The following is a 57,671-nucleotide window of genomic DNA, read 5'->3' as shown; positions in this document are numbered from 1 at the left end:
GCGCCTACGTACCGCTGGATCCGGATCATCCGGCCGAGCGCACCGAGTACATCCTGGCCACCGCCGACCCGATCTGCGTGCTCACCTCCGGCGACGATCTGCCGACCGATACCGCTCAGGTACGGATCGACAGGCTGGATCTGGGCGCGTACGCGGATACACCGGTCACGGATGCGGATCGTCGTGCGCCGTTGCGTGCGTCGAATACGGCGTATGTGATTTTCACGTCGGGTTCGACGGGTCGTCCGAAGGGTGTGGCGGTTTCGCATGCGGCGATCGTGAATCGTCTGGTGTGGATGCAGGCCGAGTACGGTTTGGAATCCACCGACGTGGTGTTGCAGAAGACGCCGTCGACCTTCGATGTGTCGGTGTGGGAGTTCTTCTGGCCGTTGCAGATCGGTGCGCGGTTGGTGGTGGCCAAGCCGGATGGTCATCGGGATCCGGAGTATCTGGCCGAGGTCATCGATTCCGAGGGTGTGACGGTGGCGCATTTCGTGCCGTCGATGCTCACGGTGTTCGTGGCGGCGCTGCCCGCCGATGCGCTGCGGTGTGGTTCGTTGCGGTTGGTGTTCTCTTCGGGTGAGGCGTTGGCGCCGAAGCCTGCGCATCGGTTGCGTGAACTGACCGGGACGGCTGTGCACAACTTGTATGGTCCGACGGAGGCCGCGGTCGATGTCACTTTCCATGAGGTGACGGATGCGGATGCCGTGGTGGTGCCGATCGGTGCGCCGGTGTTCAACACTCGGGTGTATGTGCTGGATGCGCGGTTGCGGCCGGTTCCGGTGGGTGTCGCGGGTGAGCTGTACCTGGCCGGTGCCCAGTTGGCGCGTGGGTATGTGGCGCGGCCCGACCTGAGTGCGGATCGGTTCGTGGCGAGCCCCTTCGATACCGGCGAGCGGATGTATCGCACCGGCGACGTCGTGCGCTGGAACTCCGCCGGTGAACTCGAATACCTGGGCCGCTCCGACTTCCAGGTGAAGCTGCGCGGTCTGCGTATCGAACTCGGCGAGATCGAAACGGCGCTGACCGATATCGAAGAGGTCGGCCAGGCCGTAGTGGTCATGCGTAGCGATGCGCGCACCGGTGACCAGCTCGTCGGCTACCTGGTACCCGAGGCGGGAGCGCTGCTCGATATCGAGGAAGTGCGTGAGGATCTGGCCGCCCGTCTGCCGTCGTATATGACCCCGGCCGCCTTCGTGGTGCTCGACGAGCTGCCGCTGGGCGCCAGCGGCAAGCTGGATCGTCGTGCGCTGCCCGCGCCGGTATTCGAGGCCCGGGTCTTCCGGGCGCCGTCCACTCCGATCGAGGAGATCGTGGCGACGACGTTCGCCGAGGTCCTCGGCGTGGAACGGGTCGGCGCGGACGACGATTTCTTCGCCCTCGGTGGTAACTCGCTGAGCGCGACCCGGGTGGCGGCGCGGTTGTCGGCGGCGCTGGACACCGATCTCGCGGTGCGGGAACTGTTCGAGGCCTCGACAGTGGCCGCGCTGGCGGCGCGCGCCGAAACGCATTCGGGTGCGGGCCGCCGGATTCCGCTGGTGCCGCAGCCGCGGCCGACGCAGACACTGGCCTCGGGCGAGATCGTGGAGCGGGTCCCGCTGTCGCTGGCCCAGCAGCGGATGTGGTTCCTGAACCGGTTCGATCCGGAATCGGCCGCGGACAATATGCCGATCGCGGTGCGGTTGTCGGGTCTGCTGGACCGGCAGGCCATGCAGATCGCCATCGCCGATGTGCTGGCGCGGCACGAATCGCTGCGCACGTACTACCCCGAGGTGGACGGGACACCGTTCCAGCAGGTGGTGCCGACGGCGGCGGTGATCCCCGATCTGACCCCGGTGGATGTCTCGGAGGCCGACCTGTTCGCGCGGGTCGCCGAATTCCTCTCGGCCGGTTTCGATGTCACCACCGGTGTGCCGTTCCGGGTCCGGCTGTTCGAGGTGGACCCGACCGAGCACGTGCTGGTGCTCGTCGTGCACCACATCTCGTCCGACGGTTTCTCCATGGGTCCGCTGGCTCGCGATGTGATCACCGCCTACAGCGCCCGCATCGAGGGCGGCGAACCGGGCTGGCGCCCGCTCGAGGTGCAGTACGCCGATTACGCACTGTGGCAGCGGCAGGTACTGGGTTCGGAGGACGATCCGGATTCGGTCATCGCCGCGCAGCTCGCGTACTGGTCCACGGCACTGGCGGGTATCCCGGATCAGCTGGATCTGCCCGCCGACCGGCCGCGGCCCGCCGTGGCCTCCGGGCGCGGCTCGAGTCTCACCTTCGAGATCGACGATGCGGTACACGCCGACCTGGTCGAACTGGCGCGCCGCCACGGCGTGACCTTCTTCATGGTCGTGCACGCCGCGTTCGCGGTGCTGCTGTCGCGGTTGTCCGGAGAATCCGACATCGTCGTCGGCACCCCGGTCGCCGGGCGTGGTGAACGCGCGCTCGACGATGTGATCGGCATGTTCGTCAACACACTGGCGCTGCGTACCCCGATCGACTCCGGTGCCGGTTTCGCCGAGCTGCTGGAGAACGTGCGCGGCAGTGATGTGGCCGCGTTCGGCCATGCGGATCTGCCGTTCGAGCGGCTGGTCGAGGTGCTGAACCCGGTCCGGTCGCAGGCGCGGCACCCGCTGTTCCAGGTGATGCTGTCGCTGCAGAACAACAATCCGCAGGTCAAGGGCGAACTGCCCGGCTTGGCGATCAGCGGTATCGAATCGCCCATCGAGACGGCGAAGTTCGACCTGCATCTGGAACTGGCCGAACGGATCGGTCCGGCCGAGGCCGCGGCGAATATCGCCCGCGGTGTCACCGCCAAGTTCATCTACGCGACGGATCTGTTCGATGAGGCCACGGTGGCCGGGTTCGCCGAGCGGTTCACCCGGCTGCTGCACGCGGTCGTCGCCGATCCCGCGGCTCCGGTCGGGGATCTCGAGGTCCTGGCGCCGGCCGAGCGGGCACAGGTGCTGACCGACTGGAACGCCACCGGACACGCGGTGCCCACGGCACTGCTGCTCGACGGATTCCACCGGGCGGTCGCCGAGTACCCGGATCGGATCGCGCTGAGCTCCGGCGGTGTCGAGGTCACGTACGCGGAGCTGGCCACGCGGGTCAACCGTCTGGCCAGGCATCTGATCGCCCAGGGCGTGGGACCGGAGTCGCTGGTCGGGCTACTGGTACCGCGGTCGCTGGACCTGGTGGTCGGTATGTACGCCGTCGTCGCCGCCGGTGGTGCCTACGTACCCCTGGACCCGGCGCATCCGGCCGAACGGATCCGGCACATCCTGGATACCGCGGCCCCGGTCTGTGTCCTGTCGACCACCACCGACGCCGCGGTGCTCGACGCCGATGTTCCGGTGTTCACGCTGGACACCGTGGATGTCGGCGGGTACGCGGACACCCCGGTCACCGACACCGATCGGCTCGCGCCGCTGCGTTCCGGCAACACCGCGTATGTGATCTTCACCTCCGGGTCGACGGGCCGCCCGAAGGGTGTGGCGGTCTCGCATGCGGCGGTCGCCAATCAGATCGGCTGGATCGTGGGCGAATACGACATCGCCCGCGACGATGTGGTGCTGTTCAAGACCCCCGCGACCTTCGACGTCTCGGTGTGGGAGTTGTTCGCGCCGTTGACGGTCGGCGCGCGCATGGTGATCGCCGAACCGGACGGCCACCGCGACCCGCGGTACCTGGCGACGGTGATCGCCGAACAGGGTGTGACGGTGACATCGTTCGTGCCGTCGATGCTGTCGGTGTTCGCCGAGAGCGCGGCCGCCGTTCCGGGTGCCTGGTCGTCGCTGCGGATGCTGTTCGTGGCCGGTGAAGCCTTCACCGGCGACGTGGTCGCGGCGGTGCGCCGGGTCAGTGAGGTGGCGCTGTACAACCTGTACGGCCCGACCGAGTTCACCGTGCACGCCACGCATGCCGCGGTCGCCGGGAACGTGTCCGGCGCGGTACCCATCGGTGGTCCGGTGTGGAACGCGCAGGCCTATGTGCTGGATGCGCGGCTGCGGCCGGTACCGGCGGGTGTCACCGGTGAGCTCTACCTGGCCGGTGCGCAGCTGGCACGCGGTTATGTGGGCCGCCCGGACCTGAGCGCGGACCGCTTCGTGGCGAGCCCGTTCGGTGCCGGTGAACGCATGTACCGCACCGGTGACGTGGTGCGCTGGACCGCCACCGGCGAGCTGGTCTATGTGGGCCGCTCCGACTTCCAGGTGAAGGTGCGCGGCCAGCGCATCGAACTGGGCGAGATCGAGGCGGCGCTCACCGAGCACGACACGGTGGCGCGCGCGGTGGTCGTCGCCAAGACGGATCCGAGCACCGGCGACCGGCTCGTCGGCTATGTGGTGCCCGCCAAGGACACCGTGATCGACACCGAGGAACTGCGCACCCGGCTGACCGGCCGGCTGCCGGCCTACATGGTCCCCACCGTGATCATGGTGCTCGACGAGTTGCCGCTGAACGCCTCGGGCAAGCTGGATCGCCGGGCATTGCCCGAACCGGTGTTCGAGGTCCGGCAGTTCCGGGCGCCCTCGACTCCGATCGAGGAGATCGTGGCCGGGATCTACGCCGAGGTGCTCGAGATCGACCGGGTCGGCGCGGACGACGATTTCTTCGCCCTGGGCGGCAACTCGCTGATCGCCACCCAGGTCGCGGCCCGGCTCGGCGCGGCGCTGGACACCACCGTCGCGGTCCGGGCGCTGTTCGAGGCCTCCACCGTGTCGGCGCTGGCGGCGCGGGTCGAACAGCACGCCGGAACCGGTGAACGCTTGGCTCTCGCGGCCGGGCCGCGTCCCGAGCGCTTGCCGTTGTCCCTGGCCCAGCAGCGGATGTGGCTGATCAACCAGTTCGATCCGAGTTCGGCCGCGTACAACATTCCGCTCGCCATCCGGCTCACCGGCGCACTCGACGTCGCGGCGATGCAGGCCGCGGTCATCGATGTGCTGGAGCGGCACGAATCGCTGCGCACCAGGTATCCGGCCGATTCCGATGGGCTGCCGTACCAGGAGATCCTGCCGGCCGCGCAGGTACTGCCCGGCGGGTTGACCGTCGAATCGGCGGATGATCCGGTGGCCCGGATCGGCGAACTGATGTCCACCGGTTTCGACGCCACCACCGAAGTCCCGGTGCGGGCACTGCTGCTCGGCATCGGACCCGATGAGCATGTGCTGGCGTTCGTCGCGCACCACATCACGGCCGACGGTGCGTCGATGGCGCCACTGGCCCGCGATCTGGTGACGGCCTACCTCGCCCGGGTCGGTGGAGACGCCCCCGGGTGGTCGCCGCTGCCGGTGCAGTACGCCGATTACGCCCTCTGGCAACGCGCCGTGATCGGCGACGAGACCGACGGGACCTCGGTCGCCGCCGGACAGCTGGCGTACTGGCAGAAGCAGCTCGACGGGGTCGCCGACGATGTCGAACTGCCGTTGGACCGGCCGCGTCCGGCGGTGCCGTCGATGCGCGGCGGTATCACCGGCTTCGGGGTGGACGCCGAGATCCACCGGTTGCTGGACGAAGCGGCGCGGGCCCGGGGCGTCACCCTGTTCATGGTGATGCACGCCGCCGTGGCGATCTTGCTGTCCCGGCTCACCGGGGCGAACGATATCGTCGTCGGCACCCCCGTCGCCGGTCGTGGCGAACAGCAACTCGACGGCCTGGTCGGCATGTTCGTCAACACCCTGGCCCTGCGGACCAAGGTGGATCCGACCATGACGTTCGCCGAACTGCTCGACCACGCGCGGGAGACCGACCTGTCGGCCTTCGCCAACGGCGATATCCCGTTCGAGCGGGTGGTGGAAGCGGTCCTGCCCGACCGGGCGACCGCGTACAACCCGCTCTTCGATGTGGCGCTGTCGTTCCAGAACACCGAGCAGGCCACCGTGGATCTGCCCGGCCTGACCGTGCAGGCCCTCGATCAGGGTGCGCTCGCCGCGAAATTCGATCTGCAGATCGGTATCGATCCGCAGCGCGATGCCGACGGCGGCTACGGCGAACTGTATTCGGTGTTCAACTACGCCACCGACCTGTTCGACGAGTCGACTGTGCAGTCCTTCGGCCGGCGGTTCGAACGGATCCTCGCGGCGGTGGCCGCCGATCCGCGCATCCGGGTCGGTGATATCGACATCCTGGACGCCGCCGAACGTGAGCGGATGGCGGCACCTGTACAGCAGGCGGCCAATACCGCCACCTCGGGTACCGCGCTGCCGCAGACGCTGCGGGCTTCGGTGGAGGACGATCCGGACGGGCCCGCCGTGGTGTGGGGCGAGGAAGAGATCTCCTACCAGGAGCTGGACGCACGATCGTCGCGACTGGCCCGGGTCCTGATCGCGCGCGGCCACGGGCCGGGCAGCGGTCTGGTGGTCCGGCTCGAGCGCGGAGTCGAGGCGGCGGTGGCGACCTGGGCGGTCCTCAAGGCGGGTGCGGCGCTGGTACCGGCCGACGCGGTGGCGGCCGCCGCGGCCGCCGGTCTGGTGGTCGAGGCCGGCATCACGGCAGGTGCGTCGCCGGCCGCGCCGGGTGTGGACTGGCTCGTATTGGACGATCCGGCGACTGCCGCCGAGGTCGCGGAGCAGTCGTCGCGTCCGGTCACCTACACGCACCGGCTCCGGCCGTTGAGCGGCAGCGATCCGGTGTGTGTGACGGCCGGCGGTCGTCTCGTCTCCTACGACGAGCTGGCGGGCGTGGTCGCCGAGGTGCACAGCGTCACCGAGCTGACCTACGAGTCCCGTACCTTCCGGTACGGCGGGGTCGACGGACCGGCCGCGGTCGTCGAGATCGTGGCGGCCGGTGCGGCCGGCGCGTCGATCGTGCTGGTCCCGGAGGTCAGCGGCGAGGCACTCGGTGGTGAATGGGTCACCCACCTGTGGATCGACTCGGCCGGCCTGGCCGCGCTCGATCCGGAGCCCATGGAGGATCTGTCCGCCTTGATCCTGGAAGAAGCGGGACGACCGGACGGGCAGTGGACCCAGGTGGAGAATGTGGTCGATCTGACCGCTGTACTCGACTGATATCGGTCGCGGCCGCGGATCCGCGTCGCCCGGCGTTCCCGCGCCGGGCGACGCTCGTCACCGGGCCCGCGCGGACCGTGACGGTAACGGCCGGGCCGTACTCGACCATGTAATGATGGAAGACTGCGAGTGCCGCGGCGGTCGGTCGTGCCCTGAGAGGGTTCGGCCACGGACGCCGCGTCGGGGTGTCGGGTTAGCCCGGGGTGCCCCGCGCAGGAAGCGAAACGGCAGGTGAGACAGGTTGATGGGTTCTGTTGTCGGTGATCGGACGGGCCATCTCCAGGAAGTGATGATGCGAGGATGACCCGAACGGCACGCACCCGGCCCACCCGCGCCCGGCGCCCCCGGTTCACCAGCCTGCCCCAGCTCATGGCCACGGCCGTCGAGACCAACCCCACCGGTATCGCCGTCCGCTATGCCGACGCCACCGATACTCTCGGTCAGCTCACCTACGCCGAGCTCGACGAACGCTCCAGCCGCCTGGCCCGGTTGCTCATCGCGCGCGGGATCGGCCCCGAGGATCTGGTCGCGATCGGTATCCCGCGCTCGATCGACTCGGTGGTCGCGGTCTGGGCGGTCGCCAAAACCGGCGCCGGCTTCGTGCCGGTGGATGTGAAGTACCCCATCGACCGCATCACCCATATGGTGCGCGATTCCGGCGTCGTCTTCGGTCTGTCCGTGGCGGAGTCGATGGCCGGACTGCCGCAAGAGGTGCAGTGGCTCGCGGTCGACAGCGCGGATACCGCCGCGGCGCTCGAGCAGTATCCGGCCGAACCGGTGTCCTTCGATGAACGGCTGCGCCCGTTGCGTGCCGAACATCCGGCCTACGTCATCTACACCTCGGGTTCGACCGGCAAGCCGAAGGGTGTCGTGGTCACCCAGGCCGGTCTGGCCGGGTTCTGCGCCGAGGAGTGCGAACGGTTCGAGGTGGACGCCACCGCCCAGGTGCTGCATTTCGCGTCGCCGTCCTTCGATATCTCGGTCAACGAACTGCTGATCGCGATCGGTGCCGCGGCGGCCCTGGTGGTGGTCGCGCCCACCGTGTACGGCGGTGACGAGCTGGCCGCGCTGTTGCGGCGCGAGCGGGTGACCCATGTCATCATGACCCCCTCCGCGCTGTCGTCGGTGGAACCGGCCGGCCTGAGCGATGTCCGAGTGGTGATCGTCGGCGGCGAGGCGTGCCCCCCGGAACTGGTACGGCGCTGGGCCGGAACCCTGGTGGAAGGCCGGCCGCGCCTGTTCTTCAACGGGTACGGACCCACCGAGACCACCATCCTGGTGAATATCAGCACCCCGCTGAAACCGGGCGAACCGGTCGATATCGGCGCGCCGATGCGCAATGTCACCGAATACGTCCTCGACGAACAGTTGCGGCCGCTGCCCACCGGCGTGACGGGCGAGCTCTACGTCGCCGGTATCCAGTTGGCGCGCGGCTATCACAACCGTCCCGGCCTGACCGCCGATCGTTTCGTGGCCAATCCGTTCGACGACAGCGGTTCCCGGCTCTACCGCACCGGCGATCTGGTGCGCTGGCGCGCGGACGGTTCGGTGGACTATCTGGGCCGTAACGATTTCCAGGTGAAGATCCGCGGTTTCCGTATCGAACTGGGCGAGATCGACGCGGTGCTGGCCGGCCACGATTCGGTGGATTTCGCGGTGACCGTCGGGTACGAACCCCCCAGCGGTGCCACCGTCCTGGCCGCCTACGTGCACGCGGCCGCCGGGGCCGTGGTCGATACCGACGAGTTGCTGGCCCTGGCCGAGAGCCGGCTGCCCGCGTACATGGTCCCGGCGAGTATCACGGTGCTGGACACGATCCCGCTGACACCGGTCGGGAAGCTGGATCGCCGGGCGCTGCCCGAGCCGCATCTGGGCACCAGTGTGTACCGCGAGCCGGAGACCTGGCTGGAGAAGCAGGTCGCCGCCGTGTTCGCCGACCTGCTGAATCCGGTGGATCCGGTCGGTGCCGATGACAACTTCTTCGACCTCGGCGGTAATTCGCTGATCGCGACCCAGGTGGTGGCCCGGCTGGGTGCCGCGGTGGACGCTCGTATCCCGGCGCGGATCATTTTCGAGGCCTCGACCGTGGCCCGGCTCGCGGAACGGCTCGCCGAGCTCGGCGGAACAGGCGAGGAGCATCGGGCACTCACCGCGCGGCCGCGTCCGGAGCGGGTGCCGCTCTCGCTGGCGCAGCAGCGGATGTGGTTCCTGAACAGGTTCGACGAGAATTCCGCCGCGTACAGCATCCCGGTCGCGGTGCGGTTGTCCGGCGCCCTGGATGTGGCCGCCCTGCGCGCGGCGATCGGCGATCTGGTCGCGCGGCACGAGGTGCTGCGGACCTATTACCCGGAGACCGAGCAGGGCCCGGTGCAGGTCGTGCTGCCGCTCGACGGGCCGGGGGTCGAACTGGAGACCCGGGTCGTCGCACCGGAGGCGATCGAGACCGCGCTGGTCGAGTTGCTGTCGACGCCCTTCGACGTCACCGAAGAGGTACCGCTGCGGGTCGCCCTGTTCGAGATCGACGGTACGCCGGACGAATACGTGCTGGCGCTGGTGGTGCACCATATCGCCGCCGACGGCGCCTCGACGGGGCCGCTGACCCGGGACCTGATGGCCGCGTACGTGGCCCGGGCCGCGGGTACGGAGCCGGGTTGGCAGCCGCTACCCGTGCAGTATGCGGACTTCGCGCTGTGGCAGCGCGAAGTGCTGGGCGATGAATCCGATCCGGAATCCCTGGTGCACAAACAGATCGAGTACTGGCGCGCGGCGCTGGCGGATCTGCCCGATCAGCTGGAGCTCCCGGCCGATCGTCCGCGCCCGGCGATCCAGTCGTATGCGGGTGGCCGGATCGAGGTGCTGGTCGACGCCCGTACGCACGCGGCGCTACTGGAGGTGGCGCGGGCCGCGAACGCGACCCCGTTCATGGTGATCCACTCCGCGTTCGCCGTGCTGCTGTCGCGGCTGTCCGGCACCACCGATATCGCGGTCGGTACACCGCTGGCCGGTCGCGGCGAGGAAGCGCTCGACGATCTGATCGGCATGTTCGTGAACACGGTGGTGTTCCGGACGCAGCTGGATCCGGGTGAGACATTCGCCGATCTGCTGGCCCGCCAGCGCGAGATCGATGTCGCCGCACTGGCCCATGCCGATGTCCCGTTCGAACAGCTGGTGGAGGTGCTCAACCCGGTCCGCTCCACGGCGCGACATCCGCTGTTCCAGGTGGGCCTGTCGTTCCAGAACCTGGCGCAGACCGCCCTGGAGCTGCCCGGACTGGCGGTTTCGGGGGTGGAACTCGACACCGAGCTGTCGCAGTTCGACCTGCATCTGATCATCGGCGACCGGTACGACGAGTCGGGTGCGCCGGTGGGTATGGGTGGTGTGCTGACCTATGCCAGTGCGCTGTTCGATCGGTCCACCGCGCAGGGATTCGTGGATCGGTTCCTGCGGTTGCTGGGTGAGATCGTTGCGGCGCCGGAGACGGTGGTCGGTGAGTTGGAGATTCTGGCTCCGGCCGAACGGGCGGCGCTCGCGGAGCGCAATTCCACGGTGCGCGAGCTCGAACCGGCGGAGACCCTGGCTTCGCTGTTGGATGCCACGGTCGCGGCGACGCCCGATGCGGTGGCGCTGGTGGCCGCCGATGGTGCGCAGCTCACTTATGCGGAGTTGGGTGCGCGGGTCAATCGGTTGGCCCGGTGTCTGATCGCGCAGGGTGTGGGTCCGCAGGATCGGGTCGTGCTGGGGTTGCGGCGGTCGGTGGATCTGGTCGTGGCGATGTATGCGGTCACCGCCGCGGGTGGTGTGTATGTGCCGGTGGATCCCGATCAGGCGGCCGAACGCAGCGACTACATCGTCGGCACCGCGGCACCGGTATGTGTGCTGACGAATACCGACGGTGGATTCGGTACCGGTACCGCGGGTGTGCGGGTCGATGTGCCGGTGGTGGTGCTCGACGAGCTCGAGCTCGCGGATTTCGACGCTTCCCCGGTGAGTGATGGGGAGCGGGTTGCGCCGTTGCGGGCGTCGAATACGGCGTATGTGATTTTCACGTCGGGTTCGACGGGTCGTCCGAAGGGTGTGGCGGTGCCGCATGCGGCGATCGTGAACCAGCTTCGGTACATCACCGCCGAGTTCGGGCTCGATGCCACGGATGCGATCTTGTTGAAGACCGCGGCGACGTTCGACTTGTCGGTGTGGGAGTTCTGGACCGCGGCGGTGTCCGGTGGCCGGATGGTGATCGCCGAGGTCGACGGGCATCGCGACCCCGCGTATCTGAACGAGTTGATGGCCCGCGAACGGGTGACGACATTGACGGTGGTGCCGTCGATGCTGGACGCCTTGCTGAACACCGGCACCGGGCTGCCGGGGTCGTTGCGGCGGGTGCTCGCCATCGGTGAGGCGCTGCCCGCGGCGACCGCGCAGCGGATGCTGTCCGGTTATCCGGGTATCGGGTTGTTCAACCTGTATGGTCCGACCGAGGCGGCGGTGTCGGTGACCACGCATGCGGTCTCGACGGCGGATGTGGTGTCGGTGCCGATCGGTGTGCCGCAGTGGAATTCGCGTGTGTATGTGTTGGATTCGCGGTTGCGTCCGGTGCCTGATGGTGTTGCGGGTGAGTTGTATCTGGCGGGTGCGCAGTTGGCGCAGGGGTATTTCGGTCGTCCGGATTTGAGTGCGGATCGGTTTGTGGCGGATCCGTTTGTTCCCAATGCTCGGATGTATCGCACCGGTGATCTGGTGGCGTGGAATGGTGCGGGGGAGCTGGAGTATCGGGGTCGTACGGATTTCCAGGTGAAGATTCGTGGGTTCCGTATCGAGTTGGGGGAGATCGAGGCGGCGTTGCTGGGGTTGCCGGGGGTTTCCCAGGCGGCGGTGGTGGCGCAGTCGGATCCGCGGACCGGTGATCGTTTGGTCGGTTATGTGGTGTCGGCCGGGGGCGTGGGTGTGGATACGGCGGATATCCAGGCGGAGTTGGGGCGGCGGTTGCCGTCGTACATGGTTCCGTCGGTGTTCGTGGAGTTGGATGCGCTGCCGCTGAATGCCAATGGGAAGCTGGATCGTAAGGCGTTGCCGGAGCCGGTGTTCGAGGCGCGGGAATTCCGTGCGCCGTCGACTCCGATCGAGGACATCGTGGCGAATACCTTCGCCGACGTGCTCGGCGTCGAGCGTGTCGGCGCCGACGACGACTTTTTCGAACTGGGTGGCAACTCGCTGGTCGCCACCCAGGTCGCAGCCCGTATCGGGGCGGCGCTGGGTATCGCGCTGCCGGTGCGTGCGCTGTTCGAGGCGCCGACGGTGGCGGCCTTGGCCGTGCGGGCCGAGCAGGCCGGGGAGACCGCGCGTCCGCCACTGGTCGCGGGGCCGCGGCCGGAAGTGGTGCCGTTGTCGTACGCGCAGCAGCGGATGTGGTTCCTGAACCAGTTCGACACCTCGTCGGTGGCCTACAACCTGCCGATGGCGATCCGGTTGGCCGGCGATCTGGATGTGGCGGCGTTGCAGTCGGCGATGGCCGATGTGGTGCGGCGGCACGAATCGCTGCGCACCCGTTACCCGGAGCATGGCGGCGTGCCGGCACAGGTGATCGTGCCCGTCGAACAGGTCGAACTCGATCTCGCGCCGGTCCCGGTCGCCGCGGCCGATATCGCGGCTGTGGTCACCGACTTCGTGGCCGACGGATTCGATGTGGCCGCCGCGGTGCCGCTGCGGATCCGGCTGTTCGAAACGGCTCCGGACGACCACGTGCTCGTCGTGGTCGCGCACCATATCGCGGCGGACGGCTTCTCGATGGCGCCGCTGGCGCGGGACGTGATGACCGCATACGCCGTGCGAGTCCAGGGTGGTGTCCCGGACTGGGCGCCGCTGCCGGTCCAGTACGCCGACTACACGCTGTGGCAGCGGCAGGTGCTGGGCGCCGAGGACGATCCGGAATCGCCGCTGGCGCGGCAGATCGCCTTCTGGCAGAACACTCTCGCGGACCTGCCCGACGAACTGGCGTTGCCCACCGACCGCCCGCGTCCCGCGGTGGCGTCGATGCGGGGTGCGACGGTGAGCGGTGAGCTCCCCGCCGAGCTCACCCGGGCGCTGAACGAGCTGGCCCGCGCGCGTGGTGCGTCGATGTTCATGGTGCTGCACGCCGGGTTGGCGGCGTTGCTGGCGCGGTTGTCCGGTAGCGGCGATATCGCGATCGGTACGCCGATCGCGGGTCGTGGCGAGCAGGCTCTGGACGATCTGGTCGGCATGTTCGTCAATACGCTGGTGCTGCGGACCGTCGTCCGATCGGGCGAAACCTTCGGCGAACTGTTGGAACAGGCCAAACAGGCCGATCTCGATGCGTTCGGGCAGGCCGACGTGCCGTTCGAACGGCTGGTGGACCTGCTGGCGCCGGAGCGCTCCCAGGCCCGCAACCCGCTGTTCCAGGTGGCGCTGTCACTGGCGAATACGCAACAGCCGGTACTGGATCTGGCCGGACTCGAGGTGTCCGGTCTGGAACTCGCCGGCGATGTGGCCCGGTTCGATCTGCAGTTCACGCTCGTCGAGAACCTGTCCGGCGGTATGGATCTGGCGCTGAACTACGCGACGGAACTGTTCGACGAGGCGACCGCGCGGAGTTTCCTCACCCGGTTCCGGCGGTTGCTGTCCCGGGTGGCCGCGAATGCGGATATGGCGCTGGGATCCATCGAGATCCTGGACGAGGCCGAGCGCATCGAAAACTTGTCCCGTACGGGTGGTCCGGCGGTCCCGGCGTCGACGTTGCCGGAGTTGCTGGCCGCGGCGGTGGCGGTGGATCCGTCGGCGCCGGCGGTGGTGTTCGAGGGTGTGCGGTACTCCTATGGTGAGTTCGACCAGCGGTCGAACCGGTTGGCGCGGCTGCTGATCGAGCGCGGACTCGGGGCCGAGGATCTCGTGGCCGTGGCGGTGCCGCGGTCGGCGGATTCGGTGCTGGCCGAATGGGCTGTCACCAAGTCGGGTGCGGCGTTCCTGCCGATCGATCCGACCTACCCGGCCGACCGTATCGCGCATATGCTCTCCGACTCGGGTGCGCCGGTCGGTGTCACGGTGTCGTCGGTGCGGGCGGATCTGCCGGATTCGGTGGACTGGCTCGTCCTCGACGAACTGGATCTGGACCGGCACTCCGATTCCGCGGTGACCGATTCGGACCGAGTACGGCCGTTGACCCCGGCGAATACCGCCTATGTCATCTACACCTCCGGTTCCACCGGTCTGCCGAAGGGCGTTGTCGTCTCGCACGCCGGTTTGGCGAATTTCAGTGCCGAGCAGGTCGAGCGTTATCGCCTCGACGCGACCACGCGGGCGCTGGCGTTCGCTTCCCCGTCGTTCGATGCCTCGATCTTGGAGTTGCTGCTGGCGGTGGGTTCGGCCGGTGCGCTGGTGGTGGTGCCGACCGGTACCTACGGTGGTGCCGAGCTGGGTGAGTTGATCGCCCGTGAGGGTGTGACGGTTGGTTTGATCACGCCGTCGGTGCTGGGCTCGCTGGATCCGGCGGATCTCGCGGGTATGGAAGTGATCATCGCCGGTGGTGAGGCGATTTCGGCGGATTTGGTGGCGAAGTGGTCGACCACGCCGGAGGGCGGGGTGCAGCGTCGGTTCCACAACGCCTACGGTCCGACCGAAGCGACGGTGGCCACGAATATCAGTGGTGTGCTGCATGCCGGTGATCGGGTCACGATCGGTGGTCCGGTGCGGGGTATGCGGACCCTGGTGCTCGACGATCGTCTCAACCCGGTGCCCGAGGGTGTGGCCGGTGAGTTGTATGTGGGTGGGATCCAGTTGGCCCGTGGTTATCATGCGCGTGCCGGTTTGACCGCTGACCGGTTCGTCGCCGACCCCTATGGCGAGCCCGGGGCTCGCTTGTATCGCACGGGTGATGTGGTGCGGTGGCGTCGTGATGCCGCGGGTGACCCGGCGGTGGAGTATGTGGGCCGTAATGACTTCCAGGTCAAGGTTCGTGGTTTCCGGATCGAGCTGGGTGAGATCGACGCGGCGCTGACCTCACACGAGACCGTGGATTTCGCGGTCACGACCGGGCACAAGAACGCCGCCGGTGCGGTGTCGCTGGTGTCCTACGTGGTGGCCGCTCCCGGCGCCACCGTGGATATCGCCGGATTGCGTGAGTTCGTCGGGCAGCGGCTGGCGTCCTATATGGTGCCGGCGTCGGTCATGGTGCTCGACGAGGTGCCGCTGACCCCGGCCGGGAAGCTGGACCGCAAGGCGCTGCCGGAGCCGGTATTCGAGACCAAGGAATTCCGGGCGCCGTCCACACCGGTCGAGGAGATCGTGGCGGGTGTGTTCGCCGATGTTCTCCAGGCGGAGCGAGTCGGCGCCGACGACGATTTCTTCGCCTTGGGCGGGAACTCGCTGCTCGCGACGCAGGTCGTGGCGCGCCTGGGTGCGGCGCTGAATACGCAGGTGCCGGTGCGGGTGCTGTTCGAGGCCTCCACCGTGACCAAGCTGGCGGTCCGGGTGGAACAGCAGGCCGGGTCCGGTGGGCGGGCGGCCTTGGTACCGCAGCCGCGTCCCACCCGGGTCACCGATACGGGCGCCGTCGAGGACGCGATCCCGTTGTCGATGGCGCAGCAGCGGATGTGGTTCCTGAACCGCTTCGATCAGCAGTCGATCGCGTACAACATTCCCCTGGCGATCCGGTTGTCGGGGGCGCTGGATGTGGAGGCTCTCCGGCTGGCTGTCACGGATCTGGTGGCGCGGCACGAGGTGCTGCGCACGGTGTACCCGGAGACCGGGTCCGGTCCGGTTCAGGTCGTGCTGCCACTCGGCGCCGCCGCTCCGCGCCTGGATGTGCGTTCGGTGCCGGCCGCGGAGGTGGCCGCGGCAGTGGCCGAGTTCGCCTCGACCGGTTTCGATGTGACGACCGAAGTGCCGTTGCGGGTGGCACTCCTGCGGGTGGACCAGCCGGCCGATACCACCGGAACGGACGACCGGACCGGCGCGGACAGCACGACCCCGGCCGGCCCCGGCGGAGAGTTCGTGCTGGCTGTGGTGATGCATCACATCGCCGGTGACGGATCCTCGGTGGGGCCGTTGACGCGCGATCTGATGACTGCCTACGCCGCCCGTACCGCGGGCGCGGCACCCGGCTGGGAGCGGTTGCCGGTGCAGTACGCCGACTACAGCATCTGGCAGCGGGAACTGCTGGGCGACGAATCCGACCCGGAGTCGCTGGCGGCGCAACAGGTCGACTATTGGCGGTCGACGCTGGCGGGTATTCCGGATCAGCTGGACCTGCCGACAGACCGGCCGCGTCCGGTCGTGCAGTCGTTCGCCGGCGGCCGGGTCGAGGTCCGTCTCGACCCCGCGACCCATGCCGGGCTGCTGCGGATCGCCCAGCAGCAGAACGCGACCTTGTTCATGGTGGTGCATTCGGCGCTGGCGGTGTTGTTGTCGCGGCTCTCGGGTAGCGATGACATCACGATCGGTACGCCGGTGGCGGGTCGTGGTGAGCAGGCGCTGGATGATCTGATCGGTATGTTCGTGAATACGTTGGTGTTCCGGACGCAGTTGGATCGTGGTGAGTCGTTCGCGGATCTGCTGGCGCGCCAGCGCGAGATCGATATCGCCGCCTATGCGCATGCCGATGTGCCGTTCGAGCGTTTGGTGGAGGTGCTGAATCCGGCGCGTTCGCAGGCGCGGCATCCGTTGTTCCAGGTCGGGTTCACCTTCCAGAACCTGGCGGCGTCGAGTCTGGAACTGCCGGGGCTGACGGTGTCCGGAGTGGAGATCGACACCGAGATCTCGCAATTCGACCTGAACCTGATCCTGGGCGACTCCTATGACGAAACCGGCGCGCCCGAAGGGATGGCCGGGTACCTGACCTACGCCACCGCGCTGTTCGACCACGCCACCGTGGCGGGATTCGCGCAACGTTTCGACCGGCTGCTGCGGGGCATCGCGGCGGATCCCGCCGCGCCGGTGGGCGACCTCGAGATCATGTCCGAGTCCGAGCGGACCCGGGTGCTGGAACAGTGGAACTCCACCGGATACCCCTTCACCCCGCGGCTGCTGCTGGAAGGTTTCGAGCGGGCGGCGGCCGCGTACCCGGATCGGGTGGCGGTGTCGTTCGAGGGGACCGACCTGACCTACGCCGAGTTCGCGGGCCGGGTGAACCGGTTGGCGCGGTTGCTGATCGCGCAGGGCGTGGGCCCGGAGTCGCTGGTCGGATTGCTGATGTCGCGATCGCTGGACCTGGTGGTCGGGATGTACGCGGTGGTGGCGGCCGGTGGTGCGTATGTGCCGTTGGATCCGGCGCATCCGGCGGAGCGGATCGGCTACATCCTCGAGACCGCGGCACCGGTGCGTCTCCTGTCCACGACCGCCGATGCCGACGCTGCCGGCGTGGCGGCGGCGGGTGTGCTCGCGGGTGTTCCGGTACTGACCCTGGACACCCTCGATACCGGCGATTTCGCCGCCGCGCCGGTGACCGACGCCGATCGGCTCGCACCGCTGCGGGCGAACAACACCGCCTACGTCATCTTCACCTCGGGTTCCACGGGGCGGCCGAAGGGCGTCGCGGTGCCGCATTCGGCCATCGCGAACCAGGTCGCGTGGATGCTCTCGCAGTACCCGATGGGCGCCGCGGATGTGTACCTGCAGAAGACGGCCACCACCTTCGACGTCTCGCTGTGGGGTTACTTCCTGCCGCTGGCCGCGGGTGCCCGGCTGGTGGTCGCGGCGCCCGACGGCCACCGTGACCCCGCCTACCTCGCGGCGGCCATCGCCGAACACCGGGTCACGGTCACCGATTTCGTGCCGTCGATGCTGACGGTGTTCGCGGCGCATACCGCTGCCGGGTCCATCCCCGCCCTCGCGCATGTCTTCGTCATCGGCGAGGCCCTGCCGCCGGAGACCGTGTCGGCGATGCACGTGGTCTCCGATGCCGCGGTGCACAACCTGTACGGCCCGACCGAGGCCGCGGTGTCGATCACCTATTGGAAGGCTTCGGGCGCGGAGTCCGGGACTGTGCCGATCGGTGTGCCGCAGTGGAATTCGCGAGTCTATGTGCTGGATTCGCGGCTGCGGCCCGTGCCCGAGGGCGTCACGGGTGAGTTGTATCTGGCGGGCGACCAGCTCGCCCGCGGGTATGTCACCCGCCCGGATCTGAGCGCCGATCGTTTTGTGGCGAGCCCGTTCGATACCGGGCAGCGGATGTACCGCACCGGCGACCTGGTGCGGTGGCAGCGGGTCGACGGCCAACCGGTACTGGAGTACTTGGGGCGCACCGATTTCCAGGTGAAGTTCCGCGGTCAGCGCATCGAACTCGGTGAGATCGAATCCGCGTTCCTGGCCCGCCCCGAGGTGAGCCAGGCCGTGGTCACCGTCGCCGCTTCCCAGCTCGGTGAGCAACTCGTCGCCTACGTCGTACCGGCTCCGGGCGAGCAGCCGGATTCGAGCGAACTGCTCGCGGCCGTCCGGGATGTGCTGCCCACCTACATGGTTCCGGCGGCCGTGGTCGGGTTGGACGAGTTGCCGTTGAACACTTCCGGGAAGCTGGATCGTAAAGCGCTGCCCGCGCCGGTGTTCGAGACCCGGGAGTTCCGGGCGCCGTCGACCCCGATCGAGGAGATCGTGGCCGGCGTCTTCGCCGACGTCCTCGGCGTGGGACGAGTGGGCGCCGACGACGATTTCTTCGCGCTCGGCGGTAACTCGCTGATCGCGACCCAGGTCGCGGCGCGGCTGAGCGCGGCATTGGACACCACGGTCGCGGTCCGGTCGCTCTTCGAGACGTCCACCGTGGCCGCCTTGGCCGCGCGCATCCAGGAGCAGGCCGGATCCGGCGGCCGGGCGGCGCTGGTGGCGCAGCCGCGTCCGATCCGGACGCTGCTCTCGGGTGAGACGGTGCAGGCTGCGCCGTTGTCACCGGCGCAGCAGCGGATGTGGTTCCTGAACCGCTTCGACGGTGCTTCGGCTGCCTACAACCTGCCGTTGGCGATCCGCTTGTCGGGTGATCTCGACGTGGACGCGTTGCGGCGGGCCGTCGCCGATGTCGTCGCGCGGCACGAGGTGCTGCGTACGGTCTACCCGGAGACCGAGTCCGGCCCGGTGCAGGTGGTGCTCTCCGCCGGGCAGGCTGTTCCGCAACTCGAGGTGCGGTCCCTGGCCGCCGGTGAGGTCGCCGCGGCGGTGGCGGAACTCGCGTCGGTGGGATTCGATGTGACCGCCGAGGTGCCGCTGCGGGTGGCGCTGTTCCGCGTGGACGATGCCGCCGGTGAATTCGTGATGGTGATGGTGGTGCACCACATCGCCGGTGACGGATCCTCGGCGGGGCCGCTGACGCGCGATCTGATGATCGCGTACGCCGCCCGCACGGCCGGGGAGGCCCCGGGTTGGCCGGCGTTGCCGGTGCAGTACGCCGACTACAGCATCTGGCAGCGCGACCTGCTGGGCGACGAAGCCGACGCCGAGTCCCCGGCGGCGCAGCAAATCGCCTTCTGGCAGTCGACGCTGGCCGGGGTGCCGGATCAGCTGGACCTGCCGATGGACCGGCCGCGTCCGGCCGTGCAGTCGTTCGCCGGCCGCCGGGTGGAGCTGCGGATCGACGCCGCGACCCACGCCGGTCTGCAGCGACTGGCGCAGCAGCAGGGCGCCACCTTGTTCATGGTGGCGCATACGGCGTTCGCGGTATTGCTTGCACGGCTGTCCGGAAGCGACGACATCACGGTGGGTACCCCGGTGGCGGGTCGTGGTGAGCAGGCGCTCGATGATCTGATCGGTATGTTCGTGAACACTCTGGTGTTCCGGACGCGGCTGGATCGTGGTGAGTCGTTCGCGGATCTGCTGGCGCGCCAGCGGGAAATCGATATCGCGGCGTTCGCGCACGCGGATGTGCCGTTCGAGCGTTTGGTGGAGGTGCTGAATCCGGCGCGTTCGCAGGCGCGGCATCCGTTGTTCCAGGTCGGGTTCACGTTCCAGAACCTGGCGGCGTCGAGTCTGGAACTGCCGGGGCTGACGGTGTCCGGGGTGGAGATCGACACCGAGAACTCGCAGTTCGACCTGAACCTCATCCTCGCCGACGCCTACGACGATTCGGGTGCTCCGCAGGGTGTGGCGGGTTATCTGACCTACGCCACGGCGTTGTTCGACCAGGACACCGCGCAGAGCTTCGCCGACCGCTTCACCCGGTTGCTCGGTGCGATCGTGGCCGATCCCGCGACACCGGTCGGTGACTTCGAGATCCTGGCTCCCGCCGAACGCACCCGGGTGCTGGCGGAATGGAACGCGACCGAACACGCGGTGCCCGGACAATTGCTGCTGGATCGGTTCGAGCGCGCCGTGGCCGAATACCCGGATCGGGTGGCGGTGTCGTTCGAGGGGACCGACCTGACCTACGCCGAGTTCGCGGGCCGGGTGAACCGGTTGGCGCGGTTGCTGATCGCGCAGGGCGTGGGCCCGGAATCTCTGGTCGGGGTGCTGATCTCCCGGTCGATCGACCTGGTGGTCGGGATGTACGCGGTGGTGGCGGCCGGTGGTGCGTATGTGCCGTTGGATCCGGCGCATCCGGCGGAGCGGATCGGCTACATCCTCGATACCGCGGCACCGGTGTGCGTGTTGACCACCGCCGCCGATGCTCGGGCCGTCGGTATCGCCGCGGAAGACGGCGCCGGCGCCGACGTGCTCGCGGGCGTACCGGTGCTGACCCTGGACAGCCTCGATACCGATCGTTTCGACTCGTCCCCGGTGACCGATGCGGATCGGTCGGCGCCGGTGCGGCTGTCGAATACCGCGTATGTGATCTTCACGTCGGGTTCGACGGGCCGGCCCAAGGGTGTGGCGGTGTCGCATTCGGCGATCGGCAATCAGATCGCATGGTGGCTGGCGCAGTATCGGCTGGACGCCGACGATGTGTATCTGCAGAAGACAGCGACGACATTCGACGTGTCGCTGTGGGGTTATTTCCTGCCGCTGGCAGTGGGAGCGCGTCTGGTCGTCGCGACCCCCGACGGGCATCGGGATGCCGAGTACCTGGCCGAAGTCATCGCCGAGCAGCGGGTGACGATGACGGACTTCGTACCGTCGATGCTGGCGATGTTCGCCGCGCACACTCCGGCGGGTTCGATTCCCTCGCTCCAGCACGTCTTCGCGCTCGGTGAAGCGCTGCCACCGGAGACGGTCGCCGCGGTGCAGGCGATCTCCGATGCCGCGGTCCACAATGTCTACGGTCCGACCGAGGCGGCGGTGTCGGTCACGTACTGGCAGGCGACCGGGACCGAGTCGACCGGTGTGCCGATCGGTATGCCGGAGTGGAACACCCGGGTCTATGTGTTGGATTCGCGATTGCGGCCGGTGGCGCCGGGTGTCACGGGCGAGCTGTATCTGGCGGGTGACCAGTTGGCTCGCGGATATGTGACGCGTCCGGACCTGTCGGCGGACCGTTTCGTGGCGAATCCGTTCGATGCCGGTCAGCGCATGTACCGCACGGGCGACCTGGTGCGGTGGCGCCGCGCGGAGACCCTCGTCGAGGGCCGCCCGGAGATCCTTCCGGCACTGGAATATCTGGGCCGTACCGATTTCCAGGTGAAGTTCCGTGGCCAGCGCATCGAGTTGGGCGAAATCGAATCGGCGCTGCTGGCGCAGCCCGTGGTGAGCCAGGCCGTCGTGACGGTCGCCGCCTCGGATCTGGGTGAGCAGCTGGTCGCCTATGTGGTGCCCGCGCCCGGCGAGCAGATCGTCTCCGCGGCGCTGCTCGACGCGCTGCGCGGCGTCTTGCCGGTATACATGGTGCCGGGTGCGGTGGTCGCGCTCGACGCGTTCCCGTTGAACACCTCCGGGAAGCTGGACCGTAAGGCTCTGCCGGCTCCGGTGTTCGAGACCCGGGAGTTCCGGGCGCCCTCGACTCCGATCGAGGAGATCGTGGCGGGCGTGTTCGCCGACGTCCTGGGTGTCGAGCGGGTCGGCGCGGACGACGATTTCTTCGCGCTCGGTGGTAACTCGCTGATCGCGACCCAGGTCGCGGCCCGGCTGAGTGCGGCATTGGACACCAAGGTCGCGGTGCGGACGCTGTTCGAGGCCTCCACGGTGGCCGCGCTGGCTGCCGCCGCCGAATCCGCCGCCGGCCGCGGCGACCTGCCGGCACTGGCGCCGCGGGAGCGGCCGGAGCGGGTGCCGCTGTCGCTGGCGCAGCAGCGGATGTGGTTCCTCAACCAGTTCGACACGGGATCGTCGGCCTACAACATCCCGCTGGCCGTCCGGCTGTCCGGGGAACTCGATATTCCCGCGCTGCGGCAGGCCGTCGCGGACGTGGTGGGCCGGCACGAAACCCTGCGGACCGTCTACCCCGCCCAGGACGGAAGGCCGTACCAGCAGGTACTGCCCGTCGCCCGGGCGGTGCCGGATCCGACGCCCATCCCGGTTTCCGCCGCCGAACTGCGCGACCGGATCACCGACGTGCTCGCGACCGGTTTCGACGTGACGGTCGAGGTGCCCACGCGTGCGGCGGTATTCCAGCCGGCCGACGGCGAATACGTACTGGTCTTCGTGGTGCACCACATCAGTACCGACGGCTGGTCGATGGGCCCGCTGATCCGGGATCTGATGATCGCCTACGCGGCGCGTACCTCCGGTTCGGCCCCGGCGTGGACGCCGCTGCCGGTGCAGTACGCCGATTACAGCCTGTGGCAGCGTGAGGTCCTGGGGTCGGAGGACGATCCCGAGAGCCTGGTCAGTGCCCAGGCAGATTACTGGCGGCGGGCACTGGCCGGTTTGCCGGACGAGTTGAACCTGCCGGGTGACCGGCCGCGTCCGACGGTGCCGTCGATGGCGGGTGGCACTGTGCCGTTCCAGATCGACCCCGAACTGCATCGGGCGGTGTCGCGGTTGGCGGCCGAGCACAACGCGACGGTGTTCATGGTGGTGCATGCGGTGCTGGCGTTGCTGCTGGCGCGGTTGTCGGCTACCGATGATGTGGCGGTGGGTACGCCGATCGCGGGTCGTGGTGAGGCCGAGCTCGACGATGTGGTCGGGATGTTCGTCAATACGTTGGTGTTGCGGTCGCATGTGCGGGGTGAGGCGAGTTTCGCGGAGTTCCTGGCGGCGACGCGGGAGGCGGATCTGCAGGCGTTCGCGCATGCCGATATCCCGTTCGAGCGATTGGTCGAACTGGTCGGGGCCGAGCGTTCCACCGCCCGGCATCCGCTGTTCCAGGTGGCGTTGTCGTTCGAGAACCTGCCCCAGGCCGATTTCGAACTGCCCGGACTGCGGGTCGGCGCCGTCGATTTCGATATCGACACCGAGAAATTCGATCTGTCGCTGCGGATCACCGAGACCGAGGCCGGTATGGCCGCGGCCTTCTCCTATGCCCGTGACCTGTTCGACGAGGACACCGTCGGAGTCTTCGCGCGCCGGTTCCTGCATCTGCTGGCGGCCATCGCCCGCAACCCGGAGGCGCCGATCGGTGACCTGCCGATCACCGACGATGCCGAGTACCGCCTGCTCACCCATGTCCGCGGTGACGATGTCATGGCGACGGGACTGCTGCCGGAACTCCTCACCAACGGCGTGCGGGTGAATCCGGACGGTGTGGCGGTGCGTTACCGCGGCCGTTCGGTGACCTATCGGGAGCTGGACGCCCAGTCGTCGCGGTTGGCGCGGGTGCTCATCGAACGCGGTGTCGGCCCGGAGCGGATCGTGGCACTGGCGTTGCCACGGTCCTACGAGGTCGTGCTGGCTTTCTGGGCGGTGGCCAAGGCCGGTGGCGCGCATGTGCCGGTGGATCCGAACTATCCACCGGATCGGGTGCGGCATATGCTCACCGACTCCGGTGCGATGCTGGGGCTCACCAGCGGTGAGTACGTGGACCGCTTGCCCGGTGATGTCCAGTGGCTGCGCCTCGACGATCCGGAGTTCCTGGCGGAGGCCGCGGCGAAGCCGGACCACGCGGTGACCGATACCGAGCGGATCACGCCGTTGGCGATGGCGCATCCGGCGTATGTCATCTACACCTCGGGGTCGACCGGTCTGCCCAAGGGTGTGATGGTGACGCACGGGGGTATGGGCGGTCTCGCCGATGTGGCGGCCGATCTGTACCGGCTCGAGTCCCGGCATCGGTTCCTGCACATCTGTTCGCCGAGTTTCGATCCGTCGGTGCTGGAATGGGTGTGCACCGCGTATGTGGGCGCGACGCTGGTCGTGGTGCCGGGCGAGATCATCGGTGGCCCGGACCTGGCCGAACTCCTGCGGACCGAAGCGGTGACGCACACCATCATCACCCCCGCGGTGCTGGGCACCATGGATCCGGCGGGATTGGACGCGCTCGAGGTGCTCTCGGTCGGTGGCGATGTGACCACCCCCGAACTGCTGGCCAAATGGGAGCCGGGACGCAAGTACTTCAACGGGTACGGCCCCACCGAGACGACCATCATCTCCTCGTACGCGCAGTTGTTCACCGGTGACCACGTCACCATCGGCAAGCCGGTGCACGGTATGGCGGCGCTGGTGTTGGACGCCCGGTTGCGGCCGGTGCCGCCCGGCGTGGCCGGTGAGCTGTACCTGGCCGGTGGCGCCCTGGCCCGCGGCTACCACAACCGGCCGGGTTTGACGGCGGATCGGTTCGTCGCCAACCCGTACAGTTTCGAGGGTTCGCGGATGTATCGCACCGGTGACGTGGTGCGCTGGTACGCCACACCCGGTGCGCGGGCCGGTAACGAGGCGTTGCCGACGGTGAACTGGGAACTGGACTACGTCGGCCGGTCGGATTTCCAGGTCAAGATCCGCGGTCTCCGGGTGGAACTGGGCGAGATCGATACAGCGCTGGCCGCGCATCCGGATGTGGAGTACTCGGTGACCCTGGGCCGGGATACCGATGCGGGTGCGACGATTCTGGTGTCGTATGTCCTGGCGGTGCCGGGGCACACTGTCGATACCGCCGCGGTGACCGAGTTCGTCGCGGAGCGGTTGCCGGCGCATATGGTGCCGACGGTTGTCATCGTGTTGGACGAGATCCCGCTGACCCCGGTGGGCAAGCTGGACCGTAAGGCGCTGCCGGAACCGGTACTCCGAGCGCAGTCGTTCCGGGCGCCGGTCGGCGCGGTCGAGTCGATCATCTGCGAGGTGTTCGCCGATGTCCTCGGTGTCGCGCAGGTCGGCGTGGACGATTCGTTCTTCGCGCTCGGCGGCGACAGCATCCTGTCGATCCAACTGGTGTCGCGTGCCAAGGCCCGCGGCGTGGTCTTCACACCCCGGGACGTGTTCGAGCGCCGCACCGTCGCCGCACTCGCCGAGGTCGCCGGCCGCGGCGACGCCGGCGAACAGCAGCTGGTGGAACTGCCCGGCGGCGGGGTGGGCGATATGCCGATGCTGCCGGTCATGTCGCAGATCCTCGACGGCAACGATGCGTACCAGCGTTTCTCGCAGCCGATGCTGCTGCGGCTTCCGGTCGATATCGACCGCGAAACCCTGGTCGCCACCCTGGCGGCGGTATTCGACCACCACGACGCCCTGCGCGCCCGCCTGCGGGATGTGGACGGGGTGCGGTCGTTCGAGGCGCTTCCGCCGGGCGCCATCGATATCGACGCCCTGATACGCCGGGTCGATATCGACAATGCCATCGGTGACGACGAACTGACCGATCTCGCCAACGCCGAATTCGATGCCGCACTGGGCCGGCTGGACCCGGCAGCCGCCGTGATGGTGCAGTTCGTGTGGTTCGCCTTCGACGGTGACCGGCGCGATGTGCTGCTCTTCGCGGCGCACCACTTCGTCGTCGACGGCGTGTCCTGGCGCATCATCGTCCCCGATCTGGTGCTGGCCTATTCACAGCTCGCCTCCGGCACTCCGGTGACGCTGCCGCCGGTCGGTACCTCGCTGCGCCGGTGGGCGCACGGGCTGGCGGAGGCCGCGGGCAAGCCGGGCCGGGTCGCGGAACTGCCGTACTGGCAGAAGATCGCGTCCACCCCGGACCCGCTGCTGGGCACCCGCGCCTTCGATCCGGCCGTCGATACCAACGCGACGGTCGAACGATTCGAGGTATCGCTACCCGCCGATGTCACCGAGGCGGTGCTGACCACCGTCGGCGCCCGCTACCACGGCGGACCCAACGATGCCCTGCTGGCGGCGCTGGCACTGGCGCTCGTCCGGTGGCGCGACGACGGCCCGAATGGGGCGGCGCTGGTGAAACTGGAAGGTCACGGTCGTGAAGAGGCCGTGGTGCCCGGCGCCGACCTGTCCCGCACCGTCGGCTGGTTCACCGCGGTCCACCCGCTGCGGCTCGACCTGCCCGGGATCGATATCGACGATGCGTTCGCCGGTGGTCCCGCTTTCGGGGTGCTGGTGAAATCGGTGAAGGAACAGCTGCTCGCGGTTCCGGACAAGGGGCTGGGTTACGGCCTGCTCCGCTATCTGAATCCCGATATCGGCGACCAGCTGCCGGACCGGGTACCGGGCCAAATCAGTTTCAACTATCTGGGCCGGGTCTCGGCCGGGGAGATCTCGCCCGAACTCGCCGAGCTCGGCTGGATGCCGACCGCCGAACTGGGCGCGGTCGGCGCGGACGCGGACCGGGATATGCCCGCCAATGCCGTGCTCGACATCAATGCCATCGTCAACTCCGGTGCCGACGGCCCGGTGCTGAGCGCGGTCTTCGGTTACCCCACCGGGGTGATCACCGAGGAGCGGGCCCGCGAGTTCGCGGATCTGTGGATCGCCGCGCTCACCGCGCTCGCCGACCATGTCCGGCGGCCGGAGGCGGGCGGTTTCACGCCGTCCGATATGTCGCTGGTGCGGGTCTCGCAGGCCGATATCGAACGCTGGGAGCGCACCTATCCGGCACTGTCGGAGGTCTGGCCGCTGTCGCCGCTGCAGTCGGGTCTGTTGTTCCACGCCCAGTTCATCGCCGACGGTGTGGACGTCTACACCATGCAGTCGTCGGTCGACCTGGCCGGCACGGTGGACCCGGCGCGGCTGCGGGCCGCCGCCGAGGTGATGATCGGCCGGTACCCGAATCTGCGGACCGCGTTCGTCGCCGACAGCGCCGGCCAGTGGGTGCAGGTGGTGCTCGACAGCGTGCCGGTGCCGTGGCGCGATATCGACCTGCGCGGTCTGCCCGAGGACGAACGGGCCGGGGAGCTGCGCCGGTTGCTGGCCGCGGATCAGGCCGAGCACTTCGATATGGCGGTGCCGCCGCTGATCCGGTTCAACCTCGTCCGGTTGGCCGAGGACGCGTGGCAACTGGCGATCACCTCGCACCACATCCTCCTCGACGGCTGGTCCATGCCGCTGCTCATGCGGGAGCTGCTGGTGCTCTACGCGCTGCGCGGCGATACGTCGGCGCTGCCGCGGGTGGCCTCGTACCGGAATTTCCTGTCCTGGCTCGCCGAACGCGACCGGGCCGCCTCCGCGGAGGCCTGGCGGGCGGAGCTGGCCGGATTCTCCGAACCCTCGCTGCTGGTCCCGCACCCGACGCCGGCGGAGAACTACGATGTCGGCACCGTCGTGGCCGAACTCGACGCGGACCGGACGCGGCAACTGTCGGCCCGGGCCGCCGAGCTCGGTATCACCATGAACACGCTGCTGCAGGCGGCCTGGGGTGTGCTGCTCGGCTGGATGACCGGCCGCGACGATGTGGTGTTCGGTACCACGGTGTCCGGCCGGCCCGCCGAACTGCCCGGAATCGAATCCATGGTCGGGCTGTTCATCAACACGCTGCCGGTCCGGGTGCGCCTCGATCACCGGGCCACCACCGGCGAACTGCTCACCGATCTGCAGCGCGCGCAGGCCGCCCTGCTCGAACACCACTATCTCGGGCTGACCGATATCCAGCGGGCCGCCGGAACCGCGGTGCAGTTCGACAGCCTGTTCGTGTTCGAGTCCTACCCGACCGATCCCGCCGAGGTCGCCGCGACCGGTGATATCGACGGTATGTCGATCGCCGGGGTGGGTTCGCGGGACAACAGCCATTACCCGCTGACCCTGGTGGTCACCGCCGAGAACACGGTCGGGATCGCGCTGAAATACCTGACCAGTTCGTTCACCGCGGACACGATCGAAACTCTGGCCACGCGGCTGCTGCGGGTGATCGGCCAACTGGTCGATTCGCCGGAGCTGCCGGTGGGCGAGGTGCAATTCCTGAGTGCGGCCGAGCGGGCGGAGCTGGGATCGCGGTCCGGGGGTCCGGCGGTGCCGGCCCGGACCCTGCCCGATCTGCTGGCCGCCGCCGTGGCCGAGGATCGGTCGGCGCCGGCGGTGGTGTTCCGGGATCAGCGGCTGTCCTACGGCGAGATGGACGAACGGTCGAACCGGTTGGCGCGGGTGCTGATCGAGCGCGGACTCGGGGCCGAGGATCTGGTGGCCGTGGCGGTGCCGCGGTCGGCGGATTCGGTGCTGGCCGAATGGGCGGTGACCAGGTCGGGTGCGGCGTTCGTACCGGTCGATCCGACGTATCCGGCCGACCGGATCGCGCATATGCTCACCGATTCGCGGGCGCGAGTGGGTGTGACGGTGTCGTCGGTGCGGGCGGAGCTGCCGGATACGGTGGATTGGCTGGTGCTCGACGAGCTGGATACACGGCGGTACTCCGGTGACGCGGTCACCGACGCCGACCGGGTCCGGCCGCTGACTCCGGCGAACACTGCCTACGTCATCTACACCTCGGGCTCCACGGGTCTGCCCAAGGGTGTCGTCGTCACCCATGCCGGTCTGGCGAACTTCAGCGCCGAACAGGTCGAGAGGTACGGGCTGAACCGGCATTCGCGGGCGCTGGCGTTCGCGTCACCGAGTTTCGACGCCTCGATCCTGGAGCTGCTGCTGGCGGTGGGTTCCGCGGGCGCCCTGGTGGTGGTACCGCCGGGGACCTACGGCGGCGCCGAGCTCGGCGAGCTGATCGCCCGGGAGCGGGTGACGGTCGGATTGATCACACCGTCGGTGCTGGCCTCGCTGGATCCGGCCGACCTGGCGGGTATGCGGGTCATCATCGCCGGTGGTGAGGCGATCTCGGCGGATCTGGTGGCGAAGTGGTCCACGGTCCGCGACGGCGGGGTCGAGCGGCGGCTGCACAACGCATACGGTCCGACCGAGGCCACTGTCGCGACGAATATCAGCGGTGCGCTGCTGCCGGGTGATCCGGTGACGATCGGCGGTCCGGTGCGGGGTATGCGCGCGCTGGTACTGGACGATCGGCTGAACCCGGTCCCCGAGGGCGTGGCCGGTGAGCTGTATGTCGGTGGTATCCAGCTGGCGCGTGGCTATCACGCGCGAGCGGGACTGACGGCGCAGCGCTTCGTCGCCGACCCGTTCGGTGAGCCGGGGTCGCGGTTGTACCGTACGGGTGACATCGTGCGCTGGCGGCGCGACGGCGCGGGTGATCCGGCGGTGGAGTATGTGGGCCGCAACGACTTCCAGGTCAAGATCCGCGGTTTCCGTATCGAACTCGGCGAGATCGACGCCGCGCTGACCTCGTCCGCCGGTGTCGACTTCGCGGTCACGGTCGGGCACCGCAATCCGGCCGGTGTCGTATCGCTGGCGTCGTATGTGGTGGCCGCGCCGGGGAGTTCGGTCGATCCGGCGGGCGTGCGCGCGCATATCGAGGCGCGACTGCCTGGCCATATGGTGCCGTCGTCGATCATGGTGATCGACGAGATCCCGCTGACCCCCGCCGGGAAGCTGGACCGCAACGCGCTGCCCGAACCGGTTTTCGCGGCCGACGCCGGCTACCGCGCCCCGCGCACACCGCTGGAACAGACCGTCGCCGATGTCTTCGCCGAAGTCCTGGGCGTGGATCGGGTGGGTGCCGACGATTCGTTCTTCGCCCTCGGCGGTAACTCGCTGCTCGCGACCAAGGTGGCGGCTCGGCTGAGCGCGGTCACCGGTGCCGAGATCAGCGTGCAGTGGATGTTCACCGAGGCGACGGTCGCGGGGTTCGCCGCCCGGATCGTCGAACCGGGCGCCGCGGGCGAACTGTCCGAGGCGGCATTGCGGGTGGTGCTGCCCATCCGGGAGACCGGTACGGCGACCCCGATCTTCGCTGTCCACGCCCGCGACGGGCTGGCGTGGAGTTTCGCCGCGCTGACCGGGCTGCTACCGGACGATCAGCCGATCTACGGTCTCCAGTCGCCCGCCTACACCGAACCCGATTACGCCCCGGATTCACTGACCGACATTGCGGCCCGGTATCTGACGGAGATCCGGCGGATCCAGCCCGAGGGCCCGTACCGGCTGCTCGGCTGGTCCCTGGGCGGGGTGCTGGCCCACGCCATCGCCACCGAATTGCAGGCCGTGGGCGAGCAGGTCGAGATGCTGGCCCTGCTCGACAGCCATCCCGCCGTCGATCCGGGAATCTTCGAAACCCTGCTCCGCGCGGCACTGGTGGAACAGGGCATCGTGACCGAGGGCTCGGGGACGGACCGGGGTATCGGCGATCTCGACGACGCCGAACTGGAACGGTTGCACCAACTGATCCCGCCGGAACTGCTGACCCTGCCGGTGGAACGGTTGCGCGGCGTGTACCGGACCGCGGCGCGGTCCGCGGAACTGATCTCCGAACACCGGCCCCGGACCTACCGCGGCGTCATCGATTTCTTCCGTGCCGAGGTACCCACGCCGGGCGCACAGCAGGCCGGCCCGCGGGCGGAGGACTGGTTGCCGTATGTGGCCGGGGAAATCGTCGAGTACGCGGTACCGGCGACACACGACGAGATGACGACGGTGGATTCGTTCACGGTGATCGCGCCGCGGTTGCTGGCCCGGCTCCGGGGCACGGGGGGCGAAGCGGACTGAGCCCGGGTCGACGCGCGGTCGGCGGCTCCTGCACAGGGTGGCCGACCGGGTCGCGGTTCGGTGGTGCGCTCGGGCGGGCCGTCGGTATCCGGGCACCCGATACCGACGGCCGCCGGTCCGCCCTGCGCGTTACCACGGCGTCGCTCAACCGAGGACGAGCGGCAGTTTTACGGCCGACTCGCCCAATGCGGCCTGTTCGTCCGCCGTCGCGGCGCGGCGGCCCGTGCCGATCAACAGGGCGTCCCGGTCGGAGAATGCCGGGGGGAAGGCGGTTCCGGCGATGCGCTCCAGCAGCTCCCTCGAACGGGTTAGGCATTCTCCGGGCGGCTGCCCGGCATGCGGGAGATGGGCGACCAGATCCAGGTGGTGCAGCGTCCACTCCAGGACGTAGGCGGACAGGTAGTCACCGGTGGTGAGGACCTCGTCGCGCGTGCTCACCCGCTGATCGGGGTCGGCGAGAACGGCCGCGCGCCCGGCGGCCGAGCCGACATCGTCGAGGTGGAGTTCCAGCAGCCGCGGCTCGCCGTAGGCGGCGGCCAGCCGGACGGTCAGGGCGTCGAGCGGGTCGTCGCCGGTCGGCGGGGTCTCGGCGATATCCCAGTACGTCACCGCGTCGCGCGTGGGTTCCTTGTCGGTGGGTGTCACCAGGGTGATCAGCACATCCTGGGCGTCGATGATCAGGTGGCAGACCAGATCCCGGACGAGCCAGCCGGTACATCCCGACGGCCGGCCGAAGTCCTCGTCCGCGAGTTCGGAGACCGCCGTGCGCAACGCTGTCCACGAGTGTGAGAAGTGATCCACCGCCGCAAGCTAGCAGCGCCGTCCCCTGTCGTGTGTGGTTTCCCGGTCGGGGGCGGGTCCGGACGCGGTTTCGGGCGAGTCCGCGGTACCGGCGAACCGAATCACCGTACGCCGCCGGCTCGCGCTCAGGGTCGCTCTGCGCACGGTGATCGACTGACCCGACCGGTATGCACGGTGTGGCTGTGACCAGTGGCTTCGGCGAAGACGTGCGAGAGCAATCGGTACGCGGCTCGGCGTGCCCGGCCGTGGAGGCGGCCGCGGGGGCAGATCATGACCGCATGGGTTCTCGACGTATCGGCGGCCGTGCGCATCTGTGGCGGAACGCGGGGACAGTGCTGTCCGCGCTGCTGTTCTACTACTTCGTGCCGGTCGGCCTGGAACTCCCCGGCTTCTGGCCCACCAGGGTGGTCACGTCGGTGGCATTCGTCGCCGGGGTGGCCGGGCTGTGCTGGCTGGCCTATCGCCGGATCGGTCAGTTCCTGGCCGCGAGCGACGATACGGGCCGCCGTGTCGACGGGCTGCTTTTCCTGATCACCCTCGTCGTGGTGTTCTTCGCATTGTTCTACTACATCCTCGAGCTCCGCCAGCCCGGCCAGTTCGCCGAGTTGCGCACCCGCAACGACGCGCTGTACTACACCGTCGCGACCCTGGGCACCGTCGGGTTCGGTGATGTGCATCCGGTCGGGCAGGCCGCCCGGATAGCGACCACGGTGCAGATGGCCTTCGATCTGGTGGTGATCGGCACGTTGCTGGCCGTGACCACGACCGGAATCACCCGGCGTTTGGACCGCACGGATGTCGGTGGGCACCGGTAGCCTGAGCCCGTGCCCGAACTACCGGAAGTGGAGGCGCTGGCGCAGTTCCTGCGGGAGCACGCGGTCGGCGCGGTGGTGGGGCGGATCGATGTGGCGGCGCTCAGCGCGATCAAAACCTTCGATCCGCCGGTGACGGCGCTGTCGGGGCGGGATGTGACCGGCGCCGGGCGATGGGGGAAATTCCTCGGTATGGATTGCGGTGGTCTGTGGCTGATCACCCATCTGTCCCGGGCGGGCTGGCTGCGCTGGACCGACAACCCGAGCGTGAGCCCGCCCAGGCCGGGTCGCGGTCCGCTCGCGCTGCGGGTGCACTTCTTCACACCCGAGGGCGCCACCCCGGCCTTCGACCTCACCGAGGCGGGCACGAAGAAGCGCCTCGCGGTCTATATCGTGAACGACCCGGCGCAGGTACCGGGCATCTCGCGGCTGGGGCCCGACGCGCTCGCAATCACCGAGACCGAGTTCGCCGAACTGCTGGCCGCCGCACCGGGGCGGATCAAGAACGTGCTGGTCGATCAGACCGTGCTCGCCGGCATCGGCAACGCCTATTCCGACGAGATCCTGCACACCGCCAAGATCTCGCCCTTCGCCACGGCGAAGACGCTGTCGGCGGCGAAGGTCGCCGACCTGTACGCGGCGATGCGCACGGTGCTGGCCGATGCCGTGGCGCGGTCGGTCGGGCAGGACGCCGCCCGGCTCAAGGGCGAGAAGCGTTCGGGTATGCGGGTGCACGCCCGCACCGGCATGCCCTGCCCGGTGTGCGGGGATACCGTTCGCGAGGTCGCGTTCACCGATCGGTCGTTCCAGTACTGCCCGACCTGCCAGACCGGTGGCAAGATCCTGGCCGACCGCCGGATGTCACGCCTGCTGAAATAGGCTGCGCCCCGGTCCCGCCTCGGCTCGTCCGCTCGCCCGGAGCGGAGGCGCGCCGCACCCGCACAACAGTGCCGGACACGGATTCAGTCGGTCCGTTTCGGATCGGCTTCGGCATCTTCCGGTGCCGGATCGCCGGCACCGTCGGAGACTTCGTCCACGACCCGCGCGACCGCGTCCGCGGCGGTCGCGGCGATCGGGTGGTCGGCGGCGACGGCGTCGAGCAGCGTCCCCTCGCCTTCGGCCCCGGCCTCCGCGTCGCCGGACCGAACAGTCGTACCCGCCGTGCCGACCCCGGACGGAACCAGCTGCGGTGCGCGGACGCCCGCCCACAGCTTGCGGCGGGCGCTGTCCGGGTCGTGGTCCACCCGCCCCGGCGCGTCGATGATGAGCGTGCTGCGCTCCTCTTCGGTGTAGCGCGGCCAGGACGGTAACGGTTCGCCGGTGCGGGCGAAATGCAGCCAGTTGTTCTGGACCTGGCGGGTCACCGCGAGCAGACCGCGACGGCTACCGCCGGCGGTGAGGGCCCGGCTCCACGGTTCGTAGACACTGCCGAAGGTCGCCAGCAGGTCGGTCGCGTGCGTGGCGCCCATTTTGTAGAGCTGGAGGAGCCGGGGCGCGAAATCGTAGCGGTAGGCATAGGTGGGGGAGTGGCGGCTGTGCCCTTCCGCCACCGCCACCGAGGGCCGCCAGAAGAAGTAGTCGCCGCCCGCGCGGATCGCGGCCTGTTCGGCCGGGAAGCCCGGATAGAGGGAGAACACCCGGGGGATAGAGGTCGGGTCCGGCGGTCGACAGTGCCTTCTTGAGGCGTTCCGGGCGGGTGGGCAGGGTATCGGTGAAGCGGTTGAACAGGGCGCCCTCGTTACGGCAGGTGCCGATGATCAGCGGGACCCGGTGGGTGTGGCCTTCGATGAAGGCGTCGATCGGAGTGCGCGGCAACAATTCGCCGTCGGCGACCGGCGCGGCCGGGAAGAACCCCGGGAATTCCGTCATCGCCGCATTCGACGCCCGGTTGAACGCACGGCGGATATCGTGCGGATCGGCGGCGCGCAGCGCGTGATTGGCGTCCTCGGGGGCGATACCGAGCCGGTCGAGGATGCGGCGGGCGAACTCGCGCGATTCGGCGACTGTCAACCCCCAGTCCGCGGGTGGGCTCTGCGCGATACCGCGGCGGAACAGGCCCTCCGCCGAAGGCGTCGCCAGCAGGCTCAATACCGCGTGGGCACCGGCGGATTCGCCGAAGATCGTCACATTGTCCGGGTCGCCGCCGAATTCGGCGATATTGGCCCGCACCCAGCGCAGCGCCGCAATCTGGTCACGCAGACCGAGATTGGAGTCGTAGGGACTGTCCGGCGTGGAGAACTCGCTGAAATCCGCGTACCCGAACGCGCCGAGCCGGTAGTTGATCGACACCACGATCACATCGCCGTCGGCCGCCAGCTGGACACCGGAGTAGAGGCGCAGCGCCGAGGTGCCGAAGAGATAGCCGCCGCCGTGGATGAACACCAGTACCGGTCGCGGCCGCACCGAAGCGGTGGCGGGCGCCACGACATTCAGTGTCAGCGAATCCTCGCTCATCTCCTGCAGCTTGCGCGGACCCAGCCGCACCCCGAAGGTCGGCTGGATTCCGGCGGCGCGGAAATAGGTGGCGTCGCGGACATCGGTCCACGGCTGCACCGGCTGGGGTGAACGGAACCGCAGGTCACCGACGGGTGGCGCGGCGTACGGCAGCGACCGCCAGTACATCACGCGCCGGCCGCGGCGTCCGCGGACCACACCGTCCGTGGTCGTGACCTGTTCGGTAGCGCTCACGCGTCCAGTGGGTATGAGCGAGGGCCCTCCGTGGTTCCGCTCCGCTGCCGCCTCCGGGCCTGACTCGCTCATACCGCCGATCGTAACGACGACCTATCGGTCTCCAACAGCCGTAGCCAGAATTCGCTGATCGCGGGAAAAGCGGGCACTGCGTGCCACAGGGCGTCCAGGGGGACGCGCCCGGCGACCGCGATGGTGGCGGCATGCAATTGCTCGCCGACATCGGGACCCACGAAAGTGGCGCCGAGCAGGGTGTCGGTGGCGGTATCGATCACCAGTGCCGCGTGGCCGGTGTAATCGTCGCGGGCCAGCGCCGAACCTGCGACCGCGATATCCAGTTCCACGGTGCGGATCTCGTGGCCGGCCTTCCGGGCGGCGTCGGCGGTGAGTCCGACGGCGGCGACCTCGGGGTCGGTGAACACCACCTGCGGTACCGCGTGGTGGTCGGCGGCGGCCCGGTAGCGCGGACCGCTCAGCGACCGGCCCGCGGCGCGTGCGGAGATGACATCCCCGCACACCCGGCCCTGGTACTTGCCCATATGGGTGAGTGCGGCACGGTGGTTGATATCGCCGACCGCGTACAGCCATTCTCCGGGTACGCCGGCCACCGTCAGCTGATCGTCGACCTCGACGTACCCACCGGGCAGGCCCACCGTCTCCAGGCCGATCCCGTCGGTATTGGGCACCCGACCCGCCGCCACCACGATCTCGTCGGCGACGAGCGTGGTCTCCCCATCCGGCCCCTGGGCGTGCACTGTGACGGCGCCCCCGTGTATCCGGCCCTCGCCGTGGTCGGCGGCCGCCGGTCGCGTCACCCGCAGGGGCCGGGTCCCGAACCGGATCTGCACCCCCTGCGCGGTGAGCGCGGAGGCGACGTACTCCCCGGCGAACGGTTCCACGCCGGTGAGCAGCCGGTCGCCGCGGACCAGCACGGTGACCTCCGCGCCGAGCGCCGAGAGCCAGGTGGTGGCCTCGCAGGCCACCACACCGCCGCCGATCACGATCACGCGTTTGGGGATCTCGTGCAGATTGGTGGCGTCGCGGGAGGTCCAGGGCAGGGCATCGCGCAGGCCGGGGACGTCCGGGACGGCCGCGTGGGTGCCGGTGGCCAGCACGACCGCCGAGCGGGCGCGCAGTACCCGGTCGCCCACGCGCACCCGGCGTTCCCCGTCGAGCCGGCCGGCGCCGCGGATCACCTCGATACCCTGCTGGACCGCCCACTCGACCTGACTCGAATCGTCGTGGTCGCCGTTGTGGGCATGGACGAATTCGTCGCGGCGGCGCAGCACTTCGGCGATATCGGGCCCTTCGGCCTCGATACCGGGCAGCCCCAGCGCGGCTCCCAGCACATGGCCCGGACGCAGCAGTGCCTTACTCGGGATACAGGCCCAGTACGAGCATTCGCCACCGACCTTCTCCGGTTCGACGATCGCCGCGGTGCGGTCGCTGCCCGCGATGGCGTAGGCGGCCGCGTTCTCCCCGGCCGGGCCGCCGCCGAGGACGATGACATCGTATTCGGCGACCCCACTGTCCGCAGTGGCGTCGCTGTCGTTGTCGGGCATCGGGCTCCCTACTGTAGGTAACCCTCGACCTGACCCGCCGATCGCGGCTGGGCCTCGTCCGGCGGTTCGTCGCGATCGATGCGGGCCCGCCGCTGCCGCAGCAGATCCCAGCACTGATCCAGCATGACCTCCAGTTCGGCCAGTCGCCGCCGCTCCACGTCGGGATCGAGTTCCCCGCGCGAGGCCCGGGACCGCAGGTCGTGCTCGTGGTCGACGAGATCCTTGATCCGCCCGAGTATGTCCTGTTCGGTCATGCCGACCATGCTACGACCCCGGTGCCGATCACCGGGTCATTCAGCGGGTCGCAGCAGATAGATGTCCATGATCCAGCCTTTGCGCTCCCGCAACCGCGTCCGCCGCCGCACGATATCGCCGGCGACCTCGTCGACCCGGCCGGCGATCAGGGCTTCGTCGGGCATCCCGAGATAGGCGCCCCACCAGATGAACGTGTCGCCGGGGACGGTGGTGAACGCGCAGTCGGCGTCCAGCATGACCACCGTGGATCCGGCGCCCAGTCCTTCCTCGCGCAAGCGGCGCCCGGTGGTGATGTGCACCGGCTCGCCGACCCGGTGCAGCACGGTCCGGTGCCGGGCCGCGAGGGCGTGCACACTGGTGACCCCCGGGATCACGGTGTAATCGAAGTGCAGCGCGCCCCGGGCCAGCACCCGTTCCACCATGCGCAGGGTGGAGTCGTAGAGCGCGGGATCACCCCAGACCAGGATCGCGCCCACCCCCTCGTGGGCCGCGAACGCCTCCTCCAGCAGCACCGATCGCCGTTCGTGCCAGTCCAGCACCGTGCCGCGATAATCCGCGGGATCCCGGTCGCGGGGCGGATCGGGGATCTCCACGATCCGATGGGGGCGGTCGGCGTGTTCGGCGAGGATCGCGGTGCGCACCGCCACGAGCTCGCGTTTCTCCACGCCCTTGCCGATCACGAAGTAGACGTCGACCTCCCGGAGGGCCTTGACCGCCTGCATCGTCACCTGGTCGGGGTCCCCGGCACCGATACCGATCACATACAGCCTGCGCATGGGGTCAGCTTGGCAGGTGGGGAGGCGGGCCGGGCGCCGGGTGTTCCGAGAGGGCGCTCGCACGAATCGATAGGGTGTAGCCCCATCGGGACGGCATCGCCGCACGTTGTCGGTTGCACTGCTGTCCGAGGCCGGTGGTCGGGAAAGAGGTCGTTGTCCGGTAGAGCGAGCCGCAAGGTCGCCGAGGTCGCGCAGTCGTTGTGCACGTGGTGCCCGACTCCCGTGCGCCGGAGCATTGCCATCACCCGGCGACACGATGGCGTGCCCGGGGCGGCGGCACGCCCCGGTGGCCGCGAAGTAAGCTCGGCCCGTGGTCAGCGCAGCGAATAGTCAGGTCCCGGACCCGCGACACGCTCCGGACACCCAATACGAAGATCTGCTCCGGCTCGTCCTGGAGACGGGAACCGCCAAGGCGGACCGTACCGGTACCGGCACCCGCAGTGTGTTCGGGCACCAGCTGCGGTACGACCTGTCCGCCGGGTTCCCCCTGATCACCACCAAGAAGGTGCATCTCAAATCGATCGTGTACGAACTGTTGTGGTTCCTGCGCGGCGACTCCAATGTGCGGTGGTTGCAGGAGCACGGGGTCGGCATCTGGGACGAATGGGCCGATGCCGAGGGCGAGCTCGGGCCGGTGTACGGGGTGCAGTGGCGGTCCTGGCCGGCCCCCGACGGCCGTCATATCGATCAGATCGCCCAGGTGCTGCACACGCTGCGTACCGACCCCGATTCCCGGCGGATGCTCGTCTCGGCCTGGAATGTCGCCGAGCTGGACCGGATGGCGCTGGCGCCGTGCCATGCGCTGTTCCAGTTCTATGTCGCCGACGGCCGGTTGTCCTGCCAGCTGTATCAGCGCAGCGCCGATCTCTTCCTCGGAGTGCCGTTCAATATCGCGAGCTACGCGCTGCTCACCGTGATGGTCGCCCAGCAGGCCGGGCTCGTACCCGGGGATTTCATCTGGACCGGCGGTGATTGCCATATCTACGACAACCATCACGACCAGGTGACCGAGCAGCTCACCCGTACGCCGTACCCGTTCCCGGCACTCGAGCTCGAGCCCGCCGCCTCGCTGTTCGACTACCGGTACGAGGACGTGCGGGTACACGACTACCGGCACCACCCGGGGATCAAAGCGCCGGTGGCGGTGTGACCGCGACCGACTCCGCGCGGGTGATCGGCCTGATCTGGGCGCAGACCCCCGACGGTGTGATCGGGGTGGACAACACCATCCCGTGGCGGGTGCCCGAGGACATGGCCCGGTTCAAGGAGACCACCGCCGGTCATCCGGTGGTCATGGGCCGCCGCACCTGGGATTCGCTGCCCGCCCGGTTCCGGCCGCTGCCGGGCCGGCGCAATATCGTGGTGACCCGGCAGCCCGGGTGGTCGGCGGCCGGGGCGGAGGCGGCCGCGTCGGTCGAGGCCGCGTTGGCTCTCGCTGCCCCCGCGACGACCTGGGTGATCGGCGGCGGCGAGATCTACCGGCTGGCGCTGCCGTATGCCGGCGAACTACTGATCACCGAGGTCGACACCGAGGTGGAGGGCGACGCGTACGCTCCGGCGCTGGGGCCGGAGTGGGGGTCGGCCGATCCGGCGACCTGGCTCGAATCCTCGACCGGCCTGCGCTACCGGATCCGGCGGTACACCCGCGACTGACCGCCCGCGCCCGGGCCCGCGACAGCGACCCGAGCCTCGGAAAACACCGGAACGGTGGAGCCGGGTCGGGCATACTCGGCTGTACGTCCCGCGATCACAGCCCGGTCGTGGGTATGTGGAGGCGAAAGGCTGTCCATGGACAAGAAATCGCTGACAGCGGTGGCCCGGCAGCAACTCAAGCTGGCCGCGACCGTCACCAGTGGCCGCAGCTCGCAGACCATCTACGGTGGTCACGCGAATTCGCTACGCCAGACAGTGGTGGGGTTGTGCGCGGGGCAGGGCCTGGCCGAACACGACAACAACGGTGAGGCCACCCTGCTCGTCCTCTCCGGCACGCTCACCCTGCACAGTGGGGACAACGAGTGGAAGGGGTCGGCCGGGGATCTGCTGGTGGTGCCGAAGGCCCGGCACAGTGTGCAGGCCATCGATGATGTGGCCTTTCTACTCACAGTGGCCAAGTAGGCAGCCCGGCGCACGCGCTTACCGGCCCCCCGGCCGGTAATGTGATCGGCTATGGGGCAGCCGCAGCCGATTCTCGAACCACTCACCCCGGCCGCGTATTTCCTGGTCGCCACCATCGATCCCGGTGGTGAGACGGCGGCACGGGAGCTGCTCGCCGAACTGCCCGGTCTGCGCCGCGCCATCGGATTCCGGTTGCCGGGCGCCGGGCTGGGCTGTATCACCGGGATCGGGTCCACCGCCTGGGACCGGCTGTTCGGCGGGCCGCGCCCGGCCGAACTGCACGAGTTCCCGGGGTACGAGGGCCCACTGCACCGGGCTCCCGCCACGCCGGGTGATCTGCTCTTCCACATCCGCGGCCAGGTGCACGATGCCTGTTTCGAACTGGCCATGGCGATCGGCGATCGGCTGGCCGAGATCGGCACGATCGTCGACGAAACGGTCGGCTTCCGCTATTTCGAACAACGCGACCTGCTCGGTTTCGTCGACGGCACCGAGAACCCGGAGGGCGGTCTGCCGGATACGCCCGCCGGGCGGGCGGCGCTGATCGGCGCCGGCGACCCGGACTTCACCGGCGGCAGCTATGTGATCGTGCAGAAGTATCTGCACGATCTGACCGCCTGGCGGGCACTGCCGGTGCAGGAGCAGGAACGGGTGATCGGCCGCACCAAACTCGAGGATTTCGAACTCGACGACGAGGTGAAACCCCCGGACTCGCATATCGCGGTGAACCAGGTGATCGAGCCCGACGGCACCGAACGGGAGATCCTGCGCGCGAATATGCCGTTCGGCAGTGTCCGCGACGGTGAGTTCGGCACCTATTTCGTCGGTTATTCGGCGACTCCCCGGACCACCGAGATCATGCTCGAGCGGATGTTCCTCGGGACCGACGAGGCCACCCACGATCGCATCCTGGACTTCTCCACCGCGGTCACCGGCACCCTCTTCTTCGTTCCGTCCCAGGATTTCTTCGACGATCTGCCCGCCCCGCCGGAGGAAGCCGCGGCGGCGGATCCGGGCCCGCCGCCCGTCGCCGCCGGTTCCCTCGGTATCGGCACGTTGAAAAGGAGCAGCACCGTATGAACAACCTGCATCGCGAACTCGCGCCGATCACCGACGCGGCCTGGGCGGTTATCGAAGAGGAGGCGACGCGGACCTTCAAACGGCACAATGCCGGCCGCCGGGTGGTCGATCTGTCCGGTCCGCACGGTACGGACTATTCGGCGCGCGGGCTCGGTCACACGACCCCGATCGCCGCCCCGCACGACGGTGTCCAGGCGCGGCAGCGGGTGGTGGCCCCACTGGTCGAGTTGCGGGTGCCGTTCACCCTCTCGCGCGAGGAACTCGACAATGTCGAACGCGGCGCCCAGGACACCGACCTGGACCCGGTGAAGGACGCCGCCCGCAATATCGCCTTCGCCGAGGACCGGGCGGTATTCGAGGGTTACGCGGCGGCCGGTATCACCGGTATCCGCGCCGCTTCGTCGAATAGGTCGATCGCGCTGCCCGACGACGTGTTCAGGGTGCCCGAGGTGATCGCCCTGGCGGTGAGCCAGTTGCGGCTGGCCGGTGTCGACGGACCGTATTCGGTGCTGCTGAGCGCCGACCTCTACACGAAGGTCAGCGAGACCTCCAACCACGGTCATCCGCTGCGCACCCATCTGGAGCGCCTGGTTCCCGAGGGGGAGATCATCTGGGCGCCGGCCATCGACGGTGCGTTCGTGCTCACCACCCGCGGCGGTGACTTCGATCTCACCGTGGGCCAGGATCTGTCCATCGGCTATCTGGCCCATGACGCCGAAACGGTCCAGCTCTATTTCCAGCAGAGCCTGACTTTCCACGTGTACTCGGCCGAGGCCGCTGTCGCGCTGTTCTGAACGGGTGACCGGCATTGTCGTATCCGCCACCGTCGTCCGGTACGGTGTGGCCGGTCGGTGCGCGGCGTGAACGGAGTCGGTATGCAAAGGGTGCACGCTGGGGTCGTGCCCACCGGCCGGGTGCTGGCCTACAGCCTGGCCGGCGTCGCGGTGGTGGTGGCGGTGACCGTTCCGACGGTGCTGCTGTTCGGGCCCGCCCGGGTGTTCACCGGAATCGTGCTCGGCGCGCTACTCGCTGTCGCCGCGTTGTTCGCGCTGTTCACCCGGGACACGGTGATCCTCACCGAACAGGTGATCCACCGGCGCACGCCGTGGTCGGCGACCAGTATCGAGTGGGAGCGGGTGGTGGCGGGGCGTTTCGGCCTCGACGAGGACGCGCGCTGGTCGCTCGCGCTGGATCTGACCGGAGGTGAGGAATTGCACAGTGAACTCGTGCTGCTGTCGATTCCCCCTGTCCGCGGACCGGTCTCCGGTGCCTATGATCTGCGCAAGCGCGAACAGGTCAACGAGATACGTAATATGTTGCGCCATAAGAAGGTTCCGATCACCGTGCTGCCCGATATCGCGGGCGCCCTGGAGCGGCACTGGCACATCGCCCCACCGACTCGCTGAGTGCGGCCGGCGCCCTACGCGCGCCGGACCGACGGGCGCGGCCACCGGACCGCTGCCACCATGGACGAGGATCCGCCGCACGACAGAGGAGCACACAGCAATGGTCCGCTATACCCGAGCCTTCGTGGCGGTACTGACTCTGGTGACGGCGCTGGGTGCCGGACTGCCGGGCGTCGTCGCACGGGCCGAGGGGGCCTGGTACCCGGGTCGGCTGCTCTCGGCCGGACCGCTCGGCCGGCCGTGGGCCGGGCTCGACGGTGTACAGCGGATCGAATACGTCACCACCGGTCCCGGCGGTGACCTGGTCCAGGCAGCCGCCGTGGTGCGCATCCCCGAGGGGCCGGCCCCGGACGGGGGGCGCCGGGTGGTCGCCTGGGACCACGGCACCTCAGGGCTCGGGCAGAATTGCGGTCTCACCGGTTATGACAAGCTCGAGCAGGAGACCGGGCCTGCCGTGGCGCGCCTCAGCGACGCCGGGTACGCCGTCGTCGCCCCCGATTACATCGGGCTGAGCCCCAATTCGCCGGGCCCGCATCCCTATCTGCACACCACCAGTGAGGCCACCGCCACGATCGACGCGGTGCGCGCCGCCCGTTCCGCCTACCCCGGACTGGCGCCGAGCTGGGCGGTCGCCGGGTGGTCGCAGGGCGGACATGCCGCGCTCGGCACCGGCCGGCTCGCCCCCGAGTACGCGCCGGAACTCGACTTCCGCGGTACCGCCGCCCTGGCTCCCGTGAGCAATCTGGAAAACATCTTCCTGCGTTCGCGCCCGGATCAGCCCGAGATACCCGGGTACGTGGGCCGGTACGCGCCCATGGTGCTCGCCGGTATGGTCGGCGCACAGCTGGGCCCCGAGGTCGGCGATTTCCTGACTCCACAGGGCCAGAAGTTCATCGCCGGGCTCAGCACCAACTGCAATGCCCAGGCCTCGGCCATGCTGGACTCCACCGAGATCGGGTCCCTGGTTTCGCGGCCCCTCAACGATCCGGATTTCGCGCCGGTGGTGCGTGACTATATGAGCGTGCCGGTCAGCGGCTACCAGGATCCGATCCTGGTCGTACAGGGCATCTACGACACCGTCGTCCCGTTACCGCTGGCCCTCGCGCTGGTCGGGCAGTTCGTCCTGAACGACACGGAGTACGCGGTGCAGCTTCTCCAGGCCGGCCACGAGGACCTGGCGGAGAAGGGCGGCCTCGACCGCACTCTCACCTTCCTCGACGAGGTGCTCCCGGCCGGCTGACCCCGGTCAGACGAACGCCCGCTCGATGATCGCGGTCGTATCCACGCCGGTGGGCAGGGTGCCGAACGCGGCGCCCCAGTCCGCACCCAGCCGGGACGCGCAGAAGGCGTCCGCGACCGCGCGGTGACCGTGCCGGACCAGCTGGGCGCCCTGCAGGACCAGCGCCATCAGCTCGACGACTCGGCGCGCCCGGTACTCGATATCGCTGCGATCGGCGAGCTCCTTGCCGACGCGGTCGATCGCGTGATCCAGATGGGGGTTCTCGCCGCGCGCCCGGGACACCTCGGTGAAGTAGGCCTCCACGGTTTCGGGCCGGGTGCCCATGGCGCGCAGGGCGTCGAGCGCTGCCACATTGCCCGAACCCTCCCAGATCGACATGAGCGGCGCCTCCCGGTACAGCCGCGGCATCCCGGAGTCCTCGACGTAACCGTTTCCGCCGAAACATTCCAGGGCCTCGGCGGCGTGGGTGGCCGCGCGTTTGCACACCCAATACTTGGTGATCGCGAGCGCGATCCGGCGTAGCGCGGCTTCGCCCGGGTCGGTCGCGGCGCGGTCGGTGGCCCCGGCCAGCCGCAGCATGACCGTGGTGGCGGCCTCGGACTCGAGCACCAGATCGGCCAGCACATTGCGCATGGCGGGCTGGTCGACCAGAGCGGCGCCGAACGCCTTGCGGTGGCGGGCGTGGTGTACCGCGCGGACGGCCGCCGTGCGCATCCCGACCGCGGAACCGATCACACAGTCGAGCCGGGTCATATTGACCATCTCGATGATGGTCTTCACCCCGGCGCCCTCCGCGCCGATCGGCCAGCCGATCGCGTTCTCGTATTCGATCTCCGAGGACGCGTTCGATTTGTTGCCCAGTTTGTCCTTGAGCCGCTGTAGCCGGATCGGATTGCGGGAACCGTCGGGCAGCACCCGCGGCAACAGGAAACACGAGAGCCCGCCCGGCGCCTGCGCCAGGGTCAGGAACATATCCGACATCGGCGCCGAGGTGAACCATTTGTGCCCGACCAGCCGATACGTGCCGTCGGGTTGCGGGGTCGCGGTGGTGGTGTTGGCCCGGACATCCGACCCGCCCTGTTTCTCCGTCATCGACATACCGGCGATGAGACCGGTCTTGGTGGACGGTTCGCGCAACCCGAAATCGTAGCTGCGGGCGGTGAGCAGCGGCTCGTACCGCGCCGCGAGTTCCGGGTTGTGCCGCAGTGCCGGAATCGCGGCGTAGGTCATCGAGACCGGACACATGTGCCCGGCGTCGGCGGCGCCCCAGACGTAGAATTTGGCGGCGCGCGCCACATGGGCGCCGGTCCGGGAGTCGGCCCACGGTGCGGCGTGCAGTCCGTGTTCGACCGCCACGGTCATCAGGTCGTGCCAGTACGGATGGAATTCCACCTCGTCGACGCGGTTGCCGTAGCGGTCGTGGGTGTGCAGGACGGGCGGATACTCGTTGGCGAGCCGGCCCCACTCCTGGACACGCTCGCTTCCGGCGAGGGTGCCGAGTTCGCGCACTTCCGCCTCCGCCCAACCGGCGCCCTCCCGCTGCAGACCGGCCAGCAACGCCGGATCCCGCGAGACCTCGAACGGGGTGATCGGCGGAACCTGGTTGAGAACCTCGTGCGTGAGCATCCATCGATTATGCGTCCCATGTCACACCGCGGACCTTCGGGGGATCGGGACCGGTCGGTACCGACGGGTGGGTGAGCGTCCCCGGTGTGGTCCGGGCGGGTACCGACTCGTCCCGGTAGCGCCTGATCCTTTCCCGGACGGCCTGCGGCGCGCCCGTCGCCCGGACCGGCCACGGCGGCCCGGCCGGCCGGGCCCGGTGCGCCCGGCGTTACTTCGGAAACAACAGTTAACCTGTGCGAATGCGCCGATTGAGCGTTGTCGACGAAATCTTCCTGCGAACCCATCAGGGGCTCGGCACCCCGATCGCGCTCCAGGGCCTGTGGCGTACGGCGGGGGCGGTGGAACCCGAGGTGCTCGCGCGACTGCACGAGGAACTGCGCACCGGGCCGCTCGCCCGCCGAGTGGTCCGCCCCCGGGTCCCGGGTGCGCGGGCGCGGTGGCAGCGCAACGACCGCGCTCATCCGCTCGACCGGCACCGGGTGGAGCTCGCACCCGCCGACATCCCGCGGTGGGCCGACACCTGCGGTGCCGAATTGGATCCCGAACACGGTCCGGGCTGGCGGCTGTCGGCGGCACCGCTCACCGACGGGGGCACGATCGTGGCCCTCACCTGCTCCCACGTTCTCGCCGACGCCCGGGGACTCGTTCTCGCGGTCGAACGAGCACTGGAGGCGATGGACGCCGGCCGCGCGGACCTTTCGCCTGGCCGGCCGGGAGAGGAGGGCAGCGCGGCGGGGGACGGCCCGGATTCGGATTGGCTCGATGCGGCGCGGACCTGGGCGACGGTCGGCCTCGGTGGTATGCGCGCCGCCGCGACCCTGATAGTCCGCGGTTCCCGGGGACCGAGATCCGGGCAAGCGGCTGCCGGACGCGAAGGCACAGCGCCCGGCACCGGCGACACGCCTCACACCGCGCGGTTGTCGCACCGCGACCTCTCCGGTCTCGCCGAAACCTCCGCGCTCGCCGTGCTGAACGAACCGGCGCTGATCCTCCGCTGCCCGGCCGCGGACTGGGAGGCGGTCGCCGCGCGATATGGCGGCACAGCCAACAGCCTGTTCATCTGGGTCGTCGCGAACATGCTGTGGGCCGCCGGTTTTGCCGGCACCGAGATCGTGGCGAGCCTGCCCGTGGACACCCGGGACGAGCCGCGGATCGACAACGACCTGGCCGTAACCGAGATCGCGGTGGCCAGGGGCGACGGCCCGGCCGATATCCGCGCGAAGAGCCGGGCGGCCTACGAGCGGCGGATGTCCGCCCCGGGTGGACTGCCGGAGGAGTTCCTCTACCTGGTACCCGACAAGGTGGCCCATCTGCTGTCCCGCGGAGCGGGGGAACGCGACATCCTGTGCTCGAATATCGGCCCGATCCCGCCGGCGCTGTCGGCCCTCGGGCCGTACGAGTGCACCGGTATCGCGACACGGGCCGTCCACCCCGGCCTCGACTACGCGCGGCGGCCGCGCACCCGGCTGTCCGGTTACCTCTGCCGTTTCCGGGACGACTACATCCTGACCGTCGCGAGCCTCTATCCCGAACGCGCGGCCGACGCGGCCGCACTGCACCGGCTGGTCACCGCGACGGCCGCGCGGGTGGACCTGCCGGTCCGGCCGTGGTGAGGGTCAGCGGTTGGCGCGGTACCAGCGAATCAGCGCATCGGTGGACGAATCACCCTGCGGTGCCGGCTCTTCCGGATCGGTGAGCAGCGGCGCCAGCGCCAGCGCCTGCTGTTTGCCCAGTTCCACGCCCCACTGGTCGAAACTGTCGATACCCCAGATCGCCCCCGCCACGAACACCTGGTGCTCGTAGAGCGCGATGAGCTGGCCCAGTACCGCGGGGGTGAGCCGGGGCGCGAGAATCGTGGTGCTGGGGCGGTTTCCGGGCATCACCTTGTGCGGTACCAGCTCTGGTGGCGTGCCCTCGGCGGCGATTTCCGCAGCGGTCTTCCCGAACGCCAGCACCTTGGTCTGCGCGAACAGATTGCTCATCAGGATGTCGTGCATACTGCCGGTGCCGTCGCGGGTGGGCAGATCGTCGGTGGGCTGGGCGAAGCCGATGAAATCGGCCGGGATCAGCCGGGTGCCCTGGTGGAGCAGCTGGTAGAAGGCGTGCTGACCGTTGGTACCGGGTTCACCCCAGAAGATCTCGCCGGTGGTGGTGGTGACCGGGGAACCGTCCGCGCGTACCGATTTCCCGTTCGACTCCATCGTGAGCTGCTGCAGATAGGCCGGGAAGCGGGCGAGATCGTTGGCGTACGGCAGCACCGCCCGCGACTGTGCCCCGAAGAAGTTCGCGTACCACACGCCGAGCAGCGCCAGCAGGATCGGCGCGTTCTCCGCCGGCGGCGCGGTGGCGAAATGGCGGTCCATATCGTGCATACCGGCGAGGAATTCGGCGAACCGGGCGGGGCCGATCGTCACCATGACCGACAGGCCGATGGCCGAATCCACCGAGTACCGGCCGCCCACCCAGTCCCAGAAGCCGAACATATTGTCGGTGTCGATACCGAACTCGGCGACCCGCCCGGCGTGTGTGGACACCGCGACGAAATGTTTCGCCACGGCATCCGGGCCGAGCGCGTCGACCAGCCAGCGGCGGGCGGCGGTCGCGTTGGTCAGCGTTTCCAGCGTCGAGAATGTCTTGGAGGCGACGATGAAAAGGGTGGTCGCCGGATCCAGATCCGCCAGCGTGGCCACCAGATCGGCCGGATCCACATTGGAGACGAACCGGGCTCCGATACCGGCGTCCGCGTAGTGCCGCAGCGCCTGATGCACCATCACCGGCCCGAGATCGGAACCGCCGATTCCGATATTCACCACCGTGCGGATCCGCTCCCCGGTCGCCCCGCGCCAGTCGCCCGAACGCACCGCGTCGGCGAAGGCGCTCATCCGGTCGAGCACCTCGTGTACCGCGGCGACCGCGTCCTCGCCGTCGATGGTGAGCGAAGCGCCCTTCGGCAACCGCAACGCGGTATGCCCCACGGCCCGGTCCTCGGAGGTGTTGATGTGTTCGCCGCGCAGCATCCGGTCGCGCTGTGCCTCCACCCCTGCTTCCCGGGCCAGTTCCACCAGCAATTGCAGGGTTTCCCGGGTGACGCGATGCTTGCTGTAGTCGATCCGCAGCTCACCCGCGGTCAGCGTGAGATCGCGGCCGCGCGGTGGATCTTCGGCGAACAGGTCCCTCAGTTGTAGGGCGGCGATCGCCTCGTAGTGATCACGTAATTTCTGCCATGCCGCCGATGCGGTGATGTCGACGCTCACACTGGCCGAGGGTACAACCCGCGGGAGCCGGACGCAGGCAGGACCGGGCCCACGCCGCGGCCCGGGTGACCATATGGGCACAACCGAGGGCAGTTGCCCGCCGATAACCCGGCTATCACCTGTCATGAGTTGGTTCGATCACCGCCGCCCGATGACCCGCCTGCCGGGGCCATACTGCGCCGGCCGATCAGCTCGGCCCCGCAGCAGTCGATCGCTCGCGGCGGCGCCGCCACCACGTGACTGCCCAGAGCGTGTGCCCGATCCCCAGTATCACCAGGACGACTGCGCTGTCCAGTGTGCTCGTACCGGACCGGGCCGCGGCAATTCCCTGGATCGCGCGAATCAGGAGAGTGACATCTGCCGGCAGGGTGTAGGTGGCGGCCACGGTGAGGCACAGTGCTGTCCCGAGCACCAGAACGACGCTGTACACCCGGACCGCGCGCCGTTCGTGGCGCGGTAGGTTGAGGCTCGGATCGGCCGCGGTCCACCGATGCCCGATTACCGCGTGCCGGCCCCGGTTGCAGAGGTAGCGCGCATACGCGCGGCCGTCTCCGTACAGATCCCGGCATCCGGTGAGGTCTTGGAGGACGAAATACAGGTCGGTGCGCATGAACACCATGAGTTGGAATGACAGCGGAAGCAGCGCGAGAATCGTCGCCGCGGCCAAGAGCCGATGTGCGAGGCCGTGCTCCGTCACCACCGTCTGTAGCAGTACTGCGGTCGATGCGACTGCGAGGTTCACCGCGATCCCGGCGGAATAGGCTGTGATCCGATGTCGGCGAGGGGCGAGTTCTATACCGCTGATATCGGTTTCGGCGACCAGGAACTGTAGCCGCGTACCCAACTGGATGCGGGATCGGACACCTGCGGCCCGGGCAGCGGCGAAATGCGCCAACTCGTGCAGGAAGAGCAATGACCAACCGAATACGAACCCTGTGACGAGGACGAGACCGCCATGTGAACTCCACAGCAGATCGCGGAAGCCGGGCCGCGTCTGCGGCATACGAACCACGGTGACCGCCGCTGCCACTACCAGGCAGGCGAGCAGCACCGGCAGTATCGGATGTAGCGCGTAGCGGACGTACTCGGGTCGCAGGCGTGGAAGTGTCGGCGGTAGCGGTGGTGCGGAAGGCACCGGGCAATCGTCGATTTCGGCCACGAAGCCCAATTCCGTCAAGTCGGCGACGAAAGCCAGGACATCGAACTCGGTGCCCCGCTGCCCGGCCAGGTGCCGGGTGGTCTCGATGACACTGGCCCCGCTCGCGAGAATCTCGATCGCGGCCACCCCGGCCTCCGGGAGCGCGACGAAAACCCGTGTCTCGAACCGCCCGACGAGCCATTCGTCACGATCGGCCCGGATGGCCAGCTCGTGCAGCAGGACCCGGCTCGTCGCGGTGGGTCCGGATCGTCGCGGATCGGTCACCGCGCATCCCCGCACACCGGGCAATCCGGGCGCGGCGGGAAACGCTCATAGATCGGTTCCCCGGGCACCGCGAGGTTCAGACCGTATTGGAAGCCCGGCTCGGTACGCGGCGCACCGGTCAGCACAGCCAGCGCGAGATGCGCGAGCAGGTTGCCGGTGATCACCGCGGAGACGGCGTTCACCGGATGCCAAGGCAATTGTGGTACGAGGCTTTCCGGGGCCACGTCGGCCGGTCGGCGGTCGTCGCGCCCCTCGATCTCCTGATCGTGCAGGCATTCCCAGCAGGCGCCCTGCCCCGGCACGTGCACCTGGGCCGTGGCGAGCGGACCGTGATATCCGGCAGCCACCCAGGGTAAACCGGCGGTGGAACAGGCGCGATTCGCCCACCGCCGACTGGCGCGCGGTTTATCAGCGCAGAACGCGAGCAGGTCGTAACCGCCTCGCAGCAGGGCGGTGAGATCGGCTTGGCTGTCGATCTGCGATTGTTCACCGGTGATCTCGACGTCGGAGTTGAGTGCCCGCAATTGCGCGACCGCGGCGTCGACCTTGGGTTTGCCGATGTGGTCCTCCCGGTAGAGGACTTGTCGGCTGAGATTCGACAGTTCGACGATATCGGGGTCGACGCAGTGCAGGTGTCCGACACCCGATGCGACGAGTGCTTGCGCCGCCGCGCCGCCGACTCCGCCGATCCCGATCAGCAGCACTCGGGAGCGGCCCAGGCGGAGCTGGATATCCCACGGGGTCGACCGCGGCGTCCCGTCGATCCATTCGAAGAACGCCATACTCCTCGAGTAGCGTTCCCGCCGCGCGGGCCCGAGTTCGGCCGGTACGGGCGCACCGGCGTCTTCGACGAAACCGGAGTCAAGCAGTACCTGCATCGCGCGCATCACCTCGGCGCCGGATACCGAGCTGTGCCGCCTGGTCACTTCATCGACGATCTCGGCGGGGGATCTGGTCGCGTCCATCGACTGGACTACTTCCCAGATCCACCCGCCGGGGTCTGCTACTTCCACGCCGATCCCCGGGACGGTCGCGCCGATCCGCACCTGCCCGTCGGTTGTGCGGTAGGGGACATGCTCCCGTTTGATGCGGGGGCGCCGCATATCCGAGGCATTGACCTGGTCCAATACGGGGCTCCTTGTCCCTGGCAGCCGGTGCAGGCCGGGCCCGCTTCAGCTGGGGGCCGGTCGCACCGGCTCCAGGGCACCGGTGCCCTGCGGACCGCTCGGCACCTGCGGTTCCCGACCCTCGGTCGGCACCGCTAACTCGAGGTCGACCCACTGAGGCCGGTGGTTTCCTTTTAACGGGGGGTTGGTTGTGTGATGTACGTCACCCTCAGGATGTTCGAAGTGCTCCGCTGCCGGCCCCGCGAATCCGTTCCTGACTCGCAGTCGAGGGTTGCCCGGTTCTAGAGGGGTATCTCTACGCGGAGTTTGCCCCGCTGAAGCCGGTGGTTTCCTTCTTGTCGAGGCGCCGGATCACGATGGGTGCGGGCTCGGCCGCCGGCTTGACGGGGGGCTTGGTTGTGTGCTTCTTCATCGGGGAAACTCCCTTATCTTGCCGCTAAATAAGTGCACATCACTTACGTGTATAGAATCTTTCTTTCTCGCCGCCGTCGTCAACCCCCGTCGACCCCGCTTGACTAGGGCACTCCGGCGAAATCTGCATCGACCAGGGGCTGATGGGCCGGCACCGCCATGCTGTTCCGGCCCGGCGCAAAACTCCGAGGCAGAACCTACGCTGGCCGTATGGCCTCAGAATCCGAAGTTCTCGCATCTGTACCGAAGCAACTGTGGATCGGCGGACCCGTCGATGCCACCGGCGGGGGTACCTTCCCAGTGCACAATCCAGCGAACGGTGACGTTATCGCCGAGGTCGCGGACGGAACCCCGGATGATGCCGTGCGGGCACTGGATGCCGCGGCGGCGGCCCAGGCGGATTGGGCCGCCACCTCGGCCCGCGAGCGCGGTGAGATCCTGCGTGCGGTCTTCGAGCGCATCACCGCGCGCGCCGAGGAATTCGCCCTGCTGATGACCCTGGAGATGGGCAAGTCCCTGCCGGAGAGCCGGAACGAGGTCCGCTACGGCGCCGAGTTCTTCCGCTGGTTCAGCGAGGAGGCCGCGCGCATCCACGGCCGCTATCTGCACGCGCCCTCGGGTACCGGCCGCATCCTGGTGCACAAGCAGCCGGTCGGTCCGTGTCTGGCGATCACGCCGTGGAACTTCCCGCTCGCGATGGGTACCCGCAAGATCGGCCCCGCGCTGGCGGCGGGCTGCACCATGATCGTCAAACCGGCCTCGGCGACCCCGCTCACCATGCTGCTGCTGGCGAAGCTGTGCTCGGAGGCCGGTCTGCCCGACGGTGTGCTCTCGGTGATCACCTCGCGCCGGTCCGGGGCGGTCACCCAGCCGCTGCTCGACGATCCCCGGCTGCGCAAGCTCACCTTCACCGGGTCCACCGAGGTCGGTCGCACCCTCGTCGAGAAGTCCGCGTCCGGTCTGCTGCGTACATCGATGGAACTCGGCGGGAACGCGCCGTTCGTGGTGTTCGACGACGCCGATATCGACGCGGCCGTCGAGGGGGCGCTGCTGGCCAAGCTGCGCAACGGCGGTGAGGCGTGCACCGCGGCCAATCGTTTCCATGTGCATCGCGCGGTGGTCGAGGAGTTCACGGAGAAGTTCGTGGCGGCGATCAACTCCCAGGTCCGGCTGGGGCCGGGAACCGATCCGGAAACCACGCTCGGCCCGCTGGTCAGCGAGGATCAGCTGAACACCGTGGCCGAACTGGTCGACGACGCGGTCGGCGCGGGCGCGTCTGTCCGCGTCGGCGGCAAGGCCGCGGGTGGCCCGGGCTGGTTCTATCCGGCGACCGTGCTCACCGATATCCCCCCGCGGGCCCGGATCCTCCGTGAGGAGGTTTTCGGCCCGGTGGCGCCGATCGTCGCCTTCGATACCGAGGAAGAGGGTCTGGCCGCCGCCAACGACACCGAGTTCGGGCTGGTGAGCTACATCTACACCCGGGACCTCGAGCGGGCGCTGCGGGTGGCCGAGGGGTTGGAAAGCGGAATGGTGGGGGTGAACCGTGGCGTGATCTCCGACCCGGCGGCCCCGTTCGGTGGCGTCAAGGCTTCCGGTTTCGGCCGGGAAGGCGGTACCGAGGGGATCGAGGAATACCTGTCGACCAAGTACATCGCCATGACGTGACAGACAGTACGAACCGCCCCGGGGCGTGGTCACCCGGGGCGGTTCGTGAGGTTGCGGCGGTCTGCGGGCCGCCGCGTCGGTTCTGTTGGGACCTAGCGGCCGAGACGTCCGCGCCCGAGACGCAGCAGCAGCATCGCCAGGGTGTGCCCCTCCTGGCCGAGCTCGCTGAAGCGCTCCAGCACCTTCATCTCCCGGCTGTGCACCAGGCGGGTACCCCCGGAAGCCATCCGGGTCCGTCCGATTACCCGTGAGATCTCCGTTCGGCGCTTGATGGCCGTGAGGATCTCCGCATCGAGCCGGTCGATCTCCTTACGGAGTTTTTCGATCTCGGCTTCGGTCCGAGGAAGCTCCGAGTCCGTGTCGGTAGTCGAACCCGACCCGGTCGCCGTAGCGGGTGTGCTCATTTCTCATCTCCTCGTGTCAGAACCTGGATCGGCGCCGAGGCGCGTCGTGTTACCGATCCAGAGCTCCTCCACCGCGTGAAAAAGACCCGGCGGGTCTGGTGATGCCGTTCCCCCTTACCTGCCCCGTTCGGGCCTCAGGTGCCCGGTCTGCGGCCCAGCAGTCCACACAACCGGCGCGGATGTTTCGCTGAAGGGCAAACCATATTGCCAGTTTGCCACGGTAACCGATGTATGCAAAACGCTCACTGGTGGGGATATCGTCCCGCCGAGCGACCCCGCCGGTGACGAATTCGGCCGAGTGTTCGATCGTGTCGGGTCGCGGCGGTAGCGTGAACAGACGATGGACACCACCGCGGCAGCACTTCGTTCGGATTCGCACAATTCCCGTGCCACCACCTCCGCCGCCGGCTCGCCGGAGCCCGGCGCGGCGCCGGCGGCCGCGGCCCTGCCCGGCCTGGAGCTATCCGGTGCCGACCGGCGTGCGGCGGCGCCCGGTGCGCCCGGCGGCCTGGCCGCACTGCGGCAGCGGGTACAGGCCGAGCAGGCACAGCAGCGCACCGATTCCGCGCAGCGCCGGGCCGAGGAGGCCGAGCAACTGCTGGAGGGCCTCAACCCGCAGCAGCGCGCGGCCGTACTGCACACCGGGTCGCCGCTGCTGATCGTGGCCGGGGCGGGTTCGGGCAAGACCGCCGTGCTGACCCGCCGGATCGCCTACCTGCTGGCCGCGCGCGGGGCCACTCCCGGGCAGATCCTGGCCATCACCTTCACCAACAAGGCCGCCGCCGAGATGCGGGAGCGGGTCATCGACCTGGTGGGTCCGCGAGCCGCGAGTATGTGGGTGTCGACCTTCCACTCCAGCTGTGTGCGGATCCTGCGCACCCAGTCGGCGCTGCTCCCCGGCATGAACTCGAACTTCTCCATCTACGACGCCGACGACTCCCGGCGGCTGCTCGCCATGATCGGCCGGGATCTGGAACTGGACGCCAAGAAGTACACCCCGCGGTTGCTCGCGACCGCCATCTCGAATCTGAAGAACGAACTCGTCGGCCCGGAGCAGGCGAACAGCGACGCGGAATTCGAGGATGCCGAGCTGCCGCGCGTGGTCGCCCGGGTCTACACCGAATACCAGCGGCGGTTGCGCACGGCCAACGCGCTGGACTTCGACGATCTCATCGGCGAGACGGTCGCCCTGCTGCAACGGCATCCCGAGGTCGCCGAGTACTACCGCCGCCGCTTCCGGCACGTCCTGGTCGACGAATACCAGGACACCAACCACGCGCAGTACGTGCTCGTGCGGGAATTGGTGGGGCATCACACCGCGGGAGCCGGGACGGCCGGTGAGGCCGCCGATACCGACGCCGGCGCCGCTGCCGCCGCGCCGGATGCCGAGGCCCCGGAACCGGACGCGCATACGGTGCCGCCCAGCGAGCTCTGCGTGGTCGGTGACGCCGATCAGTCCATCTATGCCTTCCGCGGTGCCACCATCCGCAATATCGAGGAATTCGAGCGAGATTTCCCCGACGCCGAGACCATCCTCCTCGAACAGAACTACCGGTCCACGCAGAACATCCTGTCCGCGGCCAACTCGGTGATCGCGCGCAATACCAACCGGCGCGACAAGCGGCTGTGGACCGACGCCGGTGAGGGGGAACTCATCACCGGTTACGTCGCCGACAACGAACACGACGAGGCGGCCTTCGTCGCGCGTGAGATCGACCGGCTGGTGGACGAGGGCGAGGCCGGCTACTCCGATATCGCGGTGTTCTACCGCACCAACAACAACTCCCGGGCCTTGGAGGAGATCTTCATCCGGATGGGACTGCCCTACAAGGTGGTCGGCGGGGTTCGGTTCTACGAGCGCAAGGAGGTCCGCGATATCGTCGCCTACCTGCGCGTCCTGGAGAATCCGGACGATGCGGTGAGCCTGCGCCGGATCCTCAACACCCCGCGCCGCGGTATCGGTGACCGTGCCGAGGCCTGTGTGGCCGTACACGCCGAACAGCGCGGTATCGGTTTCGCCGAGGCGCTGCGCGATGCCGCCGCCGGTGAGGTCGCGCTGCTGAACACCCGGGCGCGCAACGCCATCGCCGGGTTCGTGGCGCTGCTCGAGCAGATCCGGGCCGCCGGTGCGCTGGACGAGGTCGATTTCCCGGATGTGGGCGCGGTGGTCGAGGCGGTACTCGACCGTACCGGCTACCGGGCGGAACTGGAGGCTTCCGACGATCCGCAGGACGGCGCCCGGCTGGACAACCTGAACGAACTCGTCAGCGTCGCCCGGGAGTTCAGCTCCGAGGCGCGTAACGCGCTCGAGGCCGCCCGGGCCGAGGGCCTGATGCCGGAAACGGGGGAGGGCGAACCCGAACCCGGATCGCTGGCCGCGTTCCTGGAACGGGTCTCGCTGGTGGCCGACGCCGACCAGATACCGGAGGAAGGCGCGGGCATGGTCACCATGATGACCCTGCACACCGCCAAGGGGCTGGAGTTCCCGGTGGTCTTCGTGACCGGGTGGGAGGACGGCCAGTTCCCGCATCTGCGGGCACTCGGCGATCCCGCCGAATTGGCCGAGGAGCGCCGGCTGGCCTATGTGGGGATCACCCGGGCCCGGCGTCGCCTGTATCTCACCCGTGCGGTGGTCCGTTCGGCGTGGGGGCAGCCGGTGTTCAATCCGGAATCCCGGTTCCTGCAGGAAGTACCGGATCATTTGATCGACTGGAAGCGGCTGGAACCCAAACGGTCGTCGGCTCCGGCGCAGTACGGCCGCCGCCGCGGTGCCGAGGCGGGCGAGGAGGACTGGACCGGTGGCTGGCCGCAGTCCCGGGAGCCGCGGCCCGGCATCCGGGAGAGCCGCCCGGCTCGGCGTGGCGTGTCCCGCAACAATGTCGGGCTGGTGCTGGCGGTCGGCGACCGGGTCAGCGACGACAAATACGGTCTCGGCCGGGTGGTCGCGGCGGACGGGGTCGGCGATATGGCCAGTGTGACGATCGATTTCGGGACCAGCGGCACCATTCGGCTCATTCCGAAATTCAGCCAGACCCTGACGAAGTTGTAGCGCCCCCGCGGGGCCCGGCCGCGCGGTAGGTTCCGGTCATGGAGTCTGTCGCGCAGCATCTGATGTGGTTCGTGCCGATGCTCTGGCTCGGCATGGTGCTGGCCATCTCGTTCCTGGAGGCGCCGCTGAAATTCCGTGCGCCCGGGGTCACCACCGAACTCGGCCTGGGGATCGGGCGGCTGGTGTTCCGGGCGTTGAATATCGTGGAGGCCGTGCTCGCGGCGGTCCTGCTGGTGGCGGTCGTGGTGCTGGCGCCTGCCGGAGCGGTGTGGATATGGCTCGCGATCGCGGTGGTGATCCTGGTGGTCCAGTTGGCCGTGGTGCGCCCGCCGCTGTCACGCCGCTCGGACCGGGTGCTCGCGGGTGAGGAATTACCGCGTTCGACGGCGCACTACTGGTACATCGGACTGGAGATCGCCAAGGTGATCGCGCTGATCGGGCTGGCGATCACCGCCGCACCGTGAAACAACCGCGGCCGGGTGCTCCGAGGCGCGTGGCACCCGGCAGGGCGGTCAGTCGCCGTTGCCGGTGAGGCTGATTCCCCGGGTGGCCAGCCACGGCACCGGATCGATCTTGTCGCTGCCGTTGAGCCATACCTCGAAGTGGCAGTGCGGGCCCGTGGAGAACCCACGGTTGCCGACGGTGGCGATCTGGTCGCCGGCGAACACGTATTCGCCGACTCCGACGGTGGTGGTGTCGACGTGCCCGTAGACGGTGATGGTGCCGTCGGCGTGCAGCAGGCGCACCCACATACCGAAACCCGATGCCGGCCCGGCGTCGATGACCTCACCGTCGGCCACCGCGTAGATCGGGGTGCCGATCGGGGCGGCCACGTCGATACCGAGATGCTGTACGCCCCAGCGGGCGCCGAACCCGGAGGTATAGGCACCGTTGGCGAATTTCGCGAACAGCGGCCGGAACTTGGCCTCTTCGGCCTGGGCCAGATCCTCGGCGAATTGGGCGCCGTTGGCGAGCATCTCACCGAAGCGGCTGGTATCGACCGGGATATTGCCGCCCAGCATCTGCGGCGAGGCGGTGTTCGATACGGCGGCCGGATCCTCGGTCGCCATGGACTGGGCGGCGATCTCGTGGACCGACCCGGCGGCCTCGTAATCGGCGGCCTGCTGTGCTTGTTTGTGGTCGGTGGGTTCGGCGGTGGCGCACTGTCCGGCGGCGACCACGGCGCCCGCGGCCACCGCGACGACCGCGGCGCGGCCCTTGAGCGCGGACGGCGGGCGGCGTACCCGGT

24 protein-coding genes and 2 pseudogenes (1 of these 26 running past the window's edge) are annotated in these 57,671 nt (G+C 68.8%); 15 read left to right on the top strand and 11 right to left on the bottom strand.

The features are described from left to right. Positions 1–6,998 carry the 3' portion of a non-ribosomal peptide synthase/polyketide synthase gene (locus ON38_RS21710; RefSeq protein ID WP_444543712.1) on the top strand. It extends 23,767 nt beyond the left edge of the window, so the window shows 6,998 of its 30,765 coding nt (coding positions 23,768–30,765); its start codon lies beyond the left edge, outside the window; it ends in the stop codon at positions 6,996–6,998. A 300-nt stretch (positions 6,999–7,298) separates the two neighbouring features. Then, positions 7,299–30,728 (top strand): annotated as a pseudogene (locus tag ON38_RS21705) (non-ribosomal peptide synthase/polyketide synthase); the annotation flags it as partial. A gap of 144 nt (positions 30,729–30,872) precedes the next feature. On the opposite strand, the gene ON38_RS21700 reads toward ON38_RS21705, so the two are convergent. Beyond that, positions 30,873–31,529, bottom strand: a complete 657-nt coding sequence (locus ON38_RS21700; RefSeq protein WP_039826762.1) for a maleylpyruvate isomerase N-terminal domain-containing protein — start codon at positions 31,527–31,529, stop codon at positions 30,873–30,875. A gap of 278 nt (positions 31,530–31,807) precedes the next feature. Between ON38_RS21700 and ON38_RS21695 the strand changes: the two genes are divergently transcribed. Next, the gene (locus tag ON38_RS21695) at positions 31,808–32,344 is read left to right on the top strand and encodes a potassium channel family protein (protein WP_039826771.1); all 537 of its coding nucleotides are present in this window, start codon (positions 31,808–31,810) and stop codon (positions 32,342–32,344) included. 9 nt (positions 32,345–32,353) lie between these two features. Beyond that, positions 32,354–33,220, top strand: a complete 867-nt coding sequence (locus tag ON38_RS21690; RefSeq protein WP_039826761.1) for an Fpg/Nei family DNA glycosylase — start codon at positions 32,354–32,356, stop codon at positions 33,218–33,220. 314 nt (positions 33,221–33,534) lie between these two features. Here ON38_RS21690 and ON38_RS38225 read toward each other — a convergent pair. From ON38_RS38225 to cobF, 4 genes and pseudogenes are all read right to left on the bottom strand, one after another. Continuing rightward, positions 33,535–35,029: pseudogene (locus ON38_RS38225) on the bottom strand (carboxylesterase/lipase family protein); the annotation flags it as partial. Positions 35,030–35,097: 68 nt separating this feature from the next. Continuing rightward, positions 35,098–36,591, bottom strand: a complete 1,494-nt coding sequence (locus ON38_RS21680) for a dihydrolipoyl dehydrogenase family protein (protein ID WP_039826760.1) — start codon at positions 36,589–36,591, stop codon at positions 35,098–35,100. An 8-nt stretch (positions 36,592–36,599) separates the two neighbouring features. Continuing rightward, on the bottom strand, positions 36,600–36,845 hold the full coding sequence (locus tag ON38_RS21675) for a DUF2630 family protein (RefSeq protein WP_030522379.1): 246 nt from the start codon (positions 36,843–36,845) through the stop codon (positions 36,600–36,602). 36 nt (positions 36,846–36,881) lie between these two features. Beyond that, a complete protein-coding gene (gene cobF, locus ON38_RS21670) occupies positions 36,882–37,622 on the bottom strand; it encodes a precorrin-6A synthase (deacetylating) (protein ID WP_039826759.1) in 741 nt (246 codons plus the stop codon). A 310-nt stretch (positions 37,623–37,932) separates the two neighbouring features. Here cobF and ON38_RS21665 point away from each other — a divergent pair, with 310 nt between their 5' ends. The 7 genes from ON38_RS21665 (at position 37,933) to ON38_RS21635 (ending at position 43,463) form a co-directional block, all read left to right on the top strand. Continuing rightward, entirely contained in the window at positions 37,933–38,772 is an 840-nt protein-coding gene (locus ON38_RS21665) for a thymidylate synthase (RefSeq protein WP_051165045.1), read from the top strand. Beyond that, positions 38,769–39,275 carry a dihydrofolate reductase gene (locus tag ON38_RS21660; RefSeq protein ID WP_373281240.1) on the top strand — a complete coding sequence of 169 codons (507 nt, stop codon included), beginning with the start codon at positions 38,769–38,771 and terminating at the stop codon, positions 39,273–39,275. The genes ON38_RS21665 and ON38_RS21660 overlap by 4 nt, the downstream gene beginning before the upstream one ends. A 135-nt stretch (positions 39,276–39,410) precedes the next feature. Further along, positions 39,411–39,737, top strand: coding sequence for a cupin domain-containing protein (locus ON38_RS21655; protein ID WP_030522375.1), 327 nt, complete (start codon positions 39,411–39,413; stop codon positions 39,735–39,737). A 51-nt stretch (positions 39,738–39,788) separates the two neighbouring features. Further along, positions 39,789–40,817 (top strand): Dyp-type peroxidase, encoded by a 1,029-nt coding sequence (locus tag ON38_RS21650; RefSeq protein ID WP_039826758.1) that lies wholly within the window; start codon positions 39,789–39,791, stop codon positions 40,815–40,817. Then, the gene (locus ON38_RS21645; RefSeq protein WP_039826757.1) at positions 40,814–41,611 is read left to right on the top strand and encodes a family 1 encapsulin nanocompartment shell protein; all 798 of its coding nucleotides are present in this window, start codon (positions 40,814–40,816) and stop codon (positions 41,609–41,611) included. The genes ON38_RS21650 and ON38_RS21645 overlap by 4 nt, the downstream gene beginning before the upstream one ends. Positions 41,612–41,692: 81 nt before the next feature. Continuing rightward, positions 41,693–42,223, top strand: a complete 531-nt coding sequence (locus ON38_RS21640; RefSeq protein WP_039826768.1) for a hypothetical protein — start codon at positions 41,693–41,695, stop codon at positions 42,221–42,223. 100 nt (positions 42,224–42,323) lie between these two features. After that, positions 42,324–43,463: a lipase family protein gene (locus ON38_RS21635; protein WP_083872988.1), complete on the top strand. Its 1,140-nt coding sequence runs from the start codon at positions 42,324–42,326 to the stop codon at positions 43,461–43,463. Between the two features lie 6 nt (positions 43,464–43,469). Here ON38_RS21635 and ON38_RS21630 read toward each other — a convergent pair whose 3' ends face one another. Further along, on the bottom strand, positions 43,470–45,089 hold the full coding sequence (locus ON38_RS21630; protein WP_039826756.1) for an acyl-CoA dehydrogenase family protein: 1,620 nt from the start codon (positions 45,087–45,089) through the stop codon (positions 43,470–43,472). Positions 45,090–45,328: 239 nt separating this feature from the next. On the opposite strand from ON38_RS21630, the gene ON38_RS21625 reads away from it, so the two are divergent. Further along, a complete protein-coding gene (locus tag ON38_RS21625; RefSeq protein ID WP_039826755.1) occupies positions 45,329–46,702 on the top strand; it encodes a hypothetical protein in 1,374 nt (457 codons plus the stop codon). 3 nt (positions 46,703–46,705) lie between these two features. On the opposite strand, the gene pgi is transcribed toward ON38_RS21625, so the two are convergent. From pgi to ON38_RS21610, 3 genes are all read right to left on the bottom strand, one after another. After that, positions 46,706–48,343 (bottom strand): glucose-6-phosphate isomerase, encoded by a 1,638-nt coding sequence (gene pgi / locus ON38_RS21620; protein ID WP_039826754.1) that lies wholly within the window; start codon positions 48,341–48,343, stop codon positions 46,706–46,708. A 187-nt stretch (positions 48,344–48,530) separates the two neighbouring features. Continuing rightward, positions 48,531–49,766, bottom strand: coding sequence for a hypothetical protein (locus ON38_RS21615; RefSeq protein ID WP_051165048.1), 1,236 nt, complete (start codon positions 49,764–49,766; stop codon positions 48,531–48,533). Next, the gene (locus tag ON38_RS21610; protein WP_218000818.1) at positions 49,763–50,893 is read right to left on the bottom strand and encodes a ThiF family adenylyltransferase; all 1,131 of its coding nucleotides are present in this window, start codon (positions 50,891–50,893) and stop codon (positions 49,763–49,765) included. The genes ON38_RS21615 and ON38_RS21610 overlap by 4 nt, the downstream gene beginning before the upstream one ends. Before the next feature lie 621 nt (positions 50,894–51,514). Here ON38_RS21610 and ON38_RS21605 point away from each other — a divergent pair. Further along, complete coding sequence (locus ON38_RS21605) at positions 51,515–52,969, top strand: NAD-dependent succinate-semialdehyde dehydrogenase (protein ID WP_039826753.1); 1,455 nt, start codon at positions 51,515–51,517, stop codon at positions 52,967–52,969. Positions 52,970–53,061: 92 nt separating this feature from the next. Here ON38_RS21605 and ON38_RS21600 read toward each other — a convergent pair whose 3' ends face one another. Next, positions 53,062–53,373, bottom strand: a complete 312-nt coding sequence (locus ON38_RS21600; protein WP_030522366.1) for a chorismate mutase — start codon at positions 53,371–53,373, stop codon at positions 53,062–53,064. Positions 53,374–53,713: 340 nt separating this feature from the next. Here ON38_RS21600 and pcrA point away from each other — a divergent pair, with 340 nt between their 5' ends. Continuing rightward, complete coding sequence (pcrA, locus tag ON38_RS21595) at positions 53,714–56,422, top strand: DNA helicase PcrA (RefSeq protein WP_245564149.1); 2,709 nt, start codon at positions 53,714–53,716, stop codon at positions 56,420–56,422. 38 nt (positions 56,423–56,460) lie between these two features. Further along, complete coding sequence (locus tag ON38_RS21590) at positions 56,461–56,886, top strand: hypothetical protein (protein WP_039826752.1); 426 nt, start codon at positions 56,461–56,463, stop codon at positions 56,884–56,886. Between the two features lie 48 nt (positions 56,887–56,934). Here the strand turns inward: ON38_RS21590 and ON38_RS21585 are convergent. Continuing rightward, positions 56,935–57,671: M23 family metallopeptidase (locus ON38_RS21585; protein WP_039826751.1), on the bottom strand; the 737-nt coding region annotated here is incomplete at its 5' end.

The organism is Nocardia testacea NBRC 100365 (assembly GCF_000308775.1).
GTDB classification, from domain to species: Bacteria; Actinomycetota; Actinomycetes; order Mycobacteriales; family Mycobacteriaceae; genus Nocardia; species Nocardia testacea.
The sequence above is the reverse complement of the archived record's forward strand: the minus strand, read 5'-3'. Positions and strand labels throughout refer to the sequence as shown.

What these genes read in the sequence shown, in the direction of transcription:
- ON38_RS21695 (WP_039826771.1), top strand. Translation starts at nt 31,808, where the DNA reads ATGGGTTCTCGACGTATCGGCGGCCGTGCGCATCTGTGGCGGAACGCG.
- ON38_RS21680 (WP_039826760.1), bottom strand. Translation starts at nt 36,591, where the DNA reads ATGCCCGACAACGACAGCGACGCCACTGCGGACAGTGGGGTCGCCGAA.
- ON38_RS21675 (WP_030522379.1), bottom strand. Translation starts at nt 36,845, where the DNA reads ATGACCGAACAGGACATACTCGGGCGGATCAAGGATCTCGTCGACCAC.
- cobF (WP_039826759.1), bottom strand. Translation starts at nt 37,622, where the DNA reads ATGCGCAGGCTGTATGTGATCGGTATCGGTGCCGGGGACCCCGACCAG.
- ON38_RS21655 (WP_030522375.1), top strand. Translation starts at nt 39,411, where the DNA reads ATGGACAAGAAATCGCTGACAGCGGTGGCCCGGCAGCAACTCAAGCTG.
- ON38_RS21650 (WP_039826758.1), top strand. Translation starts at nt 39,789, where the DNA reads ATGGGGCAGCCGCAGCCGATTCTCGAACCACTCACCCCGGCCGCGTAT.
- ON38_RS21645 (WP_039826757.1), top strand. Translation starts at nt 40,814, where the DNA reads ATGAACAACCTGCATCGCGAACTCGCGCCGATCACCGACGCGGCCTGG.
- ON38_RS21640 (WP_039826768.1), top strand. Translation starts at nt 41,693, where the DNA reads ATGCAAAGGGTGCACGCTGGGGTCGTGCCCACCGGCCGGGTGCTGGCC.
- ON38_RS21635 (WP_083872988.1), top strand. Translation starts at nt 42,324, where the DNA reads ATGGTCCGCTATACCCGAGCCTTCGTGGCGGTACTGACTCTGGTGACG.
- ON38_RS21630 (WP_039826756.1), bottom strand. Translation starts at nt 45,089, where the DNA reads ATGCTCACGCACGAGGTTCTCAACCAGGTTCCGCCGATCACCCCGTTC.
- ON38_RS21625 (WP_039826755.1), top strand. Translation starts at nt 45,329, where the DNA reads ATGCGCCGATTGAGCGTTGTCGACGAAATCTTCCTGCGAACCCATCAG.
- ON38_RS21605 (WP_039826753.1), top strand. Translation starts at nt 51,515, where the DNA reads ATGGCCTCAGAATCCGAAGTTCTCGCATCTGTACCGAAGCAACTGTGG.
- ON38_RS21600 (WP_030522366.1), bottom strand. Translation starts at nt 53,373, where the DNA reads ATGAGCACACCCGCTACGGCGACCGGGTCGGGTTCGACTACCGACACG.
- pcrA (WP_245564149.1), top strand. Translation starts at nt 53,714, where the DNA reads ATGGACACCACCGCGGCAGCACTTCGTTCGGATTCGCACAATTCCCGT.
- ON38_RS21590 (WP_039826752.1), top strand. Translation starts at nt 56,461, where the DNA reads ATGGAGTCTGTCGCGCAGCATCTGATGTGGTTCGTGCCGATGCTCTGG.